Consider the following 57,671-nt stretch of genomic DNA (forward strand, 5'->3'; position numbering starts at 1 on the left):
TCGATCACTTTTATATCCGAGGATATTAAAACAACGGTGTTTAAATTCGGGAACACTTCCATTCCGTTTCCCCGTTTTTAAGCGGCATGAACATTCGGAAAAGTCGAAAGGCTTCAAAAACCGAAGTTTTTAGAAACTCCTATTCACCTTTACGCCGCACACACTACGCCCCGCCTCTTATTTTGTCAAAAACCGATGTACACCTTTTACGTATTTTTAAAAAGGCGATACCAGAGCAATACCAGTATATACCATAAATACGGAAAAAGCAAAAATATTTTTAAAGGATTATGAAAAATTTCCGCATAGATTTCGTGTCCGCGCGCAAAGGTTTTTTCACCGACACGCTTAATGCGTTCGGCAAAAATGCCGAGCACGTCTTTATAATAAACAAAAATACTCGATGCAAAACGATTCCGCCTGCGGTACACCCACACGTCTTTTTCTTTGATGCCGTCGCTTACGAGCACGAGCGCGGGAGACGATTTGTAAATCGCTTCGATGACGGCCGCTTCCGCATTTTTCGAATAATAACCGATATAGCGCCCGACAATCTGCAGATTCGGAAAAGTATCGCGCACGTTCGATTCGGCTTTTTGCAGCGTCGCCCTTCGCGCTCCGAGCAAAAAAATCGATTTATAATGGCGTTCGAGCACCGACAATACTTCGATTACCGCGTCGAAGGGATTGTAGCGTACGGGAATCGATTTTTTGAGAAATTTCGCGCCGCCGATAATACTCTTTGAAACAGGCAAAATCAGATCGGCGCTGCGCACGCATTCGGCATATTCGCTCTTTCCGCGCGCGCGAAGCAAATCCCACACCGACAAAAATACGATCTGCTTCGTTCCGGGCTTTGCAAGGAGCTCAAGCACTTCCGATTCGATGTCTTCCGCACGGCAAATGTCGACGCTTACGCCTGCGACGCTTATTCTTTGAATACTCATACGAGCTTTATTTTAATTGACCTCGGAAAATTATGCAAGCAAGCGACAGCGTAATCTCACCGGCTACTTTGCGAATTCGGCGAGCGCGGTTTGAAGGGCTGCGATGCCGTAGAGGGCAGCGGTTTCACATCGCAAAATATTTCCCGCAAAGTGAACGGACGCAAATCCCGCGTTTCGGAGCGCTGTCATTTCATCCGGGCTGATGCCGCCTTCACATCCGACGGCGATCGCCGCGCACGTAACGCCTGCGAAAACCGCATCCGAAAACGGCATGCAAAAATCATTCCGCTCCGAGAGGACGACGGCTGCCGACGTGTTTCGCGCTTTTTCGCTCATCCGTCTCCACACTTCACATGCTCCTCGAACATCCGCGGTTTCGGCGACTGAGGTTTCCACGGGGGAGCCGCTCTGCTCGCGAGCTTCTTTGATGATCCGCGCAAAGCGTTCGGCTTTTCCTGCCAGAGAAGCGATGCTGCCTTTTTGCGAATACTCGCCTGCGACGGGAACTATCGTTTTCACTCCGCACTCGCAAGCCTGTCGGACAATGAGTTCCATCTTTTGCGGCTTCGCGATAAATTGAAAAAGCGTATATTCGACGGCACGGCGATCCTTATCGATATCGGCGGCTCCGACCCCGCGCACGACTGAGGCCACTCCCAATCCGCACTTTTGCAATACGGCAATGCCCCGAACGTCATCGATGCGTGCGACGGTCATGGAAAGAAGAAATCCGCCCGGAACCCGCACGGCGAGCATATCGCCCGGCTTTGCGCGGAGGACACGGCACAGGTGCGTAAAACTTTTCCCCGAAACGGCTATAAGTCCCTTTTCGTCCGGAGCAGCATCGGAGAGAAATTGCCGCACGCTTTAGACTCCCGCTTTCTTTTTCGCTTCGACTTCATCTTGCAGCTCTTTGAGCGTCTTTGCCGAACGCACGAGCTTTTGAAAATCGCTCGATTTTAAAATCTCGATCGCAGCGTTCAGCTGAATGTCGTAATCCGAATCGTAGAGCATTGCGGGCTTTAAGCGGTTTACGCGGACACGGATAAGACGGCGAAGCAAAGCCGCATTCAGCGGATATTTTTTTTGCAAAACAAGCGCGTAAGATGCGATGTCGCGTTCGGTCATACCTCTGTGAGAATCGACGTAGGATGCGATCGCATTCGATTTAATAAGTTCCGCGTAGGCTTTTTCTTCGGCCTCATTCAGTTCGGGATAGAGCACTTCTCTGTCGGGGGGAATGCCGACTTTGTCGATATTCGTATCGCTCGGCGTATAGTAGCGCGCCATCGTAATTTTAAAACCGTCGGAAGCGCTGAGCGGGATCACTTGCTGAACGGAACCCTTGCCGTAAGTACGCTGACCGACGAGGTATGCGAGGTGATTGTCTTTGAGCGCCCCCGCCAAAATCTCCGATGCGGACGCCGAGCCGCGATTTATGAGCACGACAATCGGAAGACCTGCCGAAACCGTCGTCTTTTTGGCGTTCGCGGTAAAGACCTTGTTTTCAAATGCGAGGCGGCTCTTTGTCGAAACGAGCGTTCCCGAATCGATGAATTTATCCGCGACGTCTGCGACGCTCGTGATAAGTCCTCCGGGATTGTCGCGCAGATCGATTATTAAATCTTTATAATTCGCCTTTGCAAACGAATCGAGCGCTTCCTGCACACGCTTGGGCGTATCGGGCGTAAATTCGATTATGCGGAGATACCCCGCAGCGCCTATCATGCCGTACTTTACCGTCGGCACTTCGATGAGCGCTCGGACGAGCGTTACGTCGAATCTGATGTCTTTGCCTCGCAAAATCGAAACGGTAACCGGCGTGCCCGCTTTGCCGCGCAAATGATTGAGCACTTCTTCCATCGTCATAGGAGCCGTAGCTTCCCCGTCGATCGCCGTGATATAATCGCCCGACAGGATACCGGCCTTAGCACCGGGCGTATCTTCGATCGGAGAAGCGACTTCAACGTAGGCCGGTTTTTCGGAAGACGATTCGACGGGCTTACTGATGGAAAGGCCGACGCCGCCGAAATTGCCGGCCGTCGTATCGGAGAGCGGGCGCATCGTGTTTTGGTCGAGGTACTGCGTATACGGATCTTTCAACGAGTCGAGCATGCCTTTGAGCGCTCCTTCGTAGAGCACTTTTGAATCGATTTCATCGACGTAATTCTGCTGCACGAAATCGAATACGGCAGAGATTTTTTTCATGTATTGGAAATTGGAAACGGATTCGCCGCCGACAGGCGATTCGGCAAAACACTGAGATGCCGCAGCGGAGACGATAAACGCGCATATAACGGATGCTGTAAAACGGATTGCTTTATTGTGTATTTTAAAGATAACCATAGGTATCATTGTATGACGGGAAGCTGAAAATTGCAACACGCAAAGCGGCACACACGGCAGCACCGCGAGCCGCCATGCGAGTGCGCTGCCTGCGCCTGCATTATGCGTGCAGATTTTCCTTTGCGAACGTGCGCGCGTCGACCGGATGACTGAACAGATAGCCTTGAAATTTATCGGGTCCGAAGGGCAAAAGCTTTTCCACGTTGCCGTACGATTCGATACCTTCCATGCACACCGTCATACCGAGCGCGTGCGCCATGCCGACGACGAATTCGATTATCTTTAAATCTTTCATATCGCCGGTGAGTGCTTTTTGGATAAACGTATAATCGAGCTTGAGCGTATTTGCGTGGATATCCTGCAGATAGCGCAGGTTCGAAAATCCCGTACCGAAATCGTCGATATCGATTTTAAGGCCGAGCGCCAAAAGCTCTGCGAGTACCGATTGAATTTCTTCATCGTCGATGTTGCCGCTTTCCGTTATTTCGAGCACGATATTTTTCGGATTGACCTTCGTACGCTCGAGTGCGATCTGCACTTCACTGACGAGGTTCGACTGCAAAATCTGCACAAAGGAAATATTGACGCTCACATAGAGATCGGGAAACAGCGTATTCCACGCGGCACACTGCGCAAACGCTTTTATGAGTATCCACCGTCCAACCGGCACGATGAGTCCGCTTCGTTCAAGGATGGAAATAAGCTCTCCCGCGCCGACCGTACCGAAGCGTTCGTTTTTCCAGCGCAAAAGCGATTCGGCGCCGATGACGATTTTCGACAAGCTGCCGCCTTTGCGTTTCTGCACCGTCTTTGCATTTACGATCGGCTGAAACAAAAGCGTAAATCCTTCAAACTTATTTTTTATGGAATCGCGCACCGCACTTTCGATTTCGAGCGTACGAAGATAGTTTGCATATTCGCGGGCATTGAACAGCTCGAGCGTATCTTTGCCGCTGTTTTTGGCGGATTCCACGGTAAACAAAAGTTTAGCAAGCATTTCCCTAAGCGTGCTTGTATCGTTGATAAAAGCGATACCGCCGACGGAAATGGTAAACATGCGCTTGTAACCCGACGCGTATTCGGCTTCCCGTATGCTTTGCTTTATGCCGCTGTAGCTGCGGCGTATTTCATCCGCACTTTCACCGCTGAAATTTATCAAAAGAAATTTTCTGCCGGAAAGCAGATACACTTTCGTGCCGTTTACGCATTGCCGTTTACACGCATCCGCGACGATGGACAATATTTCGTTTCCGGCTTCAAAACCGACGTGTTCGTTTATCGAAATAAAATTGTCGATTTCGATCTGCATGGCAAAACCGCTCAGCGTTCCCGTATCCGTGCGCGCCGTATCGAAATCGAACTGAGCGTCCCGTTCCGAACCGAGGTTATCGTCTTCGAAAAAAGGATGCTTTTCGGCGGAACCGACGGAACCGGCAACGATATCACCCAAAGGAACGGGCAAGTGCAGCATTCTGATTTCGGCAGGAACATATTCGCCGTATTTGTTGCGAATATGATACGTCGCTTTTATTTTCGACTTTTTATTTGCAATGATCGATTCGATATCGGCACTGCAGCGGACGCGTTCGTCTTCATGCACAAAGGTGATGATTTTCCGCACCGCTCCCGAAAATTGCACGCCGGGGAAATCGAAATGAGCCAAAGCTCGCTCCGATACAAAAAACGTATCTGTTGCGATATCGTATACGAACGCAAACGACTCGGTACAGTTTTCGAGAAGCGAGATAATATTTTTTACAATGCTTAAACCGATTTTATTTTGCACATTTCCCGTTCCGGTACGATACAGTATACAATAATCAATACGATATTGCAATAATTTTTTCGACGTTATCGCAGACATGTGATATTTTCGCACGTGTGATTTTTCAACACGAACGGAACAAGCCGAATATATCCTTGCTTTTCCGACAAGATGCTTTATAATGAACGTATGACTTTTATACAAAATGTAACCGAATATTACGACGAATTGTATCCCGTCACAGAAGAACAAAAAAAATTTTACAGCCGTATACAAGAATCCTATCCGACACCGGCGCGATTTTTGCAGATAGGATGCGGAACCGGTGCGCTCGAACACGTGCTTGTCAAAAGCGGCGCAGACATAACGGGCATTGAAGTTTCAAAAGAGCTCATAGAAATAGCGGCGCTGCGCCGAAGGACGCAGCTCATGCCGATACGTTTTTTTCAGCTTTCGACGCTCGACATGACACGCTTTCTCGGAAAAAATTTCTATAACGTCATCTCCTGCCTGAACAGCCGCATCGTCTTCGTCAGAGATAAAACGCTTGTACGCAAATTCTTTTTCGACTGCAAAGCGCTGCTCACGGAGGGCGGAACGCTCATCCTCCATCTGTATAATTTTCCTCGCGCGCTGCAAAGCGGCAAGACGGAACTCCGTACGCGCAGCAGCATCCGGGTTAAACTGTCGTCGACGCTTACGACAGGAAACGACGGTGCGTTTTTTATGAGCCAAACGCTCGAAACGGGTACGGGCAAAGTTCTCACCGTCATGAAAAACGAAGCGTTCTATCCGCTCGCAAAAGACGAAATCGCTTCATTCGCAAAAGAAGCGGGCTTTACCGATTTTTCGTTTTACGGCTCATACGCGATGGAAGCATTTACCGAACAAAGCGAATATCTCGTCTGCGCCATACGATAAAAATGCGGCATTCGATTTAAAATTTTGCAACGCCCGCGATCGGCACTACGGCACGTCAGCCGATACGCCAGCGGTTACCCGAATCTTTGGCAAAGCGCTTGGCGTTCACTTCGAGCAGGCGGCCGTCTTCTCCGAGCATTTTTATCGTAGACGTGATCGGATTTACTTCGGTGATTTTAAAATTCGTTCCGTCGTAAAAAAGGCGAATACCTTCCGACGGCAAATTTTTCCGCGCGTCGTTGTACCAATCGAATTCATACGAAAGACAGCATAAAAGCCTGCCGCACTGCCCCGAAATCTTCATCGAATTGAGCGAAAGATTTTGATCCTTTGCCATGCGGATCGACACCGGCTTGATCTTATCCGAAACGGCATGACAGCAATACGGACGGCCGCAGACGCCGAGACCTCCGGTGATGCGCGCTTCGTCGCGCACGCCTATTTGCCGCAGTTCGATGCGCATTTTAAATACGGACACCAAATCTTTGACGAGTTCACGAAAGTCGACGCGGTTGTCGGAGCTGAAAAAAAACAACGCCTTTTGCTCGGCGACGAGAAAATGCACTTGAATCAATTTCATGTCGAGACGATGATAGGCGACTTTTTCTTTAAAAATTTTTACAGCATCGCTTTCTTTTACTTTCAGTTCTTCCGCACGTTTTGCGTCTTCTTTCGATACGACGCGGTCTATGTCGACGATATCGCTCTGCCGCACGCCGCGCGGCTTTTTCGTTTCGCCGAGCACGACTGCAATGTCGCGTCCGTACCGCGTCGGAACGATGACGCGTATGCCCGCTTCGATGCCCTGCACGCCGCCGGCCGTCGCGTAAATGCTTTCGCGCGAGTATTCGAGTTTTAAATGGTACAGCGGTTTATCGGGCGTAAAGTCCGCCTCTCCCTGATCGCTTTCGTCCACAGCATCTTCAAGCGCTTCAAGATTTTCGCTCTCATCATCTATATCGTTTTCAAAAATATCGCTCATCGTCGCCTCTCCCGCGCGTTTGCGCGTTTTTCGGTTTTAACAATCGGAACCCCGAAAAAAAATTACAATTCTCAGAAGGTTTTTTCGGATTTATTAATTTTTATTTTAACATCAAGAAGCAAGCACGTCTACGAGCAAACCGCGGATCTCTTCGACGCGTTTCAAAAGCAAAAATTTATCGGCTTGATTTGCAAGGATTTCCGCCGCAAGATTGTTGAGCTTTTCGTCGATAATCCGCACTTGCACGAATATCCGCTCTTTATTTGTCCGCCGATTGCGCCGCCCCGAGAGTTCCTCAATCTCGAAGCTGTACTTTACGACGTACTTCATAAACTGGCTCACCGCACGCCGATATTCGGCAAAGGCATCTTCCGTCATCGAATCGATGAGCTTGTCGCCGGCAGTCGTTACGCGGTCTTTCAAAAAAACGACGGCGTCTTCAACGGACATCCCCGCGATTTCGCTCGGAAGTCCCGCCGACGCAAGTTCGTTTGCTTCTTCGTTTTTTTTCAGCATCGCGGAAAAAATTCCCGCCCTCTGCTGTGCACCCGCTTTTTTTTTCTTTGCTTCCTTTGCCGCTTCTCCCGCAGCCGAAGACACCGCAGTAAAATAAAGCGCCTGTCCCAGCGGATCGACCGTGTTCATGCAAACGCCGCCTTCGTGCGGATAGCTTTCGCTTCGAGGTAGCGTTCCGATGCTGCGAGGTATTTCGCTTCGTCTTCGATGGAAATGCAGTGTCCGTGAAAGATTACCTTTTCTTCGATCCGGACTTTTTGCGAAATGATATCGCCGATAACGGCAGCCGATGAAAGCAGCGTTACGCTTTCTTTTGCAATGATGTCGCCGAGCACGATACCGCCGACGATCGCGGACTTCGCAGTAAGATTGCCGCACAGCCGCGCCCGCTCGCCGATCTGCACGTTGCCGTCGGTGTCGAGATCGCCGCGTACGTCGCCGTCCAAACGGACGGAGCCGTTTATCCGAAGATCACCGGAAACGGTCGAACCTTCACCGATAACCGTGTTGATCGAAAAGTCGTCGGAGCGCAGCGCCATAAGTCAATTCGAAAGCTTTACGTTGATGTACTTTGCAGGGTCTACGACATCCGAACCGATATGCACTTCGTAATGCAAGTGCGGCCCCGTCGTAACGCCGGTGTTGCCGACATAGCCGATGACATCGCGCTGAGAGATGAACTGTCCCTTTGTCACGCGCGAAGACATCAAGTGCGCATAGCGCGTGTAGATGCCGTGTTTATGTTTGATAATAATGTAATTGCCGTAGCTTGCGTCGTAGCCGACCGTAACGACTTGCCCGCTCGCCGTCGCGATAACCGGATCACCTGAGCGGTACGTCGAAAAATCGATTCCCTTGTGAATATACCACTGTCCCGTAATCGGGTGCACGTTCGGACCGAAGGCCATGGAAATATGCGCATTGACGTTTTTCAGCGGCCAAACGCTCGGAATCTCCGTAAAGAGCGTATTTTGATTTTCAAGCATTTTACCGATCTGTTCGACGGGCTGCACCGCATTTTCAAGGTAGGATGCAAGCTGCTTGACGTCTTCCGTTTCGCGCATCGAACCCGCCACCGTTTCCTGCGTACCGAAAAGCGAAGAGAGGTCGCTGTTCGAAACCGACGCACGAGCGACGTTTGCACTGTCCGTAATGCCGAGCAGGGCAAGCGACTGCGACAGCGACGTTTGAAAGCGCTTTGCCGCCTGCATGAGATTCATGTTTTCGTCACGAAGTTCGTCGAGACTCGCCTGTGTCAAACGATTCTGCGACGAAAGGCGCGATATCTCGGCGCTTGAACCGATCGCCCTGCGATCAAAGTAGAAAAAAGATGCTACGATACCGAAGACAAGCACGACGCCGAGACCGAGAGCAAAAACATTTGTTTGGAAATTAACAACTTTACTCTGCGAATGCGGAACGATCATTATCGTCAGCTTGCCGTCGAGGATTTTAAATATCCGCTGCGCGCCGTTTTTTATACAATTTAAAAAAGAAAAAAATGCGCTGCTCGTTTTTGAGGCGACCTTTTTTTCCAACTTTTTATATTTTTGCGTCCGAGCCACAACCTCGCTCCTGTTCCACCCAAAATAGACCCGATACTGCCGCCGAGCCTCAACGTGTTATTGTAGCATATTAGCCGCCTTCGTGTCAAATGGTAAAAATCTCCAATCACGGAAATCAATTTTGCGCTTTTGCCCGTTCCGCGCTTTCGGCGGCCTTCTCCCATTCTTCGCCGAGCGCAGTAAGACGCGCTTCCGTATCCGCGAGGCGCTTTTGCACGACGCGCGATTTTTCTCCCGACGCATACACTTCGGGCTTTGCAAGTTCGTTTTCACATTCGGCCTTTTGCGCTTCGAGCGCGGCGATTTCCGTTTCGAGCCGTTCAACTTCGCGTTCGAGTTTTCGCTGTTCGGCTTTTCGCTTTTTCGCTTCTTCCCACGAAAGCTGTCCTCCCGCGAGCGCATCGTTCGTACCGGAAAGCTTTTCGCTTACCCCCGATCCGGCCGTACGAGAGACGAATTGCGCCTTTCCGTCGGCCGAAGACGAAAAAGGCATACCGGCAACCCTTCCGTTTTTTTCCGCTTCGATGCGTTCAAGGTAATACGCATAATCGCCCGGAAAAATGCGGAAGCGCCCCGCTTCGAGAGCGAGCACGCGCGTCGAAAGCCCTTCGATAAAACCGCGGTCGTGGCTCACGAATACGACGGTACCGCCGAAATCTTTGAGCGCCTGCATGAGCACGTCTTTCGAATGCATGTCGAGGTGATTCGTCGGTTCGTCGAGCACGAGAAAATTGACCGGCTCGAGCAAAAGCTTTAAGAGTGCAATGCGGTTTTTCTCCCCGCCCGAAAGGACGTCCAAACTTTTAAATACGTCGTCTCCGCGAAACAAAAACGCACCGAGCATGTCGCGCACTTTCGGAATCATTTCAAGCGGAGCCGCACTTTCGATATAATCGATGATGCTTTCGCTGCCGGAGATTTCTTCCGAACTGTCCTGAGAAAAATACCCCGTACGCACGCCGCTTCCGAATATGAGCTCGCCCGAAAAAGCAGTATCTTCCCCCGCGATGATCCGGAGGAGCGTCGATTTGCCCGCTCCGTTATGCCCTGCGACCACGAGCCGATCCCCGTTTTCGATCGTCACGTCGAGCTTATCGAGCACATTGTGTTCTCCGTCATAGCTTTTCGTCACGCCGTTTATGCGGAGCACGACCTTTCCCGCATGAGGAGCCGGTGGAAAAGTAAAGCGGATTTTCTTCATCGATTCGGGAATCTCGATGCGCTGTATTTTATCGAGCTGCTTTTGCCGCTCCTGCGCTTGAGCCGCCTTTGTCGCTTTTGCGCCGAAGCGTCTGATAAATTCTTCGAGGTGACGGATTTCCTTTTGCTGCTGTTCGTAAGAGGCGATGAGCGTTTTCAATTCGGTTTTGCGCACCGCTTCGTAGTGCGTAAAGTTTCCCGGATAGCGTTTGAGTTCGCCGCCGAAAAGTTCGTACACTTCGGTAACGCTGACGTCGAGAAAATAGCGGTCGTGGCTGACGAGCAAAAATCCGCCTTTGAACGACTGTAAAAACCGTTCGAGCCAAGTACGCGCTTCTATGTCGAGGTAATTCGTCGGCTCGTCGAGGAGGAGTATGTCGGGATTTTGCATGAGCACTTTTGCAAGGGCGATCCGCATCTGCCAGCCGCCCGAAAACGCTTCCGTCCGTTTGGTAAAATCTTCGCGTGAAAAACCGAGCCCCGAAAGCACCGCTTCCGCCTGCGCCCGCCTCCTGTGCCAGCCGCTTTCGTCGAGCGCCGCAATGAGAGAAGCTTGCCGAACGGCAAGATCGGATGCGCGTTCCGGGTGCAGCGAAAGTTCGTCTCCTATCCGGTCGATTTCCGCCTGCATATCGTAGCCGAATTGAAACGCGGTATCCGCTTCTTCAAGCAGCGTGCGTCCCGCGTGCGTAAGCCCCGACTGCGGCAAATAGCCGATGCGCGCATCCTTTTGCACGACTCTCGTTCCGCTGTCGCAGGGGATGAGCCCGGCCATCACTTTGATGAGCGTCGATTTTCCTTCCCCGTTCGCTCCCGTAAGAGCGGCTTTAGTGCCCGACTGCAGATTGATCGAAACGTTTTTTAATATGTCGCGGCCGCCGAACGCGAGCGACACTTTTGAAAACTGAACGAAAGCCATGACAACCGCTGCTAATTTTTTTTGAAAAAGATGACGAGCGGACTTGCTCCCCGCCGCACGAGGGTATTGCCTTCAAAGCGCGCTTCGGACGCATCTTCAAGGCGTATGCCGTTCGCTTCGATTTTGTACAAAAAATTCACTTTGGCTTTCATGCCTTCAAAGGAGAACGAAAGCACACCGTCGTACTGCGGCGAAAGCGATGCGTCGATAAAATAATCGATCCCGACCGTACCGCCTCCCTTTGCGCTTTCGGCGATGAGAGACGGAACGAGCCTCCGGTTGCCCCGCCACGTAAAGGAACCGTCGCCTTTGAGCGAAAGCTGTCCGTATGCGGCGCTTTTAAAATTCGGCCCCGCCGCTGCAATGCGCGCATATTCGGCTTCTCGCCGCTCTTTTTCTTCGGCGACGAGGGCTGTTATATCGACGTCTTCTCCGAGTGCGATAAAATTATAATCGCGCGGTCTGCCCGCATCGTCGGCACAAGTAACGGCGATATAATTGTTTTTGACGGAAACCTTTACGGGGGTATCGGTAAACGTATATTCGCCGTCCGCCGTTTTAAGTGCTTCTCCGTATTCCCACGAGCCGTAGCGTTCGGGAAGGTTCAGCGATACTTTTCGATTTTCGGCGTCGACCGTAAAACAATAGGCGGCATTCATGCGAAGCGGATCGACTCTCTTTTCACGTATCATCGCGCGGTAATAATCGGGATACCATATCGTCCCGGCAAGCTTTTCAAATACGTCGTCTTTTTCTTCGGCACCGCTCCCCTCTCCCGTTTCGACGACTCCTCCCTTTTGTGTTTCAAAGACCTCGAGATTGTACGAAAAGCACCAGCCCTGCGTACCGCTCGATGTCAAAACACGCAGCCAATTTCCCGCAAGCGCATCGGAGCCGACCATAACGGCCTGCCCCTCTCCCTTATACAGAATCTTAATAATTTCGCCTTTTCTGAGACGATACACTTGCCTCGCCGTATTGACCGGTTCCGCGCGGATAGGAAGTCCGTCGAGCTTTACCGACGCATAGCGATGGAGGAATTCCGCGTACTGTCCGGCCGCCTTTTTGAGCGAACGGCGGGATGCCGGCGGCGTAATCTGCCACAGCGGGATATCGAAGCGCTCTTTGGAACCGGGGGCGGAGACGGCATAGGTGTGAGAAATATTTGAACGGATATACACGGGAAGGATATCGCCGTCTTGCAGGCCGCGCTCGGGGATATCCCACAGCAGCATGCCGTATCCCATAACGCGGGAACAGGACGCAAGCGCAAACGAAAGGGTGCATAACGCGATCAAACCGTATTTTTTCGGCAAACAAATCATGAGATACAGCATAACACAGCGCGGCAAAAAAGTCATCTTTAAAAATGCGGCATTAGCGTACGAGCACAGTCGGCATCGCTTCAAGCAAGCATACCGCTCGGTACGCCAGACAGCTGCCTGCAAATCATATCGCAAATCGCCTGTGAAAATTGTAAAAATATGTTATAATATAAGATGCCGGAAGCATTCGGCAATAGAAAGTTGCAACTTTCTGCAAAAGTTTTCAGAGGAGGTTTATGATGACTGTAAACAAAGGAACACCCATACTTCTGTATAGGGGGGGGGGACTCGGTAAAGGCTTTTTAAAAAGCGTACCGATTATAGCGGGCGCCTTGCTGTTTGCAGCTGCGTTCGTTTTTGCAAGCTGTTCGAACGGCAGCGATTCGGGAGAAGGAACACCCGCACCATCCGTCTTTGCCGTAAGCTTCGGCATAGAAGGCTTGCCTCCGAACGGTACCATTGAGGCAAGGGTAGACGGCACAATAATTATGCCGAACGATGTAGTACAAAAAGGCAAAACCGTAACCTTTACGGCAATGCCTAAGACGAATCACAAAGTAAAAGAGTGGAAGGTAGACGGCGCCGTCATAAGCAACACTACAAACACCTATGTCCACACCGTAACAGATGCGGTCGATGTAAAGGTGAGCTTTGAAGCCCTTCCTGCAGGACAAGCCTCGTACACGGTAGAGCACTATCAGGAAAAAGCGGACGGCACCTATCCTGCAACGCCGACGGAAACCGAAATCTTAAACGGTACGGTCGGAGCGTCCGTTGCCTATACGCCGAAAACCTACGAAGGCTTTACCTACAATTCGACTCTTACCAAAGTAAACGGCACCGTACAGACAGGCGGTACGATACACGCCGGCGGCAGTACCGTTGTAGAACTCTATTACGAGCGCATGCCTGCCGCGTACACTGTAACCTTTAGCGTGGAAAGCGGCAACGGCACGCTCGAAGCAAAAGTTGACGGTACCGAAATCAATTCGGGCGATACGGTCGAACACGGCAAAACCGTAACCTTTACGGCAATGCCTAAGACGAATCACAAAGTAAAAGAGTGGAAGGTAGACGGCGCCGTCATAAGCAACACTACAAACACCTATGTCCACACCGTAACAAATGCGGTCGATGTAAAGGTGAGCTTTGAAAGCGCCGGCGGCGAACGGATTGCAATTACCCGAGTGCGTGCAAAAACCGCCCCCCTCGTATTAGGCAGCCCGATACCGGACGGTCTTTCTTATACATACACAGACTATCTGCCTGCAAGCGTAGAGGGAGAGCCCGCAAAGCTTATCGCGAATAATTCTACGTACGGATGGGAAAAAAAGAACGGAACGGAATGGCAGGATGTTTCCGGTCAGCCTTGTACGGAAGGAATCTACCGAGTACAAACGCAAGTGCGCATAGACGGTGCTGAAAGCGCGCAATATATGCTTGCGCCCGACATAAAAGTATTTGTAAGCGTCGATGACGGTACCTCTTACGATGAATGGAGCGTTTCGAGCGTAGATAACTATGAGGGTTATTCATACGCATGGGTTATTTCAAAAGAATATCCCGTCTCAAGCAGCGGACATCTTGCGCTCAGTCAAAACAACGTAGACATTCCCAAATCCTATGTCGGAAAACCGATAACCGAAATTAATATAGCTTCAATAGTAAGCGGCGGTACGCTTCCGTATCATTTTACCCTTACTTCGGGAGCGCTTCCCGCAGGTCTTTCGCTTGACGAAAGCGGTGCAATTTTAGGCACGCCTACTGCTGTACAGCCGGGACAAACGGGAAGGATTGCACAGATTACGGTACGCGACAGCGCTTCGACGCCTGAAGAAAAGCTTATCGACGTCTTTTGTACGGAAGGCATAGTCGATAAAAAAGTCGTTACCTTTGCCGTCGGCTGGCGCGGAACCGCCCCCGCTCCGATTGAAGTCGATTCGGGGCAGTCGATTTTCGCTCCTGCCGCTCCCGTACCCGTCGATTCGAACTGGGCGTTTTCCGCATGGTGCGTTTCCCAAGATGATGCCCAATCCGGAACGGGTTCTTTGGGTACATGGGATTTTTCCAAGCCGGTAACGGATCATATGACGCTCTATGCGCGCTGGAGCGATAACCGCACGGCAATAGACGCGCTTACGGCGACGATGGAGGCTCCCGTATTAGGCAGAGCGATACCGGATACTATAACGTATACCTACAGTGCAGGCAGTCCCGCAAAACTTGTGAATTACGTCCCCTACGCATGGCAAGTATGGAACGGTACTACGTGGAAAGATGCGAGCGGCAATTTCGAAGCCGGGAAAAAATACCGCATAAACACACAAATGAGGATCGATCAGCCCGCCGGCAAAACGCACCGGCTTGCAACAACAGGTATTACCGTCACGGTAAACGGACAGGCATGGACGGTAGGTACCTCCGTGCTCAATTATATCGACTATAACTATAGCGGAGAAGTATATTCATACGTATGGGCTACCTCTCCGGAGTTTCAGTTGTAAAAGCTGCAAAAGCACATAACCGTGCACGGGAGGTGAACTAACCGAACCGCTCTCAAGTCGGAGAAGATTCCGGCTTGAGGGCGGTTTTTTTGTACGTGTACAAAATCGCACCGTTGACAGCAAAACACAATATCACTACCATCGTATGCAACAAAATCACAAGCGACGGCGTATGGAATACTTGCGCCGCGCAATCGTTTTTCAAAAAGGAAAATACTATGAAACGAATCATCACCGTACAGGATATTTCATGCGTCGGAAAGTGCTCGCTCACCGTAGCGCTTCCCGTCATTTCCGCAATGGGAGTCGAAGCCGCCATCCTTCCGACGGCAGTGCTTTCAACGCACACCGCATTCAAAGGCTTTACGTTCCGCGATCTCACGGAAGACATCACGCCGATATGCGATCATTGGAAAAAGGAAAAAATTTCGTTCGACGCGATCTACACCGGCTACCTCGGCTCTTTCGAACAGCTCGATTTGATGAAAAAGATGTTCGCCGACTTCGGCGGAAAAGACGTGCTCGTCTTCGTGGATCCGTGCATGGCCGACAACGGAAAACTTTATCCGGGCTTTACGCAGGAGTTCGCATTCGCTATGGCAAAGCTCGCAGGTCTCGCCGACGTCATCGCGCCGAATATGACCGAAGCGTCGTTTATGCTCGGCGTTCCGTACAAAGCTGCCGGTTCATACGATGAAGCGTACATCAAAGACATACTCAAAAAACTCGCAGCCCTCGGCGCAAAGCGCATCGTTTTAAAAGGCGTCGAGTTCGCCGGCAAACCGGGAAAGATCGGCATCATGTCCTACGATTCGGAAAGCGGCGCTTATACGAGTTACTTTCACGAAAAATGCGCGACGAGCTTTCACGGCACGGGCGACATCTTCGCAAGCGTCTGCGTCGGCGCTCTCATGCGCGGCCGCTCTCTCGAACAATCCTATGCACTCGCGGCGGACTTCGTCGTCGAATCGATTAAAGCGACCGTTTCGCACAAAGATTACAACTGGTACGGCGTCGATTTCGAAAGCGCTATCCCTTACCTCGTAAAGCGGCTCGGAGCATAACGGATGCGCCTACTGTTTATCCGGCACGGCGACCCGAATTACGATTTGGACATATTAACCGAAAAGGGAAAGCGCGAAGCCGCCCTGCTTGCAAGCCGCGTCGCAAAATGGCAGGTTACCGATTTTTTCGCCTCGCCCTTGGGACGCGCACAGGAGACGGCTCGAATCGCGATGAAGGACACCGGGCGCAAAGCCGAAACCTGCGATTGGCTGCAGGAATTTCATTATAAAGTGCGCGATCCCGAAACGGGCAAAAACAAAATCGCGTGGGACTGGCTCCCCTCTTTTTATACCGACCCCGCAAACAAAGCGCTCCTCGACGCCGACGAGTGGATGCATACTCCCGTCATGGAATCGGGCAATATCGCACAGCGCTTCGAAGAAGTGTGCGGCGGCTTTGACGGCATCCTCGCGCGCTACGGCTTCGTGCGCGAAGGCGGCATCTACCGGACTGACGGCACGCACTGCCAAAAAGGCGTATTCAACGATTCGATCGCACCCGTTAAACGATCCTACGACGACCGAACGCTCGTCTTTTTTTGTCACTTGGGCGTTATGTTCGCGATCATCGGCCACCTCGTAAAAATATCGCCAGTGCAGCTGTGGCAGGGCTTTTACGTCGCGCCGACGTCGGTGACCGCTCTCGCATCCGAAGAGCGCGTTCCCGGCACCGCATTTTTCCGCGTGCAGACTTTCGGCGACACGAATCATTTGCACGACGGAAACGAAGCGCCTTCGGCCGTAGGATACTTTACCGACGTATTTTGCGATTAATGCGCTTTCCCTCAACCCGCAAAAGAATCGGCGGCGATGCGGCTGTCCGCACCTGCAAGCTTTTCTTTGAGATACAGGAATATTTGCTGCAGCTGAATAATAAACGAAATACGATCGTTCATCTGTATCAGTCCCTGTATCTGATCGTCGCTGATCGCTTTCGCTTTCAGCCGGTTCAAGCGGTCGACTTCGTTGATATTGGCAATCGTTTCCGAAATGGAAGCGCCGCTCTCTTTTAAGCGCCCGACAAGCGTCGATATCGATTGAAAGGTTTCGCCGTTTCCCTGTTTTATATCCTCGATGTTTTTCAGCGAACTTTTTGCCGACTGCTGCAGCGTCACGAGTTTTTTTGTATTTTCTTCGTTCAGGGAAACCAAACGCTCAAGGTCGGAACGAAGGCGATTGATGGTTTCGCTGATTTTCCGCGACATATCGTCGGTATTGCTCGAAAGCTTTTTTATTTCGTTCGCGATGACGCGAAAGCCTTTACCCGCTTGCCCGGCATGTGCGGCTTCGATTGAAGCGTTGAACGCGAGCAGCTGCGTATTCATGGCAATGCTTTGAATGGCAACGATAAATTTTTCTATGGAAACTATTTCAGTGTTCAGCTGTGAAAATTGATTGAAAAAGAGGCGCCCGCTTTCTTCGATCTTTTGTACCTGCATCGAAATATCGGTAAACTGATCGAGCGTCTGTTCAAGGTTGTCGACGGTTTTTTGATTCGTACCGATCATACCGTCGGCGCTTTTACCGATAGAATCGCTTATTTCCGAAAGGTTTAAAAGCGTTTCTTCCTGCTTTTGCTGCAAGATGCGTTCATTTTCTATAACCGCGAGATTTTCCCGTTTTACCGCGTCGTCTTTTGTCGTATCGTTGCAATAGTCCATCAAAATCCGCAAAAGCTCAAGGCCGCCGTCCAATACCGCATCTACCGTTATATCCTGTGTGGCCATAAAAACCTCCCTATACTTATTCACCGATAACGATTGAAACCAAGGTCTGATTTAAGTACACTTTTCGGAACAATTCGCCGTAACTCGAAAAACCGCAGTACACGGGAAATTTCGCATTGTATATGCTCGTCATAACGGGCCCTGATTTATCTCTGGCAAAGAGCAGCGCGCGGAAAGCACAATTGATAAACATGACAAACTGAGGCCGTCGTATTATCGAGAGGATTTCATCGCACGTATTTCGTGAAATCTCCTCATAATTATCGGGCTCGAGAATATCGATAAGGCTGCCGGGAAGAACTCGCCCCTGCATGTTTACCGTACCGTCGGAATTGAATTTATCGAAAGCGGTGATAAAGATTTCATCGCCGATTCGCCTTCCCAGCGGATGATCGAAGGTCACGTCGCCGACGCCGCTTTCGGGACATCCGACCGCTGCGGCATATTCTTTTTTCGGTGAAGAATAATTCATCGTCCGTATCAGACGGCGGGCGACATCCGCTTGCGTAACGGTAACTTGCTTTCCGTTCGGTTTATAGATATTTTCTTTTCTGATATCGAATTTGAGCGACGTATTAAAAAATAAAATAACCGCTCCGTCCGAAACGACGTCTCCGTTGTAACTCACATAGGTTTTTATAAAGCGTAAATCGTCGCCCGCACCGCCGCCGGCGATAATAAATTTATCGTTCGGCACGACTGCGTAAAATACGGAAAGCAGCGCTTCTTCCGCATGGCAGATACCGTTCACAAAAGCAAGCGCAAAAGCGTGCGTGTGGCAGGCGGGATCGTTTGCATCGATACCGCATCTGTTCATCGCGGACAAAATTTTCGTTTTGTGAATAATCGGAAACTTATTTACGGCGTCGAGCAATACCCCTGCGAAACGTATTTCGGAACCGCTGACGGCAGTCAGCACGATAGAGTGATTCGTGAACCCTTTCATGGAAATTTCGCCGCACGTCGTCGTTCCGATAACCTCCGCATCGGGAAAACGCGCCTTTATTTCGGCCGAAAGAGCCGAAAAATCATAAATCGAGCTCGCAAAAAAAATTACCGCACCGTATACCGAAAACGGCGCCTGCAGCGATCGACACAGATCGTTTACAACCTCGTGTATATCGCCTGTAATCGCTGTGCTTACAACTTCTTGTTTCATACTGCACCATCCTGTACGCTTGGTATGGGTATCACCCTGTTTTCAATAATAGTTCGATAATCGAAAAATAGCAATGCAAAACGGTAATCCGCATGAATGTATGCTGCCGCTCTTTCCGTCGACAATCGGTTAAAAAACCGCAGACCTTCATATGCCGAAGCACCTATGTATTTTACCGGTGCGACAAAACGCGGCTCCATCACGGGTATATGCCGTCGATCGTACATTCATCCGTGCACCAAAACCGCACCTCCGCTCGCATCGCGGAGCGCATCTGAGAATTTCCGCAATTCGCCGCTTTCGATTTCTCCGCTTACGCTTACCGCCGATTCGAAGCGTTCTGCAACATCGAAAAGCCGGAATTCTTTCATAATGCGTCGAAGCTTTTCGTAGGCGGCATACGAAGCGGTAAACGAAAAGCGTGTTTTTTCGATAAGTTCCGAAAAGACACCAAGACTCTCGGCTTTTTCGATAACCGCCTTTGCCGCATCCGTGTACGCTTTAACAAGACCGCCCGTACCGAGGAGCGTTCCGCCAAACCAGCGCGTGACGGTCAAAAGCGCATTCGTGCAGTTTTTCCCGCACAGCACGTCGAGCACCGGACGGGCGGCCGTTCCCGAAGGCTCGCCGTCGTCGCTCATGCCGCGTATTTCAGCCGAAGACCCCACGACGAAAGCGTGGACGACGTGAGAGGCGTCCGAGTATTTCGCTTTTTGAGATTTTAATAATTCGCGCGCTTCGCTCTGCGACGCACAAGGCAAAAGTTCGGCAATAAAGCGCGAATGCTTTACGAGCGTTTCAGAAACCGCATAGCCTGTAAGCGCATCCAAAAAACTTTTCTCCGCTCAGGCTTCTTTCGGAGGCTCGACGTCGACAGATTCGACTTCTTTCGAAGCTGCGCGCGTCCCCTGTGCTTTTAACCCTTTTTCAGGGAAGGCGGACGCTTTGAAGCTTTCATCGAGTTTTTTAACCCGCGCTTTTTTCGCATAGTGCAGCGTAAACGTAAAATTTTTCCGCGTATCGACATGGAGCACTTCTTTGCCGTCGGGCGCAAAAAAATAATCGCGGTTCATGATATAGCCTTCGACGCGGCATCGTTTAACAAAAACGTATTTCGTTTCGGGGTCGCGGTAGATGACCGTAAAGAGCACTTTTGCAAGACTTTCTTTGTCCGCAAGCCCGCACCAAAACATGCCCGGCCCGACGAAAACTTTTTGCGGAGAATCGGTTACGCTGAATATGCCGCTCCGTCTGACAAAGAGTACCCGGTCGTAGGGCGTAATTTTAAGCACTTCGGCGCCGCCCGAAACGCCCGTTCCGAGATAGCCCGACGTACCGTCGTATTTGAGCGGGATGTCGCGCTTGACGATTTCTTTGACGTCGACTTTTTCGATGTCGGCGATCGTCGTAAGGCGCTGCGTCTTTTCCGCGTCGAGCTTTGCAAGCAAGCCGTCGAGCCAGCTTATCGCATAAGCGGCAAGATGCTTTAAAAGCTTGTCGATTTCTTTGATGCGATTTTTCGCAGCTTCCACTTCCTGGCGGTTTTTGTTGATATCGTAAAGCGAAATGCGGCGGATCGGAATCTTCAGCAAGTGATCGACATCGTCGTCGGTTATGGGACGCAGAAGTTCTTTTTTAAACGGCACAAAACCCTTTTTTACCGCATCGACGACTGCCTCTTGCGTTTTCATCTGTTCGATATTTTTATAGATGCGCTCTTCGATAAAGATGCGCTCAAGCGTCCGCAAATGCAGCTTTTCGAATTGTTCGGCACGCTCGACGGTGAGTTCGTCTTTCAGTACGCCAACGAGCTGCTTTGCGTGAAATTTAATAACGTCGGTTACGGTAATCTGCATCGGCATATTGTCGCGGATAACGAGCAGATTGCAGTATATCGTCTGTTCGCATTCGGTATACGCGTAAAGCGCATCGACGATATCGGCGGCATACACGCCGCGCGGAAGCTTTATTTCGATGTTGACGCTTTCGGCCGTGTAATCGTTGATCGAAGCGATGCGCACTTTATTGTTTTTTGCGGCTTTTTCGATCGAGTCCATGAGCGACTCTGTCGTCGAACCGAAGGGCAGCTCGGTGATCGTAATCTTTTTTTCGTCGCTTAAATCCATCTTCGCTCTCGTAACGATTTTGCCCAAGCCGTCCTGATAGTCCGACACGTCGATGAGACCGCCCGTTTGAAAGTCGGGATAGAGCGTAAACTTTTCGCCACGCAGACATTTTTTTTCGGCTTCGATAACTTCGCGGATATTGTGAGGAAGGATTTTCGTACTCATGCCGACGGCGATCCCTTCCGCGCCCAAAATCAGTACGAGCGGCAGCTTTGCGCGGAACATAACGGGCTCTTTATTGCGCCCGTCGTAGCTCGGAACGTAGTCGGTGATCTTCGGATTGTAGAGGATATCGCGCGCAATGGGGCGCAGACGGCATTCGATATAACGCGCCGCGGAAGCCGAGTCTCCGGTGTAGAGGTTTCCGAAGTTTCCCTGCCGATCGACGAGCAAATCCTTATTGGCAAGAACGACGAGCGCCGAATAAATGGATGCATCCCCGTGCGGGTGATATTTCATGCACTGACCGACGACGTTTGCGACTTTGTGAAATTTGCCGTCGTCCGCTTCGAGGAGCGTATGGAGGATTCTCCGCTGTACCGGCTTCAGTCCGTCGACGAGTTCGGGGATCGCACGGTCTCGGATAACGTAGCTTGCATATTGGATAAAATTGCTGTCGAAAAGATTTTTTACGTATGCCATACCGTTTCAGTATACAGCAAATGCGGACTTCTGTCTTGCAGCGCGATACGGCAAGTTATGCCATATATCCCAAACACGAAGAAATCTGACGAGCGGTTTCGCAAATCATATAGATATTCGCATCCATCTGCTCTTTTGTAATATAATTTTCAAACGCGCTCATGCTCACCGCTGCGACGATCTTTCCGCTCGAATCGCGGATCGGTGCGGCATTGCAGTTATCGTTTAAAATAAGCTCTTCGCGGTCGATCGCATATCCCTGTTCGCGTATCTTCTGCAGTTCCCGCTGCAAAACCGCATAATCGGTAATCGTGTGAACGGTAAACTCTTTCAGCCCGCCGCTTTTGTCGATGATCCTCTCAAGCTCTTCGGGATACAATTCGGAAACGAGCACTTTACCCAAAGCGGAAGCGTTAAACGGAACTTTTTTTCCCGGAGTAAAATACGTTTTAATGATAACTTGCCCGTCGATCCTGTCGGTTTGCACTATTTCACCGTCGTATAAAACCGCCAAATTGATATTCGCTTCGGGAAAACGATGCGCAAGCATTTCCATATACGGAAGCGCGAACTTTCGTATATCGATTGAAGAAAGTGCACGGTTAAACAGCTTTAACACTTTAAGTGAAACCGTATATGTCCCCGCCGTTTCGTTTTTTATCAAATAACCGGCCGACGTCATCGTCGTAAGCAGACGGTAGGCCATATTGACGTTTATCTGCAGCGCTTTCATGACATCCTGCACCGTAAACGGATCTTCCTGTCCGGCCGCCATGTCGAAGATCGCAAGGCTTCGAGAAACTATTTTTACATTGTACTTTTCATCCTTATCGCTCATCATATTATGCGGAGTATACTGTTATTGCAGATAAAATGAAATACCGATACGGCGATTTTAGACATCGATTTCATAAGACAACACGTAAAACACCGGTAATCCCGCCGAATCCGATGCGTATCCACCGCCCTTGCCTTGTCGATCGACGGCGGACTTTCGCGCACGGATCATGAACGGCATTTCAAAATACGAGGTAAACTATGTAAATCCCACAAACGGCTTTTTATTAAGCGTTTACGATATTAACGGCTTTCCCCTTTTGAAATTGCTTTAAATTATCGACTGCGATATCCATTAAGCGCTGACGCGATTCTTTCGGCGCCCATGCGATATGCGGCGTGATAATGCAATTTTTCGCTTTCAACAGCGGATTCGTCGGCATTATAGGTTCGGTCGCAACGACATCCGTTGCATAATAATAAATTCTATCGTTATTAAGCGCATCCGCCATATCGCTTTCGTTTACCAGAGGACCTCGGGACGTGTTGATGATAATGACGCTTCGTTTCATTTTCTCAATACTGTTTCGATTTATCATCCCTTCCGTCGACGGAAATAACGGAACATGTAAAGAGATGACGTCCGATTGCTCATAGAGCTTTTCAAGAGGAACGTACGAAGCGAGTTTTTTGCCTTCATCGTTTTGATATTCGTCATAGGCTATAACGTTCATTCCGAAAGCGCGTGCGATCTTTGCCGTACTCTGTCCGATACGACCGAAACCGATCACCCCCAGTGTTTTGCCGGCAAGTTCGATCAGCGGATAATCCCAAAAACACCAATCCGCATTGGACGCCCAGCGTCCCTCATGTACGGCAGCGGAGTGATGCGCCGCATGGTGGCAGATTTCCAACAGCAGCGCAAATACAAACTGCGAAACCGCCTGCGTTCCGTATGTAGGAATATTTGCGACGACGATACGCTTTTCTTTCGCGGCTTGAATATCGATAACGTTATAACCGGTTGCAAGCACGCCGATAAATTTCAGCTTCGGGCACGCATCGATCGTTTCTCTCGTAAGCGGAGTTTTATTCGTATACACATAGGCGGCATCCCCGATGCGTTCGACGATTTTATCGGGCGGAGTACGGTCGTAAACGGTTAAAGCTCCGAGCTGTCCCAATGCATCCCACGACAGATCTCCGGGGTTTTCGGTATATCCGTCCAATACGACAATTTTTTCCATTTTTTTCCTCAAAATCACGCAGTATGGGGAGCCTCTAAAAACTTCGGTTTCTAAAGGCCCCTGCAATAATTAATAATTATTTCTTCGACAAAAATTCTTTCATCGCGGCGCCTTGCTGATTGATGAAAGTATCATACACTTTTATTTGATCTCCGAAACAGATATCTTTTACTCCTAAATCGAGGTAATACTGTACGTCTTCGATTTTACCGTATATTTCGCATCGCGGACGGACGCCGTGCTTCAGCGCAGTTTCAATCATTTTCCGTTCGGCCTTTTTGCACTCTTCTTTAAAATCCGCTGCGTTGTGTCCGTTGCTCATGGAAAAATCCGAGGGGCCGAACTGTACCATATCGACTCCTTTTACCGAACAAATCTCTTCGATATTATCCATCGCTTCGCTTTTTTCGATCATAAAAGCCAGCACGATATCATTTACCCGTTCTGCGTGTTCCATCTGCTTTAAGAACGGTTGATAACCGATAAAGCGCCGGTTCGGGTATCCGAAGCGGCCTCCCGATACAACCGAATCCGCTTTCATGGTTTTGACAGCCGCACGTACTTCATCGGCATTGTGCACATCGGTAAATAAAATCGCTTGAAAACCCGAAGCCGCGGCCTTTTGCGCAATATACGCCGAATTTTGGAAATCGACTTTAATCATCGTTCCCATATTCGAAAGCTCCGCCGCCCGCGCCATATTTTCCAAATCGTATTGCGAAAACGGCGAATACTCGGCAACGTACTCGACATAATCGAAATTGCCGCTGTTACCGACCAGTTCGATAAAAAACGGCCACGTCGTAGACATACGCGTTCCGAGTGTACGCCCTCCGGCACGAATAGCATCTCTCAATCGATTATTTTTCATATCATACCTCCATGAAACGTATTTTTATGCAATGTAAAATCGCCGGTACAATGTTAAACCGGCCGAAAAAGTTTTGCGTCAATCCCTCTCCGGCCGTTCAATATTTTATCGCATTTTTTCAAAACAGGCCCATCGCAATGAACAGTGCGGCAAATATAAATGCGATAAGTCCGCAGACGGAACCGAGAACGGTTATATATTTGAGCCCCTGGTTCGTCGTTAAATTAAACAGCGAAGTTTCAACCCAAAAACCCGAATCGCTTACGTGCGATCCGATCATCGTACCCGCCCCGATTAAAACGGCAACCGCAACAGGGCTCAAGCCCAATGTCGACATCATAGGCAGACATATTGCGGCCGCCGTCATACCCGCGGTTGTCCTTGAGCCTACTGCGATCATCATTATCGCTCCGATCATAAACGGAAGGATAAAGCTCGGAAAGCCGATGCCGGAAATCGCATTTCCCAGTTCGGGTATACCCTTATACGATTTGATAACCTGGCTGAAACCGCCGCCCATGGCCGTTACGAGGAGCGGAACCAAAGCTACGGTCAATGCATCGCTTACCCAACCGTTAGCCATGATAGCAAAAACTTTCTCTTCCTTTTTTCCCGTGTAATGCGCGTAATTTTCTTTTACGGTGCCGCCGTATTTGAATCCGACAAGGACGGCTATGACGACTCCGATAAACATCGCAATATTCCTGTTACCGATCGTCTGAAGCACATCTCTTGCAGCCATCCCTTCCGCCATCGTCATACCGGCAAAAGAAGCGAGGGTAATCAATATAACGGGCACCAAAATGGGAGCTGCGGCAAGCAATACCGGCGGAAGATTCGCATCTTTTATCAACAGGTCGCTGTAATTTTTGGAATCGACTTCTTCGACGCCGGCAATATAGTCGGCACGCGGTTCGATCCACTCTTTGGCTATGACGCCTTTCGTCAACAGCCACGTCAGCATAAATGCGATAAATGAAATGACGATCCCCCACAAGATGACCATACCCAAATCCGCGGAAAGCAAAACCGCCACCGCAAGGATTCCGGGCGTCGGAGGAACCATGGAATGGGTCAATGAACCGCACAGCCCCGTAAATCCTGCCATTGTCGACATCGACTTATGATTGCGCTTTGCGATCGTTGATGCAATAGGAGCGGTAAGTACAAGGGTGATATCTCCGAATACGGGAATCGACATGATATATGCCGCCAATGCCGTTGAAAGCTCCAGAAATTTTCCTCTGAATAATTTAATAAAAAAGTTGACCATGGATTTTAAGGAATTGGTATCTCTGATGCCCTGCGCGATGATGGAGCCGAAGATTATCGTCAACCCGATTCCGCCGAGTGTCGAACCGAAACCCTGGGTAAACGAATTCATAGTAGTGCTCAGATCGTATCCCAATCCCAAACCCGTAAACATACCGGATATAAAAAGAGCAATCGTCGGATGTACTTTTAATTTTACAATCAAAAATACCAGCAGTGCGACGGCTATTAAAATAACCGACAAAAAGTGCGCTACCATTACTGTCCTCCTTCTACATTATTTCAAAACTCCTTTATTGATAACGTTATCGGGTTTTTCCCCCTTCAGTACGCCTGCGATTCCGCTCAAAGCCTGATCAACCATCCAGAGGCGAGCTTTCATCGTCCCGCTGGCGACATGAGGCGTGAGTACGACATTTTCCTCTTTGTACAACCCTTCGTAAGGATGCGGTTCGTTTTCATACACGTCGAGACCCGCTCCCGCGATCACCCCTTCATGGACGGCTTCGCACAGCGCTTTTTCATCGACGATCGGCCCCCGTGCGGCATTGACGAGATATGCCGTCTTTTTCATAAGCTTAAGCTTTTCCATGTTGATAAGGTGACGATTTTCGGGAAGGTAAGGCATATGCAGCGTCACACAATCCGCATTTTTCAATACTTCGTCAAATTCCATATACGTCACGCCGTATTCTTTTTCATCTTCCGCCTTTGCCCGATATGTATCGTAGTAGATAACCGACATGCCCATTCCCTGCACTTTTTTGCATACGGCCTTTCCGATTCTGCCGAAGCCCAATATTCCGAGCGTACTCCCGCTGATCGCCGTATTGTGATTCGGAAATAACGGAGCGTACCATTCTCCCCTGCGCACTTGCTTATCGTATCTGGAAACGCCGCGCATAACGTCAAAAATCAAAACCGCCGTCAATTCCGCCGTCGCATCGGTTACGGCGTTCGGCGTATTTACGACGGCGATCCCCTTGGTGCTTGCATACTGCCAATCGATATTGTCATAGCCGACGCCGAAATTCGCTATCGCCTTGAGCTTCGTTCCTTTATCGATTAACGCTTTGTCGGCTTTGTTCCCCAGCACGAAGAGCGCGTCGTACTGAGCTACGCTTGCCGCCACTTCTTCATATGACAATGCCTTTTCAGGTACTGTCATATCGAAGTCTTTCGCATATTTTGAATATGCCTCTTTGGGAATTGGAGCTGTCGTTAAGATTTTCATTTTACACCTCCTGTAAAAATCCGTCGTTTTACTGACATATACGAAATTCGACGATTAAATCGTCCCGTCCCATGTTGAAACCTTTGTCGTACCATGTTCCGATTCGGCAAACCACCTCGATGTAACGGTTTTCGTTTCCGTAAAGAATTTATAGCCGTCTTTTCCGAGACAATGCAGGTCGCCGATAAAAGAATCTTTATGTCCCGAAAAGGGAAACATACCGACGGGAACGGGAATTGCAACGTTGATACCGACCATCCCGCCGTCCGTATGCCGGGCGAATTCCCGCGCATAATATCCGTTTTGCGTAAAAATAGCCGATCCGTTGGCAAACCGGTTTTTATTCATCGCCGCCAGTCCCTCTTCAAACGAACGGACTCGTTTTATGCACAATACCGGCCCGAAGATTTCCGCTTGTCCCACCGTCATATCGTTCGAAACATTATCCAAAATCGTCGGTCCCAGATAGAATCCGTTTTCAAATCCGTCCGGTTTGCAATCCCTGCCGTCGAGGACAAGCGTAGCGCCCTCTTTAATACCCCTATCTATCCAGTCGATAACGGATTGACGATGCTTGGCGCTTATGACCGGCCCCATATCGGTCGTTTTATCGTATGCCGGCCCGACCTTTAATTTTTTGGCTAAAGATACGAGTTCGAAAACCAACGCGTCCGCTACGGCATCGTGTACGACAACGACCGGAAGCGCCATGCAGCGTTCGCCGGCGCAGCCGTACGCCGCATTGATAATAGCGGCCGCGGTTCTTTTTACCGGTACGTCATCCATAATCAAAGCGTGGTTTTTCGCTTCTCCCTGAACTTGCACACGTTTTCCCGCCTGCGCCGCAACGGAATAAATATGTTTTCCGACATCGGTCGTACCGACAAACGAAACCCCTTTGATTCTGGAATCGGTCAATAATATCTCCGCTTCATTCCTCGAACACGTAACGATATTGAGCACACCGTCGGGTAATCCCGCTTCTTTGTACAATTCGGCAAAGCGGAGCGCGCTTAACGGAGTAACGGAGGACGCTTTTATAACAATCGTATTGCCGCACGCTATGCAGATCGGAGTCATCCATCCCATAGGTATCATCGAGGGAAAATTAAAAGGAGCGATTCCTGCAAAAACGCCCAAAGGATGTCGATACGATACCGTATCAAAGCCCGACGATGTATCCATAAGGCTTTCGCCCATCATCAAAGAAGGAGAAGCGATAGCCTGCTCGGTTCCTTCTTTCGCTTTTAACACATCGCCTTCCGCTTCAAACCAATTTTTTCCGTTTTCAAACGCCACCAAATGCGTCAGTTCTTCCATATTTTGAATAATCAATTCACGAAGTCTGTACAAGATTTGCGTGCGTTTTAAAACGGGCGTCGCCGACCAATCTTTATAGGCAGCATGTGCGGCGGCTACGGCAGCCGTCACTTCGTCTTTCGTACACTGCGGAATCCGAGAAATAACTTCTCCCGTACTCGGATTATATTGTTCGATATATGTACTCGTCTTCGACTCTACGAAGTGTCCGTTGATAAAAGGTTTAACGATTTTTACGTTTTCCATAAAAGCTCCCTTATTGATATCCTCTCCCATATTGTATGCTCTTCCACAAAATCAATTCGGTTGCACAATCGGGAATTTCGGGGAGCGCCCGCTCAAAACGTCATCGACGGCAATTGCACACGACATTGCCATAGCTTCTCCCGCTTCATCCGTCAGCGCGGCATTGTGCGGCGTCAAAATAACATTCGATAATTTCAATAACGGATTGTCGGCTTCAGGCGGTTCCTTTCCGAATACGTCCAACGCCGCCGACTTGACTTTGCCGCTCTTTAAAGCGGCGGCAAGATCCGATTCGTTGACGATTCCGCCTCTCGCACAATTAACGATAATGACACCGTCTTTCATTGTGTCGATAGAATTTTTATTTATTAAATTATCGGTTTCGGGTGTAAGCGGAACATGTACCGTAATGATATCCGCAGCTTTAAAAACATCCGCAAGAGAGTTTTGCCACGAAACAAAATCAGGAAGCGTCTTCGGCTTATAAATATCGTACGCAAGGATTTCCATACCGAAACCGTGCGCGGCTATTTCCGCAACCTTACTTCCGATCGCTCCCATTCCGATGAGCCCCAATTTTTTGCCGGAAATTTCCACACCGTGTACTTTATTTCTGATCGCAAAATTACCGCTACGGATTTCGCTGTCGAACGTCGAGAGCATCTTCGCCGCGCCGAGGATAAGCGCGATCGTATGCTCGGCGACCGATGTAACGTTAGCGCCCTTTGCAATCGTAACCCACAATCCCTGCTTTTTTGCCTGTTCCAAAGGCAGATTATCCACGCCGACTCCGTGCCGCGCTATGATTTTCAGCTTCGTGCCTGCCCGTATCACCTTTTCCGAATATACAGCCGTCCTCGCGATCAAAGCGTCGGCCGTCGGAATTTCCCGTAATAACGTTTCTTCATCAAAAGCGGGACCGACTTGAAGCTCATAGCCTTTTTGAGAAAGAAACTCTTTCGCTTTCGGATGGATATCCTGCGGAATTAAAATCTTATACATAATCACTCCTTTTCATTTTTTTACAATTTATTCAGTACAGCGCAAAATCGGCGCTGCAAAAATCGATAAAACCGTTTTTTATCGTCATAACCGGCACGATGAGCTTATTCGCCTCATACGGGACTTGTGCAAAATCCAAATGAACGTGCTTGCGCTCTTCTATTTTGAATATCGTAACGTCGGCCTGCATACCGCTTTGCAGCAAACCTATTTTCCCGCCCATTTTCATTAAACGAACGGGAGCCGTCGTTACGGCATGGATTATATCCGCTAAGGGCATACCCAATGACAGATATTTCGACATAACAAACGGCAAGCTTTTCGCGTACGGAGAAAAATTAACCTTGTCTGCAGTCAAATCGGAACTGATAATATCGGGATAAAAATTCTGTTCCAACGCGGAGCGGCACACGTCGATCGAAAAATTTCCCATACCGTTACACGAATCGAATATGACGCCTCGCTTTTTTGCATCGAACATCGAGGACTTTACTTTCCCGTCATCCGCCAAAATAGTGTTGCCCCGTCCGTGATAGCAATGGCAAAAAACGTCATCCTTCCGCAAAGTGTCTGCGATTTCCGCCATATCGCACGGCGGATCGGTCGTGTGAACGCAAACGTTCGTTTCGATATCCTTCGCAATATTCACGACATCTTTAAGATCCTCGAGCGTATCGGCAATCCCCTTGCTGAAACGAATTTTCAATCCCAAAAGCGTGTCGGGGAATTCCCGAAACAGACGCCGTATCTCTTCAACTTTATAAAACCGCTTGTTGAAAATTTCACTGATATTGTCATCGATTTGCCCTGCGCCGTAAACGTTGAGATAGCATTTAATATCGAGAGAACTCGCCCGTATGATACCGTCGTTGAAAATTCTGAAATTCGCACAACCCGCAGTTCCCGCATCGACGGCAGACGTGACACCGGTAGATACCAATACATCGGGATTGATCGCCAAGCCCGATCCGCCGTAGAAAATATGACAGTGAAAATCCACCCAACCCGGTGAAACGAAATGCCCGCTTGCGTCGATTTCTTTGACGATGGAATCGTCCTTTTCGGATACGTCGATTATAATTCCGTTTTCAAGCAAGACATCCCGTTTTGTAAGCGCTTTCGTCACCGGATCGACAACCGTTCCGTTTTTTATCAAAAGCTGTCTTTTCATACTACGCGATCCTCTCTTTTTGTAGAGCTACGATCAAACGATACCCAACAAATACAGAATATACGCTACGCCGAAAGCAAAAAGCGGTATAAGACACTGCGATACAAACGTGTATTTATAGGTATTTACCATTTCCGTATTTGCAACGCTGTTTGCCAACACGACGCCTGAAGCGTGCGGCATCGCGTCGAGTCCCGCAGAAGCGATCGCCGTCATACGATGCAAAACGGCGGGATTGATTCCGGTATTTAAAAAATGCTGACCGAGCGTTTCCATAAATATCCGCAATCCTCCGGAAGACGATCCCGTAATAGCGCAGATGACATTGATAGAGATAAACGCCAGTAAAAGCGGACTCAACGGTAAAGCCAGCAGCCAATCGACGGTTGTTTTAAATGCCGGAGCCGCTTGAACGACGCCGCCGAATCCCATAATCGAAGAAGTTATCATCAGCGCGGACAGCCCGTTCGCACAACCGGCACCGATAACGTTGTTGACATTAAATCGCTTATAGAACAATGCGACGGCGACTAAAATAGCCAGCGTCATGCCGATAACGGCGACAAAAGTCGCTTTCCACGCAGGACACAGCGATTGAATGATAAAAATAGAACCGAGCAAAACGATGAGGGGTAAAAATGCCGCCCACGTTTTCGGTTGATCGACGTTTTTTTCTTCCGTAAATAAATCATTGGTACCCGGCTGAAAATGCATTCCTTTTGCACGGCAACGCTTTGCCACATACGTATAAAAAAGGAAATCCATCGCAAAGATAAAAACGGAACATATCGTCGCCATGATCGGAGCCGCATAAATCGTCGTTCCGAACGTTTCCGTCGGTATAAGATTTTGAACGGACGGGACGCCGGGGCCGACGGACATACCGACGGTCGCAGGCAGGGCCAACAACAAACCGGGAAATATCTCTTTCGGCAGATCGGCTTCTTTAAACATGGCGATACAGATGGGATACATCGTAAACGCAATAACGAAAACGCCGATGCCGCCGTACGACAATATGAGCGTCGTAATCAAAATAGCCAATATGACGTTTTGTTTGCCGATTTTTTTTACGACGGCATTTGCGATGGTAAGCGATGCTCGGCTGTCCTGCATTATTTTCCCGAAGATCGCACCCAAGACGAACATCAACATCCATGAACCCGCAAAATTTTTAAAAGAATTTGCAAAACTCACGGAAAAAGCGTCCCACACATTCATCCGGCTGGTTACGATAACGACCAGCGACGAAACAACGGCGACGATTGTCATATGCCAGCCTTTAAAAATCATCCAAACGACAAGTACAACCGCTAAAATAATCCCAATAGCGCCCAACATAGAAAACCTCCTCTGCAGTTAATCGTATATGCCTTTCATAATCTCAGCGATCTTTAGAGCATCAGTCGTCTCTCTCATCATCTTTTGACGTTTTTTTTCCACTTCGCTTATTTTTTTTACGTTGGCTAAAACCTGTTCGATTGCTTCCGACGGAAATTTAACCGCACCGTTTTCATCCATGTGAATGATATCGTTCGGTGCCACATGCATACCGCAGATATCGACGGGAACATTGATCGCTTCGATTGCAAAGGGTCCGTGCCCCGCAGTTACTCCGGTAAGCATGTATTGGATATTCATAGGACGTATTTCATCGACGTCGCGAGAAGGTCCGTCGCTCAACACACCGACTACTCCCATCGATTTAAAAGCCGTCATCATATTTCCGCCCAATAAGCCGTTGATTTTTTTTATTTCGGGCGGAAAATTTTGTTTTATCGCCAAAATGACAGGCTCTTTTACTTTGCTTAATGCGGCCAATACATCCTTAAACGATAAACGGTTATAGGAAGAATCCGGCATACCGTACACTACGGTCACGGCAACTCCGGCCCTCGGCCCCAGATCGGGAAACATGCATTTCAACGTTTCGTCCGTATACCAATGACCGTTCCACGGGTGATACAGCCCCAAACAGCTGTCCGTTTTCTGCGGGTAAGTCGCAACGGCATTGGTGATGCTCGGCGTATCGTACGCTTCCAATTCTTTTAACAGTTTTTCCATCGTTTTATCTCCCGGATAAAAGACCTGCAATTTTCATCTGTTCCCGCATAAGGTTCAGCACCGATTCGTCCGAAGGCAAACTGGGCAGATAGGGAAGCCCTACGTCCTGCCCGTTCAAATTCGCATAATCTTTCGTTCCGACGGGGAAACTCGCTTTGTCCAACAAAAGGCGCAAGGGATTTAATGCACGCTGGAACTCCAAAGATTGCCGTATATCTCCCTGTTCATAGGAACGGTAAATACTGCAAACGAGTTCCGGAAATATATTTGCCATTGTCGCAACGGCGCCGTGTCCCCCGTGCACGAGGGTTCCGTATATCAACGTATCCTTTCCGCCGAGCACTTTAAAAGGAGTATGCAGCGTCCGCCGTATCAATTCGCTTGTAAGCGTCATATCGCCGCTTGAATCCTTAATTCCGACGATATTGTCACAGCGCTCGATCAGTTTTACAACCAAATCCGTCGTCATACCGTAACCGACACGACCGGGATTGTTGTAAAGCAGCATGTCCTTTCCTTTGATCGCATCCGCAATGGAAGAAAAATGATTTAACAATTCTTTTTCATTCGGTTTTAAAAACATCGGCTGCAAAACGGAAACCGCCCGAGCTCCGAGCGAAAGCGCTTTTTGTGCCAGTGCAATACATTTTTTCGTACCGATAGCTCCGATACCGAAATATACGGGCACCCGTTTTTTAGCTTGATCGAGGATAATCTCCAATCCCCTGTACTGCTCATCCTCTTCGATTACATAAAATTCCCCGTTGCTCCCGAAAGCCAAAATGCCCGAAACGCCGCCTTCGATAACAAAATCGACCTGCTTTCGTAATTTTTTTTCGTCGATTCTTTCATTTTCATCGATCGGCGTTAATATCGGCGGAATAATCCCCTTGATGTAATCGGTTGTCATTTTTTGCTCCTCATTGCGACATTACGATTCGATACGTAAATCGTTATTTTTTCTTATACGATGCCTTCAGTTCGTCGCTTATATCCATATAAATCTTTTCCTGATTTTTCAGGAATTCGATCGTATCCTTCGTATCTTTATACAGCGGTACTTGCGAATATGCGTTCCGAATTTGGTCTTCATATTCTTTGTTTTTTGTAACGATGTTTTCACATGCTTTACTCATCTTTTCGATTATTCTGGGATCCGTCCCTTTTACCGCATACAGCACGTAAACCGGATCGAATTCGCCGTTTACCCCCTGCTCTTTTACGGTCGGGTATTCAGCCAATGTCGGATGCCGTTCCGACGCGCAATTTCCAAGCACTTTAAATTCGCCGGTTTTGATATAGTCCGCAATATTCGGCATACCTGCCAAAATGATATCCAAGTGATTTCCCTTCAGCGCGACAACGCGGTCGGAAGCGGAACCCGATGAGACAAGATTAAATTTGGCACCCGCTTTTTCAAAGACGACCGCCATATAATTCGACGTCGCACCGGGATTGACGCCGAAACGATATTTTCCGGGATTCTTTTTTGTCTCTTCAATCATGCCTTGAACATCGTTTGCAGGAAAATCGGAGCGGACGGTAACGAATTCTCCCGTTCCCTGTCCGAACGCGCACACGGGATCCAAATCCGGCCAACCTTTTTCCGTAATGCCGAACGCTTTTGCCGTATGCAGCGGAACGTGATTCATGTAAAATTTATATCCGTCATTCGGAGAATTTACGACGTCTTCCGTTGCGATCGAACCTCCGGCACCGGTGATGTTCGTAACGACGACAACGACTCCTATTTCATCTTTTAAGTATTTTGCCAATGTGCGCGCGTTGAAATCGGAGTCCCCGCCGGCAGACATTCCGCATACAAGCTGTATGGATTTTTTCGGCCAGTCGAGTTTGCCGGCCGCTTCCGACTTTTTGGAGCAAGCTCCGAATACTATCGTGATCAAAAAAAATACCGCGAATAAAAAGAATACTCTGTTTTTCATTTTGTCCTCCTGACTGTAAAATATTTATGTAACGTGTGATGTCCTATTTATTAGACCTCTTTATTTGCTTGTATATGGAAAATACCAAAAATAAAAATGTTAAAAGTATAAATATTCCGGAGATAGGGCGCAATAAAAACGGAAGGAATCGATCATTGGTCATGGAAAGCCCTCGCCTCAAATTCATCTCAAGCGTTCCGCCTAAAATAAATCCCAAAACCAGCGGCGGCAGCGGGAAATCGAGTTTATTTAAAAAATATCCTATGATTCCGAAAAAGATAATCGCACCGACATCGAAAATTCTGTTGTTCGTACCGAATGCGCCGATAACGCAGAGCACAACGATCAGCGGCATCAGTATATTTTTGGGAACCGTTAAAACTTTTACAAAAGCTCGTATTCCCAAGGTTTCGACGATGAGCATCAAAAAGCTCGCGATCAGCATAAAAATAAAGATCGCGTACATTAGATTGCCATGGGTTTCAAAGATAAGCGGCCCGGGTATAATGCCGTGTATCATCAATCCGCCTAAAACCATCGCCGTCGTAGTATCTCCCGGTATCCCCAACGTCAACAGAGGAATCATAGCGCCGCCTATCGTTGCGTTATTTGCCGTTTCCGACGCTACGAGACCGCTTATCTCTCCTTTGCCGAATTTTTCGGGGGTTTTGGATTGCGATTTCGCTACCGTATATGCGATCAAATTCGAAGTTCCGCCGCCTATACCGGGGAGAATTCCTATCCCCAAGCCGATCATCGCCGATCGGAACGCATTACCCAGCTGCCGGATAAACTCGGTCATCGTGATGCCGAAACCTCTCATTTTGACTTTGGGAATATCAAGCGGCTGCTGCAGCGTGCTGTCCGTACAAGTATTCAATACTTCGGAAATCGCATACAAGCCCACCAATACCGTCAAAATATTAAAACCGGATTTCAGCGTTATTGTTCCCAACGTAAAACGCGGCATACCGACTACGGGATCCATGCCGACCGTCGACAATATCAAACCCAAAACGCCCGTCATCAAACCCTTAATCATATTTTCAGACGACAGAACGACGATGAGTACGACCGAAAAAAGAGCAACGGCAAAATACTCTTGAGGGCCGAATTTGATCGCCAATGAAGCCAATACCGGCGATATAAAAATAAGAGCGACGATACCTATCAACGTACCGACGAATGAAAATAAAATGCCCACGCCCAAAGCCTTATCGGCTTGCCCCTTAAGCGCAAGCGGCCTTCCGTCGAAACAGGTCGCAACGGAAGAAGGGGTTCCCGGTATATTAAGCAAAATCGCCGAAATCAAACCGCCCGATATACCGCCGATATACAAACCCATCATCGTACCCATGCCCTCGGTTGTCGTCAGGCTGTAGGTGATCGGCAAAAAAATCGCTATCGCCATAGTCGCGGAAAGGCCCGGAATCGCGCCGAATATTATCCCGACGATAACGCCTATAAAGACCCAAATCAAACTGAGCGGGTTATTAAAAATTACGGAAAGACCTGAAAGGAGCATCGCACGCAACCTCCTAAAGATTAATAATGCCGCTCGGCAAAACCAAAGTAAAACATCGGGTAAAAACAATATAGATTATTGCAGTGGATAAAACCGAAATACATAAAAAGAGGCCTATGCGTTGTATGCTGTATTTTTCCTTTGGCGTCAAAACGAGTGTTTGAGCGAAAATATAACATACCGTCATAAGCGGGAAGCCCAAAACATTCATCAATACGACATAGGCAATCAACAGTACAAAGGTTAAGATTATACGGATTCTTCCGCTTTTATTGATCGCTTTCCGAACGGCGTCGTCCCCGGCTTTGGTATCTTTTTCGGTAAAATCTTTAATTATTAAAACTATGCTCAGACAAACCAATAAGCAAGCCAAAAGCCGCGGGAAAAAAGTGGAATTGATAAATTTATCTTCCAGAATATTGATGCGATGTGACAAATAATAATAAAAAGCCGCAAAGATAATCATAAAAATCGCTATGACGGTATCTTTATGTCGTTTTATATATGTATTCATTTTTTTGCCTTACATTTGTCTGTCAAAATCATTTTCCGATTTTCACGTTCGTCATCTTTTCATAGTATTTTGCAAGCGCACTGTGATCGTCTTTTTCAAAGCCGTCGGCTTTCAGCGCCTGCATCATTTCCATAACTTCGGCGGTAAGCGGAACGGGAGAAGTCACCGCGTGCGCCGCGTTGAGCGCGTTCGTCAAATCTTTGATATGGAGTTCGATTCTGAAACCGGGCTTGTAATCGTGCGCGAGCATCATCGGCGCTTTTGCGTTCATAACGGTAGAACCCGCAAGACCGCCCTTTATCGCTTGAAACACGAGTTCGGGGTCGACGCCGGCTTTACGCGAAAACATCAGCGCTTCCGCGAGAGAGGCGATATTGCAGGCGACGACGATTTGATTTGCGAGCTTTGCGACGTTTCCCGCACCGAGCTCTCCGACGTATACGACCGAAGCCGCCATCGCTTTGAGCACGTCGAAGTAGGTATCGAACAGCTCTTTTTTTCCGCCGACCATAACCGACAGCGTGCCGTCTATCGCCTTCGGTTCGCCTCCCGAAACGGGAGCGTCGAGCATGTCGACACCGAGTTTTGCAAGGTCGGCTCCGATTTTGCGGCTTTCAACGGGATCGATAGAACTCATATCGATGAGGATCGCTCCCTGTTTCACCGTTTCCGCGATGCCGCCCTTGTCGAAAACGGCCGCGCGCACGTGCGGAGAATTCGGTACCATCGTGATGATAACGCTGCATTCTTTCGCAACGGCAGCTCCGTTTTCTGCAGCCTTTGCCCCGCAGCCTACAAGTTCGGCGACTGCGTCTTTATTGAAATCGCATACGACGAGTTCATGTCCTGCTTTGATAAGGTTTTTGCTCATCGGTTTGCCCATAATACCGAGTCCGATAAATCCTATTTTCATCGTCTTCTCCTATCGCGGCATGCTAAAAAACAGTTTATCAAATAAAAAATCGTAATCGTTTTGTATATTTAACATAAAAAAATATATAATACTATTATATTTTTGTCAATATGATTTATAAAAAATTACATAAATATCACTGTTTATATAAATTAAATTTATTTTTATAGGATATTTACATACATTTTTATAAAAAATGCATATTTTGAAATACTACTGCTCTATTTCACCGAATTTTCGCTTGCGTACACGATGCGGAAAAACCGAAACTCGCTTCGTATGCATGAGGATATGTAAGAAAGTGCTGATTAAAACGAGGATTACAATTCTATTACTTTTTTTTCGATATCATCCCATTATGAGATCGGCGGGGATCATATCTTTAATTTCGGGCGTAATACGCTGCCGATTGTTTAAAATAAGATTTACACTTTTAAGCGAAATGCCGAGAATCTCGGCCAGGTCTTCCTAATTCCAGCCGAGTTCTTTCATCGCGTCTTTAATGATGTCTCCGGGACCAGGATTGTAAAACGGTTTTACTATTTCAGGCATATCAATCTCCATTACGTAATAATGATATCCAAAATCCGCAACCGCTTTCCGCCCTTACAGCGCGTCGAAAAAGCCTTTCGCTTTCAAGAGTTCCGCGTTCAAAATACCGCCGAGCGCGGCACCGCGTTTCGTATTGTGACTCAGCGAAACGAATTTTACGTCGAACACGTTGCACGGTCGGAGCCGTCCGATAACGCAGGCCATGCCTCCTTCGGTTTCGCGGTCGCGCCTCGGCTGCGGGCGGTTTTCTTCGGAGCGAAGCACGATCGGATGAACGGGCGCGGACGGCAGCTGCAATTCCTGCGGAAGCGAGCGATAGCTCTTCCACGCGCGCGCGATCTCTTCGATCGAAGGTTTTTTATCTTGCGGTAAATCGAAGTCGAGGTTTACGCAGGCGGTATGTCCGTCGACGACGGGAACGCGCGTACACGTCGACGATACGGCAGGGCCTGCCGCATTGACGATTTCGCCGTCTTTGACCGAACCGAGTATCTTCAAACATTCGCGCTCGGTCTTTTCTTCTTCGCCTCCGATAAACGGCACGATATTGTCGATCATATCGAAGGACGGCACACCGGGGTACCCCGCCCCGCTGGTCGCCTGCAGCGTCGTCACGATCATACGCTTAATCGGATAGCCCGCTTGAATGAGGGCGTGGATAGGCATCATATAGGTTTGCAGCGAACAGTTCGGCTTTACGACGATAAAGCCCTTGTCCCAGCCGTAGTGCCGTTTTTGAAACGCGATCACGTCGAGGTGCGCCCAGTTGATTTCCGGTACGAGCATGGGTACGTCGCTCGTCCAGCGGTTTGCGCTCGCGTTTGAAACTACGGGAATGCCCTCCGCCGCATAGCGCGCTTCGAGCGCTTTGATTTCGTCTTTGCTCATTTCAAGCGCGCTGAATACGAACGCGCATTTGCCGAGCGCACGCGGCGCATCGTTTGCATCCTTGACGGTAAGCTTTGCAACGCCCGAAGGAATATCAGCCCCGATGAGCCAGCGGTTTGCGACCGCTTCTTCGTATGATTTACCCGCAGAGCGCGGACTTGCCGCAACATAGCTCACTTTAAACCACGGATGATTTTCAAGCAGCGCGATATAGCGCTGACCGACCATGCCCGTCGCACCGAGCACGCCTACCGGTATCTTTTCCATAACAATTTCCTTAATAATTTTATTCGTCAAATGTAAATTCGGCGGAGCGCAACGCACGCCTTACAATCCGCACGATGCAATCCGTGCGTTATAATCCGCACACCGAAAGCGCTTCTTCGATAATCTTTTTCGCCTCGTCGTGCACATCGACGAGCGGCAAACGCACGCTCCCCGAAGGCAAACCTTTGACACGCATCGCATATTTTATCGACGTGGGATTCCCGTCGACAAAGGCCGCTTTGAAAAACGGCAGCAAGCGATAATGAATTTTCCGCGCCGCTTCATAATCGCCGGAAAGAGCAGCTCTTACCATTTCCGAAACGAGAGCAGGCGCCGCATTCGAAACGACCGATACGACGCCGTCGCCGCCGCATGCGATGAGCGGAAGCGTCATCGCATCATCCCCGCTCAGTACGGCAAAGTCGGGATGCTTCGATTTAATCGTGTCGATAACGTCCGTCATCTGAGAAATGCTGCCGCTCGCTTCTTTGACGCCCGCGATATTCGGCAAATCCGCGATGCGCGAAAGCGTCGGCGTATCGATATTTTTTCCGGTACGGCCGGCGATATTGTACACGAGGATCGGAATGCCTACGCGAGAAACCGCTTCAAAGTGACGGAAGATGCCTTCGGATGAAGGCTTATTGTAATAAGGAGTTACGACGAGAGCGGCATCCGCGCCCGCTTTTTTTGCGCGCTCCGTATAACGGACGGCATCGCGCGTATTGTTGCTGCCCGCGCCGAGGACGACGGGTACTTTGACACCCCTCTCTTTTTCGAACGCACGCACTTCTTCCATTACGACATCGATGATACGCTGTTCTTCGTCTTCATCGAGCGTCGGCGTTTCGCCCGTCGTACCGAGCGGCACGAGTCCGTCGATGCCCTCTTCCATTTGAAAACGGAGCAGCTTTCGATATCCGTCATAATCGATCGAACCGTCTTCCTTCATCGGCGTAATCATCGCCGTAAATGCACCGCGTAACCGTATCATAATCGCCTCGCATTTTCGAATGATGAACGCATTATCGCACGTTTATGCGTTTTGAGCAATGCGCACGAACCTTTGCCTTGCGCTGTGCGCAGTGAGGTATGCGCACGGCTCGGACTTGCACGCTTACTGTTCGAAACCGCGTAAATCGTTTATACTGTACCAATGTTCCGTTTGTATGTGGAAAGAAAGCGCGGTTTTCAAAATGAAGCCGAAAGAATCAAATCGGAAATCGTTCATTTTTTGCGGATTCCGAGCATTACGGGCGTGCGGTACTTGAACCGCTACGACGTCGAAAATATTTCCGACGAAGAAGCGAAAGAGGCGGCGCATCGAATTTTTTCCGAACCGCAGAGCGACGAGTGTACTTTCGATGCGCTTCCGCTTCGTTCGGGCGAAACGGCGATCGCGTGGGAATACCTTCCCGGCCAATACGATCAACGCTCCGATTCCGCAGAACAGTGTCTTTTGCTCTTGCGCGCAAGCCTTCCCGAAAAAAGCCGCGGTACGAAGCCGCCCCGTGTGCGGTGCGCAAAGGTCGTCCTCCTTTCAGGCGCGGTGAGCGCACGCGACATCGAGCGCATTCAAAACTACCTTATCAATCCCGTCGATTCGCGCCTTGCAGGAGACGCCGTCCCCGACACGCTCGAATTGAAAGCGGCTCCTCCCGCCGACATTCCGTCCGTTGCGGGATTTATCGGCATGGATAAAAGCGAGCTCGCCTCTCTTCGAAAGCGTATGGCGCTTGCAATGGATGCGGCCGACGTCGAATTCATGCAGGATTATTTTAAAAAGGAAGGACGCGATCCGACGGAAACGGAAATCCGCGTACTCGATACGTATTGGTCGGATCACTGCCGGCATACGACTTTCCTTACGGAATTGACGGACATTAAAATCGAAGACGGCACCTATGCTCCGCTTTTTACTTCATCGCTTAAAACCTATACCGATATGCGCGTCGACGTGTACGGAAAAGCGGAAAAACCCGTGACGCTCATGGATATGGCAGTCATCGGTGCAAAGTATTTGCGGAAGCACGGCAAACTCGACGATATGGAAGCCTCCGAAGAAAACAATGCGTGTTCGCTGTTTATCGACGTGCATTATACGACGGACAAAGACGGCAAACCTTTTGCTCCCGATTCGCCGGGCGAAACGGAAAAGTGGCTGCTTTTATTTAAAAATGAAACGCACAATCATCCGACGGAGATCGAACCTTTCGGAGGAGCTGCGACATGTATCGGAGGGGCGATCCGCGATCCGCTTTCGGGAAGAGCGTGGGTATATCAAGCGCTCCGCGTGACGGGGGCTGCCGATCCAACCGTGCCGATTTCCGAAACGCTTCCGGGAAAACTTCCGCAGATGAAATTATGCCGCGAAGCGGCACAGGGATTTTCTTCGTACGGTAATCAAATAGGACTTGCGACGGGGCAAGTCGCGGAATTGTATCATCCGGGCTATGCTGCAAAGCGCATGGAATGCGGGGCGGTCATCGCCGCTTCTCCTGCGGACTCCGTTGTCCGGGAAAGACCGGAAGCGGGAGACGTCGTCATGCTGCTCGGCGGCGGTACGGGACGTGACGGCATCGGAGGGGCTACGGGTTCGTCGAAAGTGCACACCAAAGAATCGGTGACGACCGCCGGTGCGGAAGTGCAAAAAGGCAACGCCGTCGAGGAACGAAAGATACAGCGCCTTTTCCGCGATAAAAAAGTGAGCTTGATGATACGCCGTTCGAACGACTTCGGCGCGGGCGGTGTGTCAGTCGCGGTCGGAGAATTGGCGGCGGGGCTCGACATCGACCTCGATGCGGTGCCGAAAAAATACGACGGCTTAAACGGCACCGAGCTTGCGATCTCGGAATCGCAGGAACGCATGGCGGTCGTCGTACGGGAAAAGGATGCGCGCGCTTTTATCGAGCTTGCGGCGAAGGAAAATCTCCGTGCGGTCGTCGTCGCAAAAGTGACGGACTCGAATCGCCTCGTCATGAGATGGCGGGGCAAAACGATCGTCGATCTTTCCCGCGATTTTCTCGACGCTGCCGGCGCTCCTCACAAAGCGCGTGCGTACATTGAAAATCCCGCGCTGCCCGAAACGTCGCCGCTTGTCCGCCCGCTCGAAACCGTTTCAAAAAAATTGCCCTCATCGCTTTCGGATGCGTGGCTTGCAAATATAAACGATTTGGCATGCTGTTCCGAACGAGGGCTTTCCGAACGCTTCGACGGTTCCATCGGATCCGCAACCGTTTTGTTTCCGTTCGGCGGAAAATATCAGCGTACGCCCGAAGCGGCTATGGCGGCAAAAATTCCCGTCGCCTCTCCGCGTGAAACCTCTACGGCGAGTATGCTGTCATTCGGCTTCGACCCCTTCGTCGGCGAATGGAGCGCGTGGCACGGCGCCCAAACGGCGGTGCTTTCCTCTCTTGCAAAGATTGTGTGTATCGGCGGAAACGCCGCTTCTTGCCGCCTGTCGTTTCAAGAGTACTTCGGCCGCGCCGTCGATGAAAAGAAGTGGGGCTATCCTGCGGCGGCTTTGCTCGGCGCGCTCGACGCGCAAAAGAAGACGGGCTGTGCGTCGATCGGCGGAAAAGACAGTATGAGCGGTACCTTCGAAAATATAAACGTTCCGCACACGCTCGTGTCGTTCGCCGTAACGCACGATGAAGCGGAGCGAGTGACGAGCGGTTCGTTTAAAAAAGCGAGAAGCGCGATCTATTTCGTCGGAACTCCCTATTCGCCGCTTCTTGCTCCCGATTTCACCGCATTTATGCAAAATGCCGCAATCCTCTATCGCTTGAACGCCGCGGGCGCCATACGCGCGATGTATCCCGTCGGGGCGGGCGGCATCGCGGAAGCTCTTACGAAGATGATGATGGGAAACGGTATCGGAGGGCGCATCGATGCCGTGCCGCTTTCGTTTACGAGGGTGCACATACCGGGCGCGAAAGCGTCTTCGCTCGATCTCTTTACGCCGCAGTACGGTTCGATCATCTTCGAAGCTGCACCCGAAGCGGAAAGCGAAATCGATAAAGCGGGTTTTGTTTCCGGTACGATTGTTAAAATCGGCAAGACGATACGCGAAAGTGAAATCGTCGTCGAAGATGAAAATGCGGGTATTCCGCACACGAAGATTTCGCTTTCGGATGCGGAAAAAGCGTGGGAATCGAAACTCTCAAAAGTATTTCCTTCGGTATCCGAAAGCCCGACACAGCCTGCGCTTCCCTCCTTTGCGCTCGCCGCACATCCTTCGCTTGCCGATTTGAGGAGCTGCGTTTCGCTCGGCAAAAAAAGCTTTGCCGCTCCGACAAAAAAAGTGCGCGTACTCATCCCCGTTTTTCCGGGAACGAACTGCGAATACGATATGGCGCGCGCGTTCGCCGTCGCAGGAGCCGAAACGAAGATCGCAGTCTTTGCAAACAATACTCCCCGGGCCCTCGAAGAGTCGCTCGAAACGCTTGAGCGGGAATTGAAAGGCGCGCAGATTTTAGCGCTTGCCGGAGGATTTTCCGGAGGAGACGAACCCGACGGTTCGGGTAAATTCATCGCAAACGTTTTGCGCGAGGGGCGCATCTCAGAGCAAGTGATGCAGCTTATTAAAAAGCGGGACGGTCTCATCCTCGGCATCTGCAACGGTTTTCAAGCCCTCATCAAAACGGGGCTCGTGCCTTTCGGTGAAATCCGCACGATGACCGCCGATATGCCGACGCTCACGTTCAATACCGTTGGACGCCACATTTCGCGCATCGCCCGCACTCGCACGGTGAGCGCATTGAGTCCGTGGGCGCTCGATGCGTCGGTTATCGACGAGAGGGTACATTTGATTCCCGTTTCACACGGGGAAGGCCGCATCGTTGTTGCAGCATCGCTTGCCCAACAGCTTTTCGCTTCGGGACAAGTGTTTTCGCAATACGTCGATGCCCTCGGTGTGCCTGCCGTAGCCGAGCCGGACAATCCGAACGGCTCTCTCTTTGCGATCGAAGGGCTTACAAGTCCCGACGGCCGCGTGCTCGGTAAAATGGGACACAGCGAGCGCACGATCGGCATCGACGAAGGAGGGGCTTCGCGCGACCTCATCAAAAACGTCGCAGGCGATCCGCTTGCAAACAAATATGAAACTTCCTATCAAAACATCTTTGCGGCGGGAGTAAGATATTTTAATAATTAATAATATGGAGTGTATGATGTTTAACAAAAAAATAAAACCGATAATCGGAGCTTTGGCGATCGCTGTGTTTTTTACCGGCTGCTCCGCTTCCGCAAAAGTCGTCAAAAACGGCTGGTACATCGATTACGATGAGGCAAAAAAAGCCGCACAGAAAAAAAATAAAAATCTCCTCATCCTTTTTTCCGTGAATGACAACGACGAGGAAAGCCGGGTGCTCAAAGAAAAAGTATTCGATACGAAAGAATTCGTTTCCGCCCTTTCGAAGCGTTTTATCCTCGTCAATTTGGATTTTTCGGCCTCGCTCTCCGGCGATGACGAAGATCAAAGCGAAAAAGGAAAAAAAGAGGCGGAAGAGCGTCAGCGGAAAATCGAATACATGGGGCATATCGCCTCTCTCTATAACGTAGATTCCATCCCTTCCGTTTTTCTTGCGACAAAAGAAGGCTATTGTGCGGCAAAGCTTGAAACTTCCGATGAAGACGCTACTCTGGAAGCGTATATAAAACTCATCGAAAGCAAAACGGCCGACCTCGATAAAATCAATACATTGGCTGATGCGGTGCGCGCTGCGTCGGGAGCAGAAAAAGTGCGCGCAATCGATGCGCTCTCGGAAGCGACGGAGGATACGCGGCGCCTGCTTTTGGCCGATCTTTTCCGCACGGTTTCTTCCCTCGATCCCGACAATGAAACGGGATTTGTCGGCAAATATATTTTACTCACGGCCGTCTCCGATGCGTCGACATTTTATATGCAGCGCGATTTCGCTTCCGCGATTCAAGCACTCGCTTCGGCCGCCGAAGACAAGAGGCTCAGCGGGCGCGATCGGCAGCATGCGTATTATTATGCGGGCGAATTGTTAACAACGACCGGTAGTACCGATTATAAAGCCGTCTTCGATTATTTTCAAAAGGCTTACGACGCCGATCCCGAAAGCGAATATGCGCCGCGTATAGCCGAAATGCTTGTCGCCTTAAAGGAAGAGATCGAACGAACTTCCGGCGACGGGAAGCAGCAATAAATTATGGAAAACGAACCTCCCGATAATCCTGCAACCGTCGTTTTATTGATCGCCGCGGCTGCCGTTTTAATAACGCTGTCCGCGCTCTTTTCGATTTCCGAAAGTTCGTTCCTCGGGATGAACAAACTCCGTCTCCGCATAAAACGCAAAAGCGGAGATAAAAAAGCACTTCGGGCGGCAAAGCTGCTCGAAAAAAAAGACGTACTTATCAATTCCCTGCTCGTTGCAAACGATCTCGTCAATATACTCCTTTCCGCAATCCTCACCGCCGCCGCAATCGCGCTGTTCGGAAAAAACGGCGTCGGAATCGCAACGTTTACAACAACCGTTCTTTTATTGATTTTCGGGGAGATAACTCCCAAAGCGGTTTCGACGCGGCACCCCGATGTGTTCGCGTACACGCTTTCGAAATTCGTTTCCGTCACGGTCTTTATCTTTAAACCGGTTTCGCTCGCCTTTACCGCCGTCGCACACGCGGTGCTGCACGCGGCGGGCGTGAGTACAAAAAAGCCCGACCGGTCGTATACCGAAGAAGAGATTAAAACCTTTATCGCCGTCGGTGCGGAAAGCGGCGCGCTCGAAAAAGACGAAAATGCGATCATGAACCGCGTCTTCAAATTCACCGATTTGGAAGCGCAGGATATAATGATTCCGCGTACGAAAATCGTCGCCGTATCCGATAAGGCAAGCTGGCGCGACATCATCGAAAAAGCCGAGCGATCGCGCTTTTCGCGCTTTCCCGTTTATCGTAAAGACATCGACGATATCGTCGGCGTCCTCTATATAAAAGATTTGCTCGCGTACAAAGAAAAGGCGGATGCGTTTTCCGTGCGGACCGTCATGCACGAACCGATTTTTATCCTCGGTACGAAAAAGATGTCGTCGGTGCAGGAAATGCTCCGCGAAAACCGTCAGTCCCTTGCGATCGTCGTTGACGAATATTCGGGCACCGACGGCATCATCACACAGAGCGACATCGCCCGCGAAATTTTCGGCATAACCGATTCGAATGCGAGCGGACGCGGGCATTTGCCTCCGGTAAAAATCGAAGACACGTCCGACTTCGTAACCGGCGGCGATATGCTGCTGAGCGAAGCGCGGGAGCTGCTGCATGTTCCGTTTGCATCTGACATAAACGAAACACTCGGCGGCTGGATCACCGAAAGGCTGGGCGATATGCCGCGTGCGGGAGACTGTATCGAATACGAAGGACTGCGTTTTACCGTGCTTTCGATAAAAGACCGAAGAATTAATAAAATCCACGTAAAGCGCATCGCTGACGACGGAGAGGAATGATATGAATACCGTCGTCATATTAATAATTTTGATCGTGCTCGTCGCGCTTATCGGATTTTTTGCGGCATCGGAAACGGCGTACCTTTCCCTTTCGAAAATTAAATTGCGAGAACTCGTGCAGAGTAAAAAACGCTGTGCGAAAACGGCACTCGCTCTCCGAAACGACATGGACAGGCTGTTGACGCTCGTGCTCGTCGGAATCAATTTTTTTAATACCTTCGCCGCATCCCTTGCGACCGCACTCGCCGTTTCGATTGTCGGTTCAAGCGGCGTCGGCATTGCGACGATCATCATTACTTCCCTCGTAACGATTTTCGGCGAGATCGTTCCGAAGACGGCCGCTGTCTTGCATCCGGATACTACGGCACTGCGCTTTGCGCCGCTTTTGCGCGCGCTTGAAAAAATATTTTTTCCGATCGTATGGTTTTTTTCGCGGATTTCGCGCGGCACATCGTTTATCGTCGGAAAATTCTGGAAGGACGACGGAGAGGATGTAACGGAAGAAGACATCAAAATGATGATCGCCGTCGCCGCGCGCGAAGGCACGCTCGAAGCGGGCGAAAGCAAAATGCTTTCGAAGATATTTCAGTTCAGCGATCTGCGCGTCCACGATATCATGAAACATCGTTCGCTCGTAAACGCAGTTTCCGCCGACAGCGATTATGAACGCGTCGCCGATATTTTTTTGACGACAGGCTGTTCGCGCATTCCCGTTTTCGAACATACACCCGATGCGATCATCGGAGTGCTCGGATACAAATCGGTGCTCTTCAGTTCTGAAAAAGAAACGAAACGGACCGATTTTATCCGCCGGAAAATGTCGCACGCACTCTTCGTCCCCGAAACCTTTACCGCCCTCGAAATGCTCGAAGATTTTAAAAAAGCGCACACGGATTTTGCCGTCGTGCTCGACGAACAGGGCTGTACCGCAGGCATCGTCACGACGGACGATGTGATGCGCGTCGTGTTCGGCCGCATGACCGATGAAAATCCCACGTCCGATATCGCGCCAGAAGCGCGGATTACGCTCGTCGGAAAATCGGAATACATCGTGCCCGGTGATATGAAGCTCGACGATGTAAATGCGATTCTGAAACTCAACTTGGAGTCGGAAGATTTCAATACGCTCGGCGGCTGGCTCCTTGAAAAGTTCGGATACTTACCGTCGGCGAGCGAAGCGTATATAGACGGGACGACGGCGTACATCGTTGAAGATCAGGCAAGGCGCCGCATTTTGTCGGTGCGCATAAAAAAAGGCGCCGGCCGAATTCAAAAATTTAATCGATAAGTGCAGCCGAGCGAAATCTCACCCGTACTGCGCGAAGCCCCGCCTTCGGCGTCATCGGTTCCGTGCCACGATCCCGTCGGTCGAGTCGCCTCATACGTCGCTCCCCGTATACGGCGCGTCAGTGTCCACGAAAACGCGAGCGACAACGCTATGTTTTTATTAAAAGCATATACAGCTTCGGCGCCGAATCGATATGAGGAAAACCATCCGTGCAAAATGTCGGCAAAGTACGCACCGGATCCGCCGTAGTGATGATCGAGCGCCTGTATATACGTATACGGTGCAAAGGCGAACGAAAGCGCAAGCGTAAATTTATTATTAAAAAAGGTATCGAACGAAACGCCGAACCATGTATGCACTTCTTCGCGCGTATAATCGATTCCAAGCGGAACGTAGGGCTTTGCGGCGGGATCGTTCCACGCAACGCCGGTATGGGTAAGTATATCATAACCTTCCCATGCGCGCCCGTTCCGTGCTTTGAAAGCGATGCGTGAGTAATCGACTCCGCAAAAAGGACGGATCGCAAAGGTATCCGCTATTTGAAATGCATACGAGATTTGTCCGCCGAACGCATACGAAGAGGCGAGCATGTTTTTATGAATCGAATACGTGGTTTTTAAATCCGTCAGCGTTTTCCAATCGGAGTCTTCCATATTGCCCGATCCCATCGGAACGGCGCCGCGCGCGAAGCCTTGAATCGACAGCGCTTTCCATAACACGCCGACGGCGCCTCCGAAGTACAGCGCGGGTTTTATATCCCAATCGAGTTCGCTGATTTTTTTATACTTTCCGTCGACATCTTTTTTATAGACGAATTCGCCGATCGTACCGTATTCGACGGAAAAGAGCGGCGTGACGGAAACGCTCCAAACTTTTGCAGAAAGAGTTTTCATCATCGACGCAGACAGAAAAATAACAATTAATAATTTTGTCGTGCGGTTATTAAACGGCAAGGGGATCGACCTTATACAGTTTTGCAAGCTGTTTGCGCGTTGCATCCATATCTTTCGGATAGGGCGCGCAAAACGTCATGCGCTCGCCGGTTGCGGGATGTGTAATCGTCAGCTTGTACGCGTGCAGCGCGAGACGGGCTAAAAGCGGGCGCTCTTCAAAGGCATCGCCGTTCCATCTTTTTTTGAAATCACTCAAGCGTACGGGTTTTTGATTGCCGCCGTACAGCGGATCGCAGACTATGTATAATCCGTGTGCCGCCAAATGCGCTCGGATCTGATGCGTGCGCCCTGTCTTCGGAACGGCTTCAATCCATGCGTATTGACCGCAGACGCCGATAAGGCGAAAATCGGTGACGGAATCTTTACCGCTTTTTTTATTGACGACGGTACGGTGCTTTGCATCTCCGTCGGGAAGGAGCGCTTCGTCGGCGTGCAGCGTTTCCCACAAGGGTCGTCCGTAGACGAGACAGTGATAAATTTTTTCGACTTCTCTGTGTTCGAACTGAAGCGAGAGAGAACGGTGCGCTTTTTCATTGCGCGCATACACGATCGCGCCCGACGTATCTTTATCGATGCGGTGCACGGCAAAGAGTTTCCCGAACTCGCTTTCAGCTTCGATGTCGAGCCGCGGGGCCGCTTCGTCGTACCGATCGGCGGCGATGAGCAGTCCGCTTTTTTTATTCAGTACGACGATATCGTCGTCCGCATAGAGCACCGTGTAAGGCGGTATTGCTTTCATAAAAACAGTATAGCAAAATGCTCGCGTGTATGAAAGGAGGACTGTAAGCAATGTTCAGTGAACGGCTGTAGAAAATTTTGCCGGGGCGGTCATGATGAGAGATCGGTGCGATGCGCTTGCATTCCCTTCGTTTTTCAGCTATGATGATCCCACCGATGCGGCTGTAATATAGCGGTAGTATACGAGCTTCCCAAGCTTGGTGTAGGGGTTCAACTCCCCCCAGCCGCTAAAACTTCAAATTTTCAATATAATCCTCCGCCGCAAAACAATATATAACAGCAAAATAATTGGGAGTTGAACCGCGGAGCGCGCGCGGCGCAGGTGCGCCGAAAAGGCGGCACGGATGCCGCCGACAGCGCGCGAAGACGGCGTGGAAGGAGCGGACAGGAAGTCCGCGAGAGGAACGCTTCAACTCCCCCCAGCCGCTAAAACTTCAAATTTATAACGCAGTTACCATTAACAAAATAATATGTGGCGGCAAAATAATTGGGAGTTGAACCGCGAAGTGCGCGCCGAGCAGGTGCGAGGAAAAGGCGGCAGGAGGCCGCCGACAGCGCGCGAAGACGGCGTGGAAGGAGCGGACAGGAAGTCCGCGAGAGGAACGCTTCAACTCCCCCCAGCCGCTGAATGTTAAATTTATAAATCAGTTGTCGTTATTATTGCAACGTATTATTAGAATAATTGGGAGTTGAACCGCGAAGTGCGCGCCGAGACGGAATCTTTATACCGGCGATTATATTTTTCCATAAAAAACTCCGAAACCGGAAATTTACGGCGATTATTAGGGTATGAATTATCGCTGTATATTGATCGCCGCAGTTTTTGCGGTATTTTTGTCTGCAAATCGATTTTCCGCTGCCGAAAAGTCGGAAAAAACGAATACCGAACAAAGAATCGAACGGAGTTCGGAAAACGGCAAAAACAAACAAAAACCCGAAGCGCTTTTCAAACGGCTCGATGTACGCACATCGTCGTCTTTCCGTTTCGATGCCGCAGATTCTTCCGCTCAAGCCTCGGCGCTTACGGCTGCCGGTATGCGCGCCCTTTTCCGCGATGCCGACGTGCGCTTTTACGAAGTCCTATCGGATATCGCCTTGCCGCATTTTAAGAGCGCTGCCGTTCATTCTCCGCAATACGGGGCGGCAGTATCTTTCGCTCGTGCGCTGCGTTTTCCGCTCATGCTGAAAGCGGGTACGCTGTCCGTAAACGGAAGTTTTTTGCGCCTCACTTCTCCCGCTCCGTCCTTTTCGGCTTCTCCGTTTGCAACATCGTTTCCGACGAAAACAGGGATCGCTTCTTCGCTTCCGTCGTCGGGTACGGGAAATAAAACGTTCGCCGTTGCAGCCGACTGCCGCATTCCGAACACAGCGCCGCTTTTCGCCGGATCCGGAGCTTCTTTTTTTTATCGGGAAGACGGAACCCTTGCCTCTTCAGCGGATATCCGCATCGCTTTACCGCGTATGATAAGCGCGGGTATTTCGTTTACCGGGACAAGTGTGTTTCTCAAAAACAACGCGTCATCGTGGTTTTCCGAAATCGCATTTTTTAAACCGGCTCGGTATTCCGCATTTGCCCTACAAACGCTCTTTTCGGCGCCGAACATCACTTCTCTCTTTACCGCGGGCTTTTATAATCAGCCGTCAGGAAAACTGCGCCGCACATACCGAAGCGAAAATGTATTCGCATTCGGGAGCTGTACGCTGCTCGCTTCGGTTTTCGCAGCCGACGGACGCGGCATCATGACGCCGAGCGGCGAAGTGCTACATACGCTTCGCCAATTCCGCATTTCCCCGCAGTATACGCATCGCTTCCCATCTCCTCGACTTCCATCTTTTACTGTCGGAGCGGCGGGAGTCATGCGGCAAACATATACACCCGCCCGCGACATCGAACAAATAGAGGTAAAATGCGGAGGAGGTCTTCGGTACGCGGATAAATACATCTCAGCGAGCCTCACATTCGAATCCGCCGGCATCGAATTCTCAAACGCGCAAAAGCTCGATGCCGATACTCTGTACTATACGATTTCCGGAAGATTCGCTCGGCGCAGCGGAAATCTCCGCTGGGGAACGCAAGCTTCTTGCACATTTTCAAAAAAAACGGCTGAAGAATCGTGCAAAATTTCAATCGCACATTCGAAAAAAAATTTTACGGTTTCAGGCAATGCCGGATTTTCATTAAAACAAAAAAACGACGAATATGGAGGCGGAAGCGCCGCGCTCGGATTTTCGGCTTCTCATACGACAAAATTTATTAAATATACATTCCGGTTATCGGCCGCCGGAAAATATTGATAATTTTTGCGGTATTGAATAAAGCTTTGTAATCGGTTATATTTATCCCTTACTGTAAGGTGGAATTTTTTTTATAAAGAGGTAATTAATATGGACTTTGATATTTCCAAAGTACGAAATATCGGTATCAGCGCTCACATCGACTCGGGAAAAACGACTTTGTCGGAACGCATTTTGTTTTACTGCAACAGGATTCATCAAATTCACGAAGTTCACGGTAAAGACGGCGTCGGCGCGACAATGGACAGCATGGAATTGGAACGCGAGCGCGGCATTACGATCCAATCCGCAGCAACGCAGGTTCAATGGAAAGATTACACAATCAACCTAATCGATACGCCCGGACACGTCGACTTTACGATCGAAGTCGAACGGAGTCTACGCGTTCTCGATGGCGCCATCCTCGTTTTGTGCGCGGTCGCGGGCGTTCAGTCGCAGTCGATCACCGTCGACCGTCAGCTCAAGCGCTATCACGTACCGCGCATCGCATTTGTCAATAAATGCGACCGGCAAGGCGCGAATCCCATCCGCGTGTGCAAACAGCTGCGCGACAAACTCGGACTCAACGCACACATGATGGCGCTTCCGATCGGACTCGAAGACAAGCTCGAAGGCGTCGTCGATCTCGTTGCAATGAAAGCGCTCTATTTCGAAGGTCCCGACGGCCAGGAAGTACGCGTTGCCGAAATTCCCGCACACATGGTCGAAGAGGCGCAAAAATACCGCGCCGATCTGGTCGATGCGGTGTCGATGTTCGACGATCAGCTCATGGAAGACGCACTTGAAGGCAAAGAAACGGAAGAAGAGATCATCGCGGCCGTCCGCAAAGCGACGCTCGCCGAACAGTTCGTCGGCGTATTCTGCGGTTCGGCTCACATGAACAAAGGCGTACAGCTCGTGCTCGACGGCGTTACGCGCTATCTTCCCGACCCGACCGAGGTGCATAACTATGCGTTCGACCTCGACAACAACGAAGCGCAGGTCGAGCTTTTCAATGTCGCCGATAAGCCGACCGTCGCGATTGCATTCAAACTCGACGACGGACAGTACGGACAGCTCACCTACGTCCGCGTGTATCAGGGTACTATCCCGAAAGGATGCGAACTGTACAATACGCGCGCGCGAAAAAAGTTTAAAGTCGGACGTCTCGTCCGCATGAATGCGGACAAGATGGAAGACATCAACGAAGCGACTCCCGGCGATATTGTAGCGCTGTTCGGCATCGACTGCGCATCGGGCGATACGTTCTGCGGCGGCGGACTCAATTACTCCATGGCGTCGATGTACGTTCCGAATCCCGTCATCTCCGAATCGATTACGCCGAAAGAAAAAAAAGACGCCGCTCAGATGGCGAAAGCGCTCAACCGCTTTACGAAAGAAGATCCGACGTTCCAAACCTACGTCGATCCCGAATCGAACGAAACGATCATCAAAGGTATGGGTGAACTGCACCTCGCCGTCTATGTCGAACGCATGAAGCGCGAATACAAGTGCGAAGTCGTCGTCGGTCAGCCGCAAGTCGCTTACCGCGAATCGATTACGCAGAGCGCGCCGTTCAACTATACGCACAAAAAGCAAACCGGCGGTTCCGGACAATACGGACGCGTTGCCGGTATTATGGAGCCGCTCGCGGACAAAGATTACGAATTCGTCGATGCGATCAAGGGAGGCGCCATCCCGAACGAATACATTCCGTCCTGTGACAAGGGATTCCGCAAAGCGATGGAAAAAGGCACGCTCATCGGCTTCCCCATCGTCGGCGTAAAGATGACGATCAACGACGGTCAATACCACCCCGTCGACTCGTCCGACATCGCTTTCCAGCAGGCTGCGATCGGAGCTTTCCGCGAAGGCTACGAAAAAGCAAAACCCGTCATCCTCGAGCCGATTATGAAAGTGTCGATTTCCGGGCCGACCGAATTCCAGGGCAATATGTTCGGACTCATCAACCAAAGACGAGGCGTCATCATCGATACGACCGACGAAAACAATACGTCGACCGTAAACGCGGAAGTACCGCTTTCGGAGATGTTCGGCTTTTCGACGATCCTCCGCTCTTCGACTCAGGGCAAAGCGGAGTTTACGATGGAATTCCTCAAATACGGACGCGTACCGAATGCCGTAGGCGAAGAACTGATGAAAAAATATCAAGAAGAGCGCAAAGCAGCGCAAAAATAACGAGATACGATAAAAGCGGTGCCGACGTTTTGACATCGCTTTTTCGTAAACTCCATACTTTAAAAGTTTTATAGGAGACAGCTATGGACAAAAAAGATCTTATCAACTACAGCCCTGTGCGCAGCTTTGACAATATTACCGACGGAGGACTGAAAGCCGGAGAAATCGGCCTCGTCACCGCAAAAAAGGGCGTCGGAAAAACGGCCATCCTCGTGCAGTTCGGTCTCGATGCATTGCTCAAAGACGAACAACTCGCTCACGTTTCGTTCGACCAGCATTCTTCGAACGTGATTTCATGGTACGACAGCATCTTTACCGAGATATCGAAGAAAAAAAATATCGCAGATACCCCCGAATTGAAAGACAGCATTATGCGTGACCGCATGATTTTAAATTTCAATCAGGAAACCTTTTCGCTTGCAAAAGTAATCAATACGCTCAAATCGCTGAAAGCCGGCGGCATCGCCGTTTCCGCGCTCGTCATCGACGGCATGAACATGGATAAAGTGAGCAAAGAAGATATCGAAACGGTTTCACATTTTGTTAAAGAAGAAAAAATGACCGCGTGGTTCAGCGACACAAAGGTGAGTGCGGATTTGGAGGGCTCCTGCCGTCCGGAACTGCTTCCCTTTTTCGATGCAGTGTGCCACCTTGCCGCTTCGCAAAATGGAGTTGCGCTCAGTGTATTGAAGCTCCGCGATAAAACCGCTGTTGCGGGTACGGTAAACCTCGATCCGAAAACGCTGCTCATGTCGGCAAAGTAAGATTCGCTTTTTATTCCGATCGGATAACCGCGGCGGCAAATCGCTCTATGCCGCAGGCTTGTCGATCGGATATTTTTTTGCATACACGGAATTCCGGCAACACACCGCACTCACCGTATTGACAAATGCCCGCCAAACACGTATAGTGACGGAACAGTATATTCCCCGATTGTGTAATGGTAGCACCGCAGATTCTGGTTCTGCTTGTGGGGGTTCGAATCCTCCTTGGGGAACGCAAAAGACTTTTCAAAAATTTCGATTTTTGGAAAGTTTCCTTGATTTATTATGCGATGTTTGAAATTAAGTCATTAACAATACAAAGACTTAATTTCAAACTCGACAGGCTGTCGAAAAAGTAACCGACTTTTGAGACAGCCCTTTTTGTCAGTACCGGGTCCCTTCGTCTATCGGTTAGGACGAAAGATTCTCAATCTTTAAAGACGAGTTCGACTCTCGTAGGGACCGAAAATAGTATTTTTTAATTCTTTGTAATATAATAAATTACAAGCACCGTCCGAAGAGCCGTACTCTCCAAATCCTGCAGCTTATACCGAACCGTTTCGATATGGAAAAGTATACTGATCCTGAAAATCGACGTCCTACTCTTTCCACGGAAATATGAGCGATTTAAACGAACGCGGTCCGAGAGTCTCTTTATCGTTTTGCAAAAGCTCGTCCCACGGAATGCAGCGCTTTTCTTTCGGAGTTTTCAATTCGGGATGCGCTTCGTAATAATCGTATTTATACAAGCGTAAGCGGAGCGCGTTAACCTGTGCAAGCGTGATGCCTGCAACGGACGGCAAAAGTCCGAACAAAAAAACGCTCAGCGCTAAAAGAAAAAAATTGTACACCACCGTAAACAAGGAAAACCATATATTATCAAAAAATACGATAAAACACTTTTTTAAGCATTTTTTAAAATCGTTATGCATGAGAGAGCGGATCGCAACGAACCACTGGAGCGAAAGCAGCGTAAAGACGACAAGCCACACGAACATCGAACCGATAAACATCGTCGGGAGCGTTTTTTGTGCAAAGTAAAACGGGATGCAGACATAAGCTGCCGTTCCTACGACGCTGAGGATAAGACCGAAACGGATACCGTCTGCGATACACGATGGAATCGCCCGAAAAAAATCCGCAATGTGTGCGCTTCCGAAATTTGCCGCAGAAGAAGCGACTTCTCCCGATGCGAGGGTAAGTATCGATATGACGATGCCGAAGAGGATAATGAGAGCTATGACGAGCGGTACACTTTGCTGTAGAGCGTAGATAAGCGATAAAAGCCCCAGAGACACGGTCATAATGACGAGGTTTATGACGATGAGCGAGAGCATATTGTCCCAGCCGTCGTAAAAATTTTTTTTGATAAAAAAAAGATACATACGGTATTGTAGCGCTATTTGATTTAGAGCGCAACAAGGTGTATACTTTTGTTATGCAAACGGATATACGGCAGAGTATGTCGCTCGTATCACGCATACATTCGGCAGCGGCGGATTTTCTCATAAAGCGCCTCGCGGAAAAGGGCTTACCCGATTTCGCTTCTTCGCACGGTTTTATTCTATTTCAGCTCGCCGCAAAAGACACGCTGACGATGAAAGAGCTTGCAGAAAAAATCAACCGCGACAAATCGACGGCGACGGTTTTGGTGAGAAAACTCGAGCGCGACGGATTTGTGAAAACGTTTTCCACTCCCGACGATGCACGGCGCAAGCTCGTATCGCTCACGCGCAAGGGAAAGCGTTACAACGATGTGACGACCGAGCTTGCAAACGATCTGCTTAAAATATTTTACAAAGGCTTTTCCGAAACCGAAAAGAAAAACGCTTTCGCCTACCTTTCGCGCATCGCAGAAAATTTTTCTCAATAAAACGAAAGACCGCCCGCATACGATGCAGGCGGAACGGACGTACGCCTACGGCACCGGCGGATGCGACGCTCCGCGAACACGGAGTTTTTATACCGCATCCATACGCTTGACAAAAGTTTTATATAAAACTATATTTACCGGCAAGAGGTAATTCATTATGAAAAAATCGATATGCGCCGCTGCACTCACGGCTTTTCTTTTGACTTTTTTTTCGTGCAGCGCAAAAAAAACACAAGCTCATTCTATCGCGGTCTTCGTCCCCGGCATCATAGCCGACAGTCCCATCTACGCGATGCTCGCCGAAGGCGTGCAACATGCCGTCGCTTCGTATAACGACGGAAAAGACGGAAGTGCGCAGGCTTCCGTCACGGTGCTCGAAGCGGGAACAAACCAAGCCGAATGGTCGGCAAAGCTCACCGCCCTTGCCGCGGAGCAAAAATACAGCGTCATCATTTCGTCGAACCCGTCGCTGCCGGAACTCGTCGAACCGCTTACCGCACAGTTTCCGAATCAAAAGTTTATTCTGCTCGACGCCTATAAATCGGGAAACTCGTCGGTGGCAACCGTACGTTACAATCAACACGAACAGTCGTATA

The 57,671-nt window shown here is 49.8% G+C and carries 48 protein-coding genes and 3 tRNA genes (2 of these 51 running past the window's edge); 16 read left to right on the top strand and 35 right to left on the bottom strand.

What is annotated here, in order from left to right; all coding sequences use genetic code 11:
- The 5 genes from IZU26_RS02840 to IZU26_RS02860 all read right to left on the bottom strand — a co-directional run.
- Positions 1-62: the beginning of a sigma 54-interacting transcriptional regulator gene (locus tag IZU26_RS02840; protein WP_310824992.1), read on the bottom strand. The gene continues 1,084 nt to the left of window position 1, outside the view; only the first 62 of its 1,146 coding nucleotides appear in the window; it begins with the start codon at positions 60-62; its stop codon lies beyond the left edge, outside the window.
- 144 nt (positions 63-206) lie between these two features.
- Complete coding sequence (locus IZU26_RS02845) at positions 207-947, bottom strand: WecB/TagA/CpsF family glycosyltransferase (protein WP_021330679.1); 741 nt, start codon at positions 945-947, stop codon at positions 207-209.
- A 63-nt stretch (positions 948-1,010) separates the two neighbouring features.
- Positions 1,011-1,811: an RsmE family RNA methyltransferase gene (locus IZU26_RS02850; RefSeq protein ID WP_433276615.1), complete on the bottom strand. Its 801-nt coding sequence runs from the start codon at positions 1,809-1,811 to the stop codon at positions 1,011-1,013.
- 3 nt (positions 1,812-1,814) lie between these two features.
- Entirely contained in the window at positions 1,815-3,293 is a 1,479-nt protein-coding gene (locus IZU26_RS02855; RefSeq protein WP_433276617.1) for a S41 family peptidase, read from the bottom strand.
- Between the two features lie 100 nt (positions 3,294-3,393).
- On the bottom strand, positions 3,394-5,157 hold the full coding sequence (locus tag IZU26_RS02860; protein WP_433276620.1) for an EAL domain-containing protein: 1,764 nt from the start codon (positions 5,155-5,157) through the stop codon (positions 3,394-3,396).
- 90 nt (positions 5,158-5,247) lie between these two features.
- Here IZU26_RS02860 and IZU26_RS02865 point away from each other — a divergent pair, with 90 nt between their 5' ends.
- Entirely contained in the window at positions 5,248-5,979 is a 732-nt protein-coding gene (locus IZU26_RS02865) for a class I SAM-dependent methyltransferase (protein ID WP_433276622.1), read from the top strand.
- Positions 5,980-6,034: 55 nt separating this feature from the next.
- Here the strand turns inward: IZU26_RS02865 and IZU26_RS02870 are convergent, their stop codons facing one another.
- From IZU26_RS02870 to IZU26_RS02895, 6 genes are all read right to left on the bottom strand, one after another.
- A complete protein-coding gene (locus IZU26_RS02870) occupies positions 6,035-6,961 on the bottom strand; it encodes a PSP1 domain-containing protein (RefSeq protein WP_021330799.1) in 927 nt (308 codons plus the stop codon).
- A gap of 111 nt (positions 6,962-7,072) precedes the next feature.
- Complete coding sequence (locus IZU26_RS02875) at positions 7,073-7,606, bottom strand: YaaR family protein (protein WP_433276624.1); 534 nt, start codon at positions 7,604-7,606, stop codon at positions 7,073-7,075.
- Complete coding sequence (locus tag IZU26_RS02880; RefSeq protein WP_021330662.1) at positions 7,603-8,016, bottom strand: bactofilin family protein; 414 nt, start codon at positions 8,014-8,016, stop codon at positions 7,603-7,605. Before IZU26_RS02880 ends, IZU26_RS02875 begins: the two co-directional genes overlap by 4 nt.
- Before the next feature lie 3 nt (positions 8,017-8,019).
- Complete coding sequence (locus tag IZU26_RS02885) at positions 8,020-9,042, bottom strand: M23 family metallopeptidase (RefSeq protein ID WP_021330763.1); 1,023 nt, start codon at positions 9,040-9,042, stop codon at positions 8,020-8,022.
- 115 nt (positions 9,043-9,157) lie between these two features.
- Positions 9,158-11,161 (bottom strand): ABC-F family ATP-binding cassette domain-containing protein, encoded by a 2,004-nt coding sequence (locus IZU26_RS02890; protein WP_433276627.1) that lies wholly within the window; start codon positions 11,159-11,161, stop codon positions 9,158-9,160.
- A gap of 11 nt (positions 11,162-11,172) precedes the next feature.
- Positions 11,173-12,486: an SH3 domain-containing protein gene (locus tag IZU26_RS02895; RefSeq protein WP_433276630.1), complete on the bottom strand. Its 1,314-nt coding sequence runs from the start codon at positions 12,484-12,486 to the stop codon at positions 11,173-11,175.
- Between the two features lie 239 nt (positions 12,487-12,725).
- On the opposite strand from IZU26_RS02895, the gene IZU26_RS02900 reads away from it, so the two are divergent.
- From IZU26_RS02900 to IZU26_RS02910, 3 genes are all read left to right on the top strand, one after another.
- Entirely contained in the window at positions 12,726-14,990 is a 2,265-nt protein-coding gene (locus IZU26_RS02900) for an Ig domain-containing protein (RefSeq protein ID WP_433276632.1), read from the top strand.
- A gap of 218 nt (positions 14,991-15,208) precedes the next feature.
- The gene (locus IZU26_RS02905; protein ID WP_310822905.1) at positions 15,209-16,054 is read left to right on the top strand and encodes a pyridoxamine kinase; all 846 of its coding nucleotides are present in this window, start codon (positions 15,209-15,211) and stop codon (positions 16,052-16,054) included.
- Between the two features lie 3 nt (positions 16,055-16,057).
- Entirely contained in the window at positions 16,058-16,828 is a 771-nt protein-coding gene (locus IZU26_RS02910; protein ID WP_310822907.1) for a histidine phosphatase family protein, read from the top strand.
- Between the two features lie 11 nt (positions 16,829-16,839).
- On the opposite strand, the gene IZU26_RS02915 is transcribed toward IZU26_RS02910, so the two are convergent.
- The 21 genes from IZU26_RS02915 to dapA all read right to left on the bottom strand — a co-directional run bounded on the left by IZU26_RS02915 (position 16,840) and on the right by dapA (position 40,511).
- A complete protein-coding gene (locus IZU26_RS02915) occupies positions 16,840-17,781 on the bottom strand; it encodes a methyl-accepting chemotaxis protein (protein ID WP_021330736.1) in 942 nt (313 codons plus the stop codon).
- A 16-nt stretch (positions 17,782-17,797) separates the two neighbouring features.
- Complete coding sequence (locus tag IZU26_RS02920; protein WP_433276635.1) at positions 17,798-18,940, bottom strand: FIST signal transduction protein; 1,143 nt, start codon at positions 18,938-18,940, stop codon at positions 17,798-17,800.
- A gap of 227 nt (positions 18,941-19,167) precedes the next feature.
- On the bottom strand, positions 19,168-19,770 hold the full coding sequence (locus IZU26_RS02925) for an IMPACT family protein (protein WP_310822910.1): 603 nt from the start codon (positions 19,768-19,770) through the stop codon (positions 19,168-19,170).
- A gap of 15 nt (positions 19,771-19,785) precedes the next feature.
- Positions 19,786-21,708: a DNA topoisomerase IV subunit A gene (locus IZU26_RS02930; RefSeq protein WP_433276637.1), complete on the bottom strand. Its 1,923-nt coding sequence runs from the start codon at positions 21,706-21,708 to the stop codon at positions 19,786-19,788.
- Positions 21,709-21,763: 55 nt separating this feature from the next.
- On the bottom strand, positions 21,764-22,549 hold the full coding sequence (locus IZU26_RS02935) for an IclR family transcriptional regulator (protein ID WP_021495539.1): 786 nt from the start codon (positions 22,547-22,549) through the stop codon (positions 21,764-21,766).
- A 223-nt stretch (positions 22,550-22,772) separates the two neighbouring features.
- Entirely contained in the window at positions 22,773-23,732 is a 960-nt protein-coding gene (locus IZU26_RS02940; RefSeq protein ID WP_310822914.1) for a D-2-hydroxyacid dehydrogenase, read from the bottom strand.
- A 76-nt stretch (positions 23,733-23,808) separates the two neighbouring features.
- Entirely contained in the window at positions 23,809-24,603 is a 795-nt protein-coding gene (locus tag IZU26_RS02945) for an HpcH/HpaI aldolase family protein (protein WP_433276641.1), read from the bottom strand.
- Between the two features lie 118 nt (positions 24,604-24,721).
- Positions 24,722-26,134, bottom strand: coding sequence for a GntP family permease (locus IZU26_RS02950; protein ID WP_310822917.1), 1,413 nt, complete (start codon positions 26,132-26,134; stop codon positions 24,722-24,724).
- An 18-nt stretch (positions 26,135-26,152) separates the two neighbouring features.
- Positions 26,153-27,109, bottom strand: coding sequence for an NAD(P)-dependent oxidoreductase (locus tag IZU26_RS02955; protein WP_433276643.1), 957 nt, complete (start codon positions 27,107-27,109; stop codon positions 26,153-26,155).
- A 54-nt stretch (positions 27,110-27,163) separates the two neighbouring features.
- Positions 27,164-28,675: a CoA-acylating methylmalonate-semialdehyde dehydrogenase gene (locus IZU26_RS02960; protein ID WP_433276645.1), complete on the bottom strand. Its 1,512-nt coding sequence runs from the start codon at positions 28,673-28,675 to the stop codon at positions 27,164-27,166.
- A gap of 51 nt (positions 28,676-28,726) precedes the next feature.
- A complete protein-coding gene (locus IZU26_RS02965; RefSeq protein ID WP_021330619.1) occupies positions 28,727-29,677 on the bottom strand; it encodes a hydroxyacid dehydrogenase in 951 nt (316 codons plus the stop codon).
- A 31-nt stretch (positions 29,678-29,708) separates the two neighbouring features.
- Positions 29,709-30,848, bottom strand: coding sequence for an amidohydrolase family protein (locus tag IZU26_RS02970; protein WP_433276647.1), 1,140 nt, complete (start codon positions 30,846-30,848; stop codon positions 29,709-29,711).
- Positions 30,849-30,881: 33 nt separating this feature from the next.
- Positions 30,882-32,189, bottom strand: a complete 1,308-nt coding sequence (locus tag IZU26_RS02975; RefSeq protein ID WP_310822925.1) for a GntP family permease — start codon at positions 32,187-32,189, stop codon at positions 30,882-30,884.
- An 18-nt stretch (positions 32,190-32,207) separates the two neighbouring features.
- Positions 32,208-32,912, bottom strand: a complete 705-nt coding sequence (locus IZU26_RS02980; protein WP_310822926.1) for an RraA family protein — start codon at positions 32,910-32,912, stop codon at positions 32,208-32,210.
- A gap of 4 nt (positions 32,913-32,916) precedes the next feature.
- On the bottom strand, positions 32,917-33,822 hold the full coding sequence (locus IZU26_RS02985) for a dihydrodipicolinate synthase family protein (protein WP_433276651.1): 906 nt from the start codon (positions 33,820-33,822) through the stop codon (positions 32,917-32,919).
- A gap of 43 nt (positions 33,823-33,865) precedes the next feature.
- Complete coding sequence (locus IZU26_RS02990; RefSeq protein WP_021330643.1) at positions 33,866-34,858, bottom strand: tripartite tricarboxylate transporter substrate binding protein; 993 nt, start codon at positions 34,856-34,858, stop codon at positions 33,866-33,868.
- 43 nt (positions 34,859-34,901) lie between these two features.
- Complete coding sequence (locus tag IZU26_RS02995) at positions 34,902-36,383, bottom strand: tripartite tricarboxylate transporter permease (RefSeq protein ID WP_021330728.1); 1,482 nt, start codon at positions 36,381-36,383, stop codon at positions 34,902-34,904.
- A gap of 13 nt (positions 36,384-36,396) precedes the next feature.
- Positions 36,397-36,897, bottom strand: coding sequence for a tripartite tricarboxylate transporter TctB family protein (locus IZU26_RS03000; protein ID WP_310822931.1), 501 nt, complete (start codon positions 36,895-36,897; stop codon positions 36,397-36,399).
- Between the two features lie 28 nt (positions 36,898-36,925).
- A complete protein-coding gene (gene garR / locus IZU26_RS03005) occupies positions 36,926-37,810 on the bottom strand; it encodes a 2-hydroxy-3-oxopropionate reductase (RefSeq protein WP_433276655.1) in 885 nt (294 codons plus the stop codon).
- Positions 37,811-38,416: 606 nt separating this feature from the next.
- Positions 38,417-39,517: an aspartate-semialdehyde dehydrogenase gene (gene asd / locus IZU26_RS03010; protein WP_433276657.1), complete on the bottom strand. Its 1,101-nt coding sequence runs from the start codon at positions 39,515-39,517 to the stop codon at positions 38,417-38,419.
- A gap of 88 nt (positions 39,518-39,605) precedes the next feature.
- Positions 39,606-40,511, bottom strand: coding sequence for a 4-hydroxy-tetrahydrodipicolinate synthase (gene dapA, locus IZU26_RS03015; protein WP_433276659.1), 906 nt, complete (start codon positions 40,509-40,511; stop codon positions 39,606-39,608).
- 162 nt (positions 40,512-40,673) lie between these two features.
- On the opposite strand from dapA, the gene IZU26_RS03020 reads away from it, so the two are divergent.
- From IZU26_RS03020 to IZU26_RS03035, 4 genes are read left to right on the top strand one after another with little or no spacing between them, the layout of a single operon-like run.
- Positions 40,674-44,672 (top strand): phosphoribosylformylglycinamidine synthase, encoded by a 3,999-nt coding sequence (locus IZU26_RS03020; protein ID WP_433276661.1) that lies wholly within the window; start codon positions 40,674-40,676, stop codon positions 44,670-44,672.
- 13 nt (positions 44,673-44,685) lie between these two features.
- Positions 44,686-45,690: a thioredoxin family protein gene (locus tag IZU26_RS03025; protein ID WP_433276663.1), complete on the top strand. Its 1,005-nt coding sequence runs from the start codon at positions 44,686-44,688 to the stop codon at positions 45,688-45,690.
- A gap of 3 nt (positions 45,691-45,693) precedes the next feature.
- Positions 45,694-46,986, top strand: a complete 1,293-nt coding sequence (locus IZU26_RS03030) for a hemolysin family protein (protein WP_433276666.1) — start codon at positions 45,694-45,696, stop codon at positions 46,984-46,986.
- A 1-nt stretch (position 46,987) separates the two neighbouring features.
- Complete coding sequence (locus tag IZU26_RS03035) at positions 46,988-48,274, top strand: hemolysin family protein (RefSeq protein ID WP_433276669.1); 1,287 nt, start codon at positions 46,988-46,990, stop codon at positions 48,272-48,274.
- Here IZU26_RS03035 and IZU26_RS03040 read toward each other — a convergent pair.
- Entirely contained in the window at positions 48,256-49,170 is a 915-nt protein-coding gene (locus tag IZU26_RS03040; RefSeq protein ID WP_433276671.1) for an omptin family outer membrane protease, read from the bottom strand. The genes IZU26_RS03035 and IZU26_RS03040 overlap by 19 nt on opposite strands.
- Before the next feature lie 46 nt (positions 49,171-49,216).
- A complete protein-coding gene (locus IZU26_RS03045) occupies positions 49,217-49,966 on the bottom strand; it encodes an RluA family pseudouridine synthase (protein ID WP_433276673.1) in 750 nt (249 codons plus the stop codon).
- 157 nt (positions 49,967-50,123) lie between these two features.
- Here IZU26_RS03045 and IZU26_RS03050 point away from each other — a divergent pair.
- The 6 genes from IZU26_RS03050 to IZU26_RS03075 all read left to right on the top strand — a co-directional run bounded on the left by IZU26_RS03050 (position 50,124) and on the right by IZU26_RS03075 (position 55,667).
- Positions 50,124-50,194, top strand: a tRNA-Gly gene (locus IZU26_RS03050).
- A 560-nt stretch (positions 50,195-50,754) separates the two neighbouring features.
- On the top strand, positions 50,755-52,260 hold the full coding sequence (locus IZU26_RS03055) for a hypothetical protein (RefSeq protein WP_433276675.1): 1,506 nt from the start codon (positions 50,755-50,757) through the stop codon (positions 52,258-52,260).
- A gap of 90 nt (positions 52,261-52,350) precedes the next feature.
- Positions 52,351-54,438 (top strand): elongation factor G, encoded by a 2,088-nt coding sequence (gene fusA / locus IZU26_RS03060; RefSeq protein WP_021330712.1) that lies wholly within the window; start codon positions 52,351-52,353, stop codon positions 54,436-54,438.
- An 83-nt stretch (positions 54,439-54,521) separates the two neighbouring features.
- The gene (locus tag IZU26_RS03065) at positions 54,522-55,202 is read left to right on the top strand and encodes an ATPase domain-containing protein (protein WP_433276677.1); all 681 of its coding nucleotides are present in this window, start codon (positions 54,522-54,524) and stop codon (positions 55,200-55,202) included.
- Between the two features lie 162 nt (positions 55,203-55,364).
- Positions 55,365-55,435: transfer RNA gene (locus tag IZU26_RS03070), tRNA-Gln, on the top strand.
- 160 nt (positions 55,436-55,595) lie between these two features.
- Positions 55,596-55,667 (top strand) — tRNA-Glu (locus tag IZU26_RS03075).
- A gap of 134 nt (positions 55,668-55,801) precedes the next feature.
- On the opposite strand, the gene IZU26_RS03080 is transcribed toward IZU26_RS03075, so the two are convergent.
- Positions 55,802-56,587: a hypothetical protein gene (locus IZU26_RS03080; protein ID WP_433276680.1), complete on the bottom strand. Its 786-nt coding sequence runs from the start codon at positions 56,585-56,587 to the stop codon at positions 55,802-55,804.
- A 53-nt stretch (positions 56,588-56,640) separates the two neighbouring features.
- Here IZU26_RS03080 and IZU26_RS03085 point away from each other — a divergent pair, with 53 nt between their 5' ends.
- Both IZU26_RS03085 and IZU26_RS03090 read left to right on the top strand, forming a co-directional pair.
- On the top strand, positions 56,641-57,075 hold the full coding sequence (locus tag IZU26_RS03085) for a MarR family winged helix-turn-helix transcriptional regulator (RefSeq protein WP_310822952.1): 435 nt from the start codon (positions 56,641-56,643) through the stop codon (positions 57,073-57,075).
- 157 nt (positions 57,076-57,232) lie between these two features.
- On the top strand, positions 57,233-57,671 hold the 5' portion of the coding sequence (locus IZU26_RS03090) for a BMP family ABC transporter substrate-binding protein (protein WP_433276683.1). 575 nt of this gene lie beyond the right edge of the window; the window shows 439 of its 1,014 coding nt (coding positions 1-439); it begins with the start codon at positions 57,233-57,235; its stop codon lies off the right edge, out of view.

It is taken from the genome of Treponema sp. SP13 (genome assembly GCF_050938355.1).
GTDB classification, from domain to species: Bacteria; Spirochaetota; Spirochaetia; order Treponematales; family Treponemataceae; genus Treponema_D; species Treponema_D socranskii.

What these genes read in the sequence shown, in the direction of transcription:
- IZU26_RS02855 (WP_433276617.1), bottom strand. Translation starts at nt 3,293, where the DNA reads ATGGTTATCTTTAAAATACACAATAAAGCAATCCGTTTTACAGCATCC.
- IZU26_RS02950 (WP_310822917.1), bottom strand. Translation starts at nt 26,134, where the DNA reads ATGGTAGCGCACTTTTTGTCGGTTATTTTAATAGCCGTCGCACTGCTG.
- IZU26_RS02960 (WP_433276645.1), bottom strand. Translation starts at nt 28,675, where the DNA reads ATGGAAAACGTAAAAATCGTTAAACCTTTTATCAACGGACACTTCGTA.
- IZU26_RS02940 (WP_310822914.1), bottom strand. Translation starts at nt 23,732, where the DNA reads ATGGAAAAAATTGTCGTATTGGACGGATATACCGAAAACCCCGGAGAT.
- IZU26_RS02945 (WP_433276641.1), bottom strand. Translation starts at nt 24,603, where the DNA reads ATGAAAAATAATCGATTGAGAGATGCTATTCGTGCCGGAGGGCGTACA.
- IZU26_RS02875 (WP_433276624.1), bottom strand. Translation starts at nt 7,606, where the DNA reads ATGAACACGGTCGATCCGCTGGGACAGGCGCTTTATTTTACTGCGGTG.
- IZU26_RS03085 (WP_310822952.1), top strand. Translation starts at nt 56,641, where the DNA reads ATGCAAACGGATATACGGCAGAGTATGTCGCTCGTATCACGCATACAT.
- IZU26_RS03065 (WP_433276677.1), top strand. Translation starts at nt 54,522, where the DNA reads ATGGACAAAAAAGATCTTATCAACTACAGCCCTGTGCGCAGCTTTGAC.
- IZU26_RS02930 (WP_433276637.1), bottom strand. Translation starts at nt 21,708, where the DNA reads ATGGCATACGTAAAAAATCTTTTCGACAGCAATTTTATCCAATATGCA.
- IZU26_RS02965 (WP_021330619.1), bottom strand. Translation starts at nt 29,677, where the DNA reads ATGTATAAGATTTTAATTCCGCAGGATATCCATCCGAAAGCGAAAGAG.
- IZU26_RS02920 (WP_433276635.1), bottom strand. Translation starts at nt 18,940, where the DNA reads ATGAAACAAGAAGTTGTAAGCACAGCGATTACAGGCGATATACACGAG.
- garR (WP_433276655.1), bottom strand. Translation starts at nt 37,810, where the DNA reads ATGAAAATAGGATTTATCGGACTCGGTATTATGGGCAAACCGATGAGC.
- IZU26_RS02935 (WP_021495539.1), bottom strand. Translation starts at nt 22,549, where the DNA reads ATGATGAGCGATAAGGATGAAAAGTACAATGTAAAAATAGTTTCTCGA.
- IZU26_RS02915 (WP_021330736.1), bottom strand. Translation starts at nt 17,781, where the DNA reads ATGGCCACACAGGATATAACGGTAGATGCGGTATTGGACGGCGGCCTT.
- IZU26_RS02910 (WP_310822907.1), top strand. Translation starts at nt 16,058, where the DNA reads ATGCGCCTACTGTTTATCCGGCACGGCGACCCGAATTACGATTTGGAC.
- IZU26_RS02970 (WP_433276647.1), bottom strand. Translation starts at nt 30,848, where the DNA reads ATGAAAAGACAGCTTTTGATAAAAAACGGAACGGTTGTCGATCCGGTG.
- IZU26_RS02980 (WP_310822926.1), bottom strand. Translation starts at nt 32,912, where the DNA reads ATGGAAAAACTGTTAAAAGAATTGGAAGCGTACGATACGCCGAGCATC.
- IZU26_RS03040 (WP_433276671.1), bottom strand. Translation starts at nt 49,170, where the DNA reads ATGATGAAAACTCTTTCTGCAAAAGTTTGGAGCGTTTCCGTCACGCCG.
- IZU26_RS02905 (WP_310822905.1), top strand. Translation starts at nt 15,209, where the DNA reads ATGAAACGAATCATCACCGTACAGGATATTTCATGCGTCGGAAAGTGC.
- IZU26_RS03000 (WP_310822931.1), bottom strand. Translation starts at nt 36,897, where the DNA reads ATGAATACATATATAAAACGACATAAAGATACCGTCATAGCGATTTTT.
- IZU26_RS02845 (WP_021330679.1), bottom strand. Translation starts at nt 947, where the DNA reads ATGAGTATTCAAAGAATAAGCGTCGCAGGCGTAAGCGTCGACATTTGC.
- IZU26_RS02895 (WP_433276630.1), bottom strand. Translation starts at nt 12,486, where the DNA reads ATGATTTGTTTGCCGAAAAAATACGGTTTGATCGCGTTATGCACCCTT.
- IZU26_RS03035 (WP_433276669.1), top strand. Translation starts at nt 46,988, where the DNA reads ATGAATACCGTCGTCATATTAATAATTTTGATCGTGCTCGTCGCGCTT.
- IZU26_RS03030 (WP_433276666.1), top strand. Translation starts at nt 45,694, where the DNA reads ATGGAAAACGAACCTCCCGATAATCCTGCAACCGTCGTTTTATTGATC.
- IZU26_RS02865 (WP_433276622.1), top strand. Translation starts at nt 5,248, where the DNA reads ATGACTTTTATACAAAATGTAACCGAATATTACGACGAATTGTATCCC.
- IZU26_RS02870 (WP_021330799.1), bottom strand. Translation starts at nt 6,961, where the DNA reads ATGAGCGATATTTTTGAAAACGATATAGATGATGAGAGCGAAAATCTT.
- IZU26_RS02955 (WP_433276643.1), bottom strand. Translation starts at nt 27,109, where the DNA reads ATGAAAATCTTAACGACAGCTCCAATTCCCAAAGAGGCATATTCAAAA.
- fusA (WP_021330712.1), top strand. Translation starts at nt 52,351, where the DNA reads ATGGACTTTGATATTTCCAAAGTACGAAATATCGGTATCAGCGCTCAC.
- dapA (WP_433276659.1), bottom strand. Translation starts at nt 40,511, where the DNA reads ATGATACGGTTACGCGGTGCATTTACGGCGATGATTACGCCGATGAAG.
- IZU26_RS02880 (WP_021330662.1), bottom strand. Translation starts at nt 8,016, where the DNA reads ATGGCGCTGCGCTCCGACGACTTTTCGATCAACACGGTTATCGGTGAA.
- IZU26_RS02990 (WP_021330643.1), bottom strand. Translation starts at nt 34,858, where the DNA reads ATGAAAAACAGAGTATTCTTTTTATTCGCGGTATTTTTTTTGATCACG.
- IZU26_RS02900 (WP_433276632.1), top strand. Translation starts at nt 12,726, where the DNA reads ATGACTGTAAACAAAGGAACACCCATACTTCTGTATAGGGGGGGGGGA.
- IZU26_RS03055 (WP_433276675.1), top strand. Translation starts at nt 50,755, where the DNA reads ATGAATTATCGCTGTATATTGATCGCCGCAGTTTTTGCGGTATTTTTG.
- IZU26_RS02860 (WP_433276620.1), bottom strand. Translation starts at nt 5,157, where the DNA reads ATGTCTGCGATAACGTCGAAAAAATTATTGCAATATCGTATTGATTAT.
- asd (WP_433276657.1), bottom strand. Translation starts at nt 39,517, where the DNA reads ATGGAAAAGATACCGGTAGGCGTGCTCGGTGCGACGGGCATGGTCGGT.
- IZU26_RS02985 (WP_433276651.1), bottom strand. Translation starts at nt 33,822, where the DNA reads ATGACAACCGATTACATCAAGGGGATTATTCCGCCGATATTAACGCCG.
- IZU26_RS03080 (WP_433276680.1), bottom strand. Translation starts at nt 56,587, where the DNA reads ATGTATCTTTTTTTTATCAAAAAAAATTTTTACGACGGCTGGGACAAT.
- IZU26_RS02975 (WP_310822925.1), bottom strand. Translation starts at nt 32,189, where the DNA reads ATGTTGGGCGCTATTGGGATTATTTTAGCGGTTGTACTTGTCGTTTGG.
- IZU26_RS02890 (WP_433276627.1), bottom strand. Translation starts at nt 11,161, where the DNA reads ATGGCTTTCGTTCAGTTTTCAAAAGTGTCGCTCGCGTTCGGCGGCCGC.
- IZU26_RS03045 (WP_433276673.1), bottom strand. Translation starts at nt 49,966, where the DNA reads ATGAAAGCAATACCGCCTTACACGGTGCTCTATGCGGACGACGATATC.
- IZU26_RS03020 (WP_433276661.1), top strand. Translation starts at nt 40,674, where the DNA reads ATGTTCCGTTTGTATGTGGAAAGAAAGCGCGGTTTTCAAAATGAAGCC.
- IZU26_RS03025 (WP_433276663.1), top strand. Translation starts at nt 44,686, where the DNA reads ATGATGTTTAACAAAAAAATAAAACCGATAATCGGAGCTTTGGCGATC.
- IZU26_RS02995 (WP_021330728.1), bottom strand. Translation starts at nt 36,383, where the DNA reads ATGCTCCTTTCAGGTCTTTCCGTAATTTTTAATAACCCGCTCAGTTTG.